The organism is Sphingomonas sp. 28-62-20, from assembly GCF_002281505.1.
The window spans coordinates 1-49,963 of record NZ_NCGH01000025.1 but is presented as its reverse complement, the minus strand read 5'-3'; the positions used below and the strand labels follow the sequence as shown (position 1 = coordinate 49,963).

At 62.5% G+C, this 49,963-nt stretch carries 46 protein-coding genes; 21 read left to right on the top strand and 25 right to left on the bottom strand.

Annotated features, from left to right (window positions below):
• Positions 1–586: hypothetical protein (locus tag B7Y43_RS16880; RefSeq protein ID WP_374132848.1), on the top strand; the 586-nt coding region annotated here is incomplete at its 5' end.
• A gap of 163 nt (positions 587–749) precedes the next feature.
• On the opposite strand, the gene B7Y43_RS16875 is transcribed toward B7Y43_RS16880, so the two are convergent.
• A complete protein-coding gene (locus B7Y43_RS16875) occupies positions 750–1,157 on the bottom strand; it encodes a DUF2147 domain-containing protein (protein ID WP_374132847.1) in 408 nt (135 codons plus the stop codon).
• Positions 1,158–1,210: 53 nt separating this feature from the next.
• On the opposite strand from B7Y43_RS16875, the gene mtnP reads away from it, so the two are divergent.
• From mtnP to B7Y43_RS16860, 3 genes are all read left to right on the top strand, one after another.
• Complete coding sequence (mtnP, locus tag B7Y43_RS16870; RefSeq protein ID WP_374132846.1) at positions 1,211–2,083, top strand: S-methyl-5'-thioadenosine phosphorylase; 873 nt, start codon at positions 1,211–1,213, stop codon at positions 2,081–2,083.
• Between the two features lie 187 nt (positions 2,084–2,270).
• Complete coding sequence (locus tag B7Y43_RS16865) at positions 2,271–3,221, top strand: patatin-like phospholipase family protein (RefSeq protein WP_374132845.1); 951 nt, start codon at positions 2,271–2,273, stop codon at positions 3,219–3,221.
• Between the two features lie 105 nt (positions 3,222–3,326).
• Positions 3,327–4,943: an NAD(P)/FAD-dependent oxidoreductase gene (locus B7Y43_RS16860; RefSeq protein ID WP_374132844.1), complete on the top strand. Its 1,617-nt coding sequence runs from the start codon at positions 3,327–3,329 to the stop codon at positions 4,941–4,943.
• On the opposite strand, the gene B7Y43_RS16855 is transcribed toward B7Y43_RS16860, so the two are convergent.
• Both B7Y43_RS16855 and B7Y43_RS16850 read right to left on the bottom strand, forming a co-directional pair.
• Positions 4,940–5,560: a glutathione S-transferase gene (locus B7Y43_RS16855; protein WP_374132843.1), complete on the bottom strand. Its 621-nt coding sequence runs from the start codon at positions 5,558–5,560 to the stop codon at positions 4,940–4,942. The two genes, B7Y43_RS16860 and B7Y43_RS16855, sit on opposite strands and share 4 nt — an antisense overlap.
• On the bottom strand, positions 5,557–5,991 hold the full coding sequence (locus B7Y43_RS16850; protein ID WP_374132842.1) for a reverse transcriptase-like protein: 435 nt from the start codon (positions 5,989–5,991) through the stop codon (positions 5,557–5,559). The genes B7Y43_RS16855 and B7Y43_RS16850 overlap by 4 nt, the downstream gene beginning before the upstream one ends.
• A 90-nt stretch (positions 5,992–6,081) precedes the next feature.
• Between B7Y43_RS16850 and B7Y43_RS16845 the strand changes: the two genes are divergently transcribed.
• Positions 6,082–8,340: a CHASE2 domain-containing protein gene (locus B7Y43_RS16845; protein ID WP_374132841.1), complete on the top strand. Its 2,259-nt coding sequence runs from the start codon at positions 6,082–6,084 to the stop codon at positions 8,338–8,340.
• An 11-nt stretch (positions 8,341–8,351) separates the two neighbouring features.
• On the opposite strand, the gene B7Y43_RS16840 is transcribed toward B7Y43_RS16845, so the two are convergent.
• From B7Y43_RS16840 to thiL, 4 genes are all read right to left on the bottom strand, one after another.
• Positions 8,352–9,221, bottom strand: a complete 870-nt coding sequence (locus B7Y43_RS16840) for a FecR domain-containing protein (RefSeq protein ID WP_374132840.1) — start codon at positions 9,219–9,221, stop codon at positions 8,352–8,354.
• Positions 9,222–9,232: 11 nt separating this feature from the next.
• Positions 9,233–10,513 carry a hypothetical protein gene (locus B7Y43_RS16835; RefSeq protein ID WP_374132839.1) on the bottom strand — a complete coding sequence of 427 codons (1,281 nt, stop codon included), beginning with the start codon at positions 10,511–10,513 and terminating at the stop codon, positions 9,233–9,235.
• Between the two features lie 219 nt (positions 10,514–10,732).
• Entirely contained in the window at positions 10,733–12,889 is a 2,157-nt protein-coding gene (locus B7Y43_RS16830) for a sodium/proton-translocating pyrophosphatase (protein WP_374132838.1), read from the bottom strand.
• Between the two features lie 117 nt (positions 12,890–13,006).
• Positions 13,007–13,939, bottom strand: a complete 933-nt coding sequence (thiL, locus tag B7Y43_RS16825) for a thiamine-monophosphate kinase (protein WP_374132849.1) — start codon at positions 13,937–13,939, stop codon at positions 13,007–13,009.
• 289 nt (positions 13,940–14,228) lie between these two features.
• Here thiL and B7Y43_RS16820 point away from each other — a divergent pair, with 289 nt between their 5' ends.
• Positions 14,229–14,594, top strand: coding sequence for a hypothetical protein (locus B7Y43_RS16820; RefSeq protein WP_374132837.1), 366 nt, complete (start codon positions 14,229–14,231; stop codon positions 14,592–14,594).
• Positions 14,595–14,636: 42 nt separating this feature from the next.
• On the opposite strand, the gene B7Y43_RS16815 is transcribed toward B7Y43_RS16820, so the two are convergent.
• The 7 genes from B7Y43_RS16815 to hisG form a co-directional block, all read right to left on the bottom strand.
• Entirely contained in the window at positions 14,637–14,864 is a 228-nt protein-coding gene (locus tag B7Y43_RS16815) for a helix-turn-helix transcriptional regulator (protein WP_374132836.1), read from the bottom strand.
• On the bottom strand, positions 14,864–15,463 hold the full coding sequence (locus B7Y43_RS16810; RefSeq protein ID WP_374132835.1) for a DUF2975 domain-containing protein: 600 nt from the start codon (positions 15,461–15,463) through the stop codon (positions 14,864–14,866). Before B7Y43_RS16810 ends, B7Y43_RS16815 begins: the two co-directional genes overlap by 1 nt.
• 476 nt (positions 15,464–15,939) lie before the next feature.
• Entirely contained in the window at positions 15,940–16,476 is a 537-nt protein-coding gene (locus tag B7Y43_RS16805; protein WP_374132834.1) for a hypothetical protein, read from the bottom strand.
• A 99-nt stretch (positions 16,477–16,575) separates the two neighbouring features.
• Entirely contained in the window at positions 16,576–16,752 is a 177-nt protein-coding gene (locus B7Y43_RS16800; protein WP_374132833.1) for a DUF4169 family protein, read from the bottom strand.
• Positions 16,753–16,762: 10 nt separating this feature from the next.
• Positions 16,763–17,233, bottom strand: coding sequence for a transcription antitermination protein NusB (gene nusB, locus B7Y43_RS16795; protein WP_374132832.1), 471 nt, complete (start codon positions 17,231–17,233; stop codon positions 16,763–16,765).
• Between the two features lie 127 nt (positions 17,234–17,360).
• Positions 17,361–18,647 (bottom strand): histidinol dehydrogenase, encoded by a 1,287-nt coding sequence (hisD, locus tag B7Y43_RS16790; RefSeq protein WP_374132831.1) that lies wholly within the window; start codon positions 18,645–18,647, stop codon positions 17,361–17,363.
• Between the two features lies 1 nt (position 18,648).
• On the bottom strand, positions 18,649–19,308 hold the full coding sequence (gene hisG / locus B7Y43_RS16785; RefSeq protein WP_374132830.1) for an ATP phosphoribosyltransferase: 660 nt from the start codon (positions 19,306–19,308) through the stop codon (positions 18,649–18,651).
• A gap of 58 nt (positions 19,309–19,366) precedes the next feature.
• On the opposite strand from hisG, the gene B7Y43_RS16780 reads away from it, so the two are divergent.
• Positions 19,367–20,470, top strand: coding sequence for a DUF2332 domain-containing protein (locus B7Y43_RS16780; protein ID WP_374132829.1), 1,104 nt, complete (start codon positions 19,367–19,369; stop codon positions 20,468–20,470).
• A gap of 150 nt (positions 20,471–20,620) precedes the next feature.
• Here the strand turns inward: B7Y43_RS16780 and B7Y43_RS16775 are convergent, their stop codons facing one another.
• The gene (locus tag B7Y43_RS16775) at positions 20,621–21,538 is read right to left on the bottom strand and encodes a crotonase/enoyl-CoA hydratase family protein (protein ID WP_374132828.1); all 918 of its coding nucleotides are present in this window, start codon (positions 21,536–21,538) and stop codon (positions 20,621–20,623) included.
• Positions 21,539–21,717: 179 nt separating this feature from the next.
• Between B7Y43_RS16775 and B7Y43_RS16770 the strand changes: the two genes are divergently transcribed.
• Together B7Y43_RS16770 and B7Y43_RS16765 are read left to right on the top strand one after the other, a co-directional pair.
• Positions 21,718–24,207: a DegT/DnrJ/EryC1/StrS family aminotransferase gene (locus B7Y43_RS16770; protein ID WP_374132827.1), complete on the top strand. Its 2,490-nt coding sequence runs from the start codon at positions 21,718–21,720 to the stop codon at positions 24,205–24,207.
• A complete protein-coding gene (locus B7Y43_RS16765) occupies positions 24,204–25,256 on the top strand; it encodes a glycosyltransferase family A protein (protein ID WP_374132826.1) in 1,053 nt (350 codons plus the stop codon). The genes B7Y43_RS16770 and B7Y43_RS16765 overlap by 4 nt, the downstream gene beginning before the upstream one ends.
• A gap of 22 nt (positions 25,257–25,278) precedes the next feature.
• On the opposite strand, the gene B7Y43_RS16760 is transcribed toward B7Y43_RS16765, so the two are convergent.
• On the bottom strand, positions 25,279–27,489 hold the full coding sequence (locus tag B7Y43_RS16760) for a TonB-dependent receptor (RefSeq protein WP_374132825.1): 2,211 nt from the start codon (positions 27,487–27,489) through the stop codon (positions 25,279–25,281).
• 19 nt (positions 27,490–27,508) lie between these two features.
• Positions 27,509–28,726, bottom strand: a complete 1,218-nt coding sequence (locus B7Y43_RS16755; protein ID WP_374132824.1) for a hypothetical protein — start codon at positions 28,724–28,726, stop codon at positions 27,509–27,511.
• A 232-nt stretch (positions 28,727–28,958) separates the two neighbouring features.
• Here B7Y43_RS16755 and B7Y43_RS16750 point away from each other — a divergent pair, with 232 nt between their 5' ends.
• The 3 genes from B7Y43_RS16750 to B7Y43_RS16740 all read left to right on the top strand — a co-directional run bounded on the left by B7Y43_RS16750 (position 28,959) and on the right by B7Y43_RS16740 (position 31,439).
• Positions 28,959–29,318 (top strand): hypothetical protein, encoded by a 360-nt coding sequence (locus B7Y43_RS16750; RefSeq protein WP_374132823.1) that lies wholly within the window; start codon positions 28,959–28,961, stop codon positions 29,316–29,318.
• Positions 29,319–29,513: 195 nt separating this feature from the next.
• Positions 29,514–30,428, top strand: coding sequence for a helix-turn-helix domain-containing protein (locus B7Y43_RS16745; protein WP_374132822.1), 915 nt, complete (start codon positions 29,514–29,516; stop codon positions 30,426–30,428).
• A 141-nt stretch (positions 30,429–30,569) separates the two neighbouring features.
• Positions 30,570–31,439 (top strand): hypothetical protein, encoded by an 870-nt coding sequence (locus B7Y43_RS16740; protein ID WP_374132821.1) that lies wholly within the window; start codon positions 30,570–30,572, stop codon positions 31,437–31,439.
• 53 nt (positions 31,440–31,492) lie between these two features.
• Here B7Y43_RS16740 and B7Y43_RS16735 read toward each other — a convergent pair whose 3' ends face one another.
• From B7Y43_RS16735 to B7Y43_RS16710, 6 genes are all read right to left on the bottom strand, one after another.
• On the bottom strand, positions 31,493–32,359 hold the full coding sequence (locus B7Y43_RS16735; RefSeq protein WP_374132820.1) for a helix-turn-helix domain-containing protein: 867 nt from the start codon (positions 32,357–32,359) through the stop codon (positions 31,493–31,495).
• 259 nt (positions 32,360–32,618) lie between these two features.
• Positions 32,619–32,990, bottom strand: coding sequence for a hypothetical protein (locus tag B7Y43_RS16730; RefSeq protein WP_374132819.1), 372 nt, complete (start codon positions 32,988–32,990; stop codon positions 32,619–32,621).
• A gap of 30 nt (positions 32,991–33,020) precedes the next feature.
• Positions 33,021–33,806, bottom strand: coding sequence for a 3'(2'),5'-bisphosphate nucleotidase CysQ (locus B7Y43_RS16725; protein WP_374132818.1), 786 nt, complete (start codon positions 33,804–33,806; stop codon positions 33,021–33,023).
• Positions 33,799–35,145 carry a TldD/PmbA family protein gene (locus B7Y43_RS16720; RefSeq protein ID WP_374132817.1) on the bottom strand — a complete coding sequence of 449 codons (1,347 nt, stop codon included), beginning with the start codon at positions 35,143–35,145 and terminating at the stop codon, positions 33,799–33,801. The genes B7Y43_RS16725 and B7Y43_RS16720 overlap by 8 nt, the downstream gene beginning before the upstream one ends.
• 46 nt (positions 35,146–35,191) lie before the next feature.
• A complete protein-coding gene (gene ubiA / locus B7Y43_RS16715) occupies positions 35,192–36,124 on the bottom strand; it encodes a 4-hydroxybenzoate octaprenyltransferase (protein WP_374132816.1) in 933 nt (310 codons plus the stop codon).
• 1,122 nt (positions 36,125–37,246) lie between these two features.
• Positions 37,247–37,630 carry a VOC family protein gene (locus B7Y43_RS16710; RefSeq protein ID WP_374132815.1) on the bottom strand — a complete coding sequence of 128 codons (384 nt, stop codon included), beginning with the start codon at positions 37,628–37,630 and terminating at the stop codon, positions 37,247–37,249.
• Between the two features lie 193 nt (positions 37,631–37,823).
• Here B7Y43_RS16710 and B7Y43_RS16705 point away from each other — a divergent pair, with 193 nt between their 5' ends.
• From B7Y43_RS16705 to kdsA, 6 genes are all read left to right on the top strand, one after another.
• Entirely contained in the window at positions 37,824–39,494 is a 1,671-nt protein-coding gene (locus B7Y43_RS16705) for a formate--tetrahydrofolate ligase (RefSeq protein ID WP_374132814.1), read from the top strand.
• 97 nt (positions 39,495–39,591) lie between these two features.
• Entirely contained in the window at positions 39,592–39,996 is a 405-nt protein-coding gene (locus B7Y43_RS16700; RefSeq protein ID WP_374132813.1) for a hypothetical protein, read from the top strand.
• A 280-nt stretch (positions 39,997–40,276) separates the two neighbouring features.
• Positions 40,277–41,107 (top strand): TIGR00266 family protein, encoded by an 831-nt coding sequence (locus B7Y43_RS16695; RefSeq protein WP_374132812.1) that lies wholly within the window; start codon positions 40,277–40,279, stop codon positions 41,105–41,107.
• Positions 41,108–41,234: 127 nt separating this feature from the next.
• Positions 41,235–42,245 (top strand): SIS domain-containing protein, encoded by a 1,011-nt coding sequence (locus tag B7Y43_RS16690; protein ID WP_374132811.1) that lies wholly within the window; start codon positions 41,235–41,237, stop codon positions 42,243–42,245.
• A 6-nt stretch (positions 42,246–42,251) separates the two neighbouring features.
• The gene (kdsB, locus tag B7Y43_RS16685) at positions 42,252–43,079 is read left to right on the top strand and encodes a 3-deoxy-manno-octulosonate cytidylyltransferase (RefSeq protein ID WP_374132810.1); all 828 of its coding nucleotides are present in this window, start codon (positions 42,252–42,254) and stop codon (positions 43,077–43,079) included.
• The gene (kdsA, locus tag B7Y43_RS16680; protein WP_374132809.1) at positions 43,076–43,933 is read left to right on the top strand and encodes a 3-deoxy-8-phosphooctulonate synthase; all 858 of its coding nucleotides are present in this window, start codon (positions 43,076–43,078) and stop codon (positions 43,931–43,933) included. The genes kdsB and kdsA overlap by 4 nt, the downstream gene beginning before the upstream one ends.
• Before the next feature lie 19 nt (positions 43,934–43,952).
• On the opposite strand, the gene rfbA is transcribed toward kdsA, so the two are convergent.
• Positions 43,953–44,834 (bottom strand): sugar nucleotidyltransferase, encoded by an 882-nt coding sequence (rfbA, locus tag B7Y43_RS16675; protein ID WP_374132808.1) that lies wholly within the window; start codon positions 44,832–44,834, stop codon positions 43,953–43,955.
• Positions 44,831–45,931, bottom strand: coding sequence for a dTDP-glucose 4,6-dehydratase (rfbB, locus tag B7Y43_RS16670; protein ID WP_374132807.1), 1,101 nt, complete (start codon positions 45,929–45,931; stop codon positions 44,831–44,833). The genes rfbA and rfbB overlap by 4 nt, the downstream gene beginning before the upstream one ends.
• A 282-nt stretch (positions 45,932–46,213) precedes the next feature.
• Between rfbB and B7Y43_RS16665 the strand changes: the two genes are divergently transcribed.
• The 3 genes from B7Y43_RS16665 to B7Y43_RS16655 are packed head-to-tail and all read left to right on the top strand — an operon-like array spanning position 46,214 to position 49,859.
• A complete protein-coding gene (locus tag B7Y43_RS16665; RefSeq protein ID WP_374132806.1) occupies positions 46,214–47,128 on the top strand; it encodes an NAD(P)-dependent oxidoreductase in 915 nt (304 codons plus the stop codon).
• Positions 47,125–48,165, top strand: coding sequence for an alkene reductase (locus tag B7Y43_RS16660; protein WP_374132805.1), 1,041 nt, complete (start codon positions 47,125–47,127; stop codon positions 48,163–48,165). The genes B7Y43_RS16665 and B7Y43_RS16660 overlap by 4 nt, the downstream gene beginning before the upstream one ends.
• Positions 48,165–49,859: a hypothetical protein gene (locus B7Y43_RS16655; RefSeq protein ID WP_374132804.1), complete on the top strand. Its 1,695-nt coding sequence runs from the start codon at positions 48,165–48,167 to the stop codon at positions 49,857–49,859. The genes B7Y43_RS16660 and B7Y43_RS16655 overlap by 1 nt, the downstream gene beginning before the upstream one ends.
• Positions 49,860–49,963: the final 104 nt, after the last annotated feature.

Genomic DNA, 49,963 nt, shown 5'->3' with positions numbered 1-49,963 from the left:
CTTCTTCGCGATGTTCATGGCCTATGCCATCGGCGCGGGCGTGGCGCCGTTCCTTGAAACCGGCCAGCGGCCCAATTTCGTCGCCGGAATCATGGCGCTGTACTTGCTTGTCAGCGGCACCGTGGCGGCGCGACGGCGCGATGCGAAGGCTGGCGCTTGGGAGGTCATCGGCCTGATCGTCACCTTGTCGATCACCGTCGCTGGGGTAATGTTGATGCGGATGGGCGCGGCCAGCACCAGCGGGACAGTGGACGGTTCGCCGCCACAGGCCTTCTTCCTGTTCACAATCGCGGGCACCTTCGCCGCCGCAGGCGAACTCAACTTCCTGGTGCGCCGCCAGCTGTCCAACGTCGCGCGGATCGCACGCCACCTTTGGCGCATGTGCTTCTCGCTGTTCATCGCCTCGGGGTCATTCTTTCTTGGGCAACAGCAGGTGTTTCCCAAGACGTTGCAAGACTCAGTGCTGCTGTTGGTGCTCGCGCTGGCGCCTTTGCCGGTGATGCTGTTCTGGCTGGGCAAGATCCGGTTCGACGCGTGGCGGCGGCGAACGAAAGCGGCGGAAACGTCGATGACATTGGGCAATTGAGTTGAACGGCGGCTTCTAACCCCAGTCGATTTTCTGCGTCTGACTCCGGATGACCGACTCTGGATCGGCAGCGGCCTTCACTGCCCCGCGCGATCCAAGGGCAGTGTTGCGGCGCTTTCCAGCCAAAAGCCGACCGTCGCCCCCTTTATCAGCCAGCCTCCCCCTATTTCGCTGGCTTCCAAAGCTGGGTCTGGCAGAAGAACGCGACGCAGCCTTTCACTTGCAACGTCCCATCGGCCTGGCGCTTGATATAGGATTTATATTCCCTGCCCGCTTCCGGACTGTAAATCGTGCCGCGCCAGCTATCGCCACTGTCCGTGAAATTGGCGAGGATCTGCAGGCCTTCGATCGGGCGATTATGCTTGGTGGGATCGGGATTGCGGAAATCGGTGGTTGGGCCTTTGGGATTGGGCTTCAGCACCTTGGTCACCCGCCCGCAAACGCCCTTGCCGCATTCCGATATCGTCACAATCGCCTTTTCCCCAACAGTCAGCCATTGCCCCGTGATCGGGGTGGCGGCATGAGCGGCGACGGGTGCCGCAAGGGCAAATAAGGAAAGCGCGAATCGCATCAGAGCAAATCCTTTGAGATGATGGCAGCGCGATATCGCATGAAGGGCAGACGATGAACGGAAAATGGACGATCGGTATCATCGGGGGAACCGGCCTGTATGCGATAGACGCCTTGGAGAACCCTGAATGGCGGACGGTGGAGAGCCCGTTTGGCGCGCCGTCGGACGATTTGCTGTTCGGGTCGATCGGCGATGTGAACCTGGTCTTCTTGCCGCGTCACGGTCGCGGTCACCGGATTTCGCCAAGCGAGCTCAATGCCCGCGCCAATATCGATGCCCTGAAACGCAGCGGCTGCACTGACATTCTGGCCATCTCTTCCATCGGCAGCTTGCGCGAGGAACTGGAGCCAGGTCGGTTCGTGGTGGTCGATCAGTTCATTGATCGCACCGTGGCCCGCCCCTCCAGCTTTTTCACCACCGGGCTGGTCGGCCATGTGTCGATGGCAGAGCCGGTTTGCCCGCGCCTGTCCGCGCTGGCGGCAGATGCCGTGGTAGCGGCTGGCGGCAAGGTAACCAAAGGCGCCACTTATGTCGCCATGGAAGGCCCGCAATTTTCCAGCCGCGCCGAAAGCCTGCTCTATCGGCAATGGGGCGCCGATGTGATCGGCATGACGGCGATGCCCGAAGCCAAGCTCGCGCGCGAGGCAGAGCTGCCTTATGCGCTGATCGGCATGGTCACCGATTATGATTGCTGGCGCGAAAGCGAAGCACATGTCGATGTCGCCGAAGTGATCGCGCAGATGCACAAAAATGGCGATACTGCGCGGCGGACCGTTTCGGCACTGATCGCGTCGCTGCCCGCCAAGCGTTCGCCCTCGCCCATCGATACCGTGCTCGATTTCGCGCTGATGACCGATCCGGCGGTTCGCGATCCAGCGCTATTGGCCAAATTGGATGCAATATTGGCGCGCGTCAGCCGGGCGTGAGACGGGAAGGTCATTGACGTTTGCGTTCGATTCGCTTTGTCTTGACTCACAAGATTGGGCGTGATGAAAAATCGATCGATCAACTTCCGCTAAACCGAGCTTATCAGTCAAAAATTGCACCTAGTCTTTTCCACTTAGCATCACCTATAGTGTCGATGTCGTTCATCGACTAACCGGGGGACAAGCCATGGCGAAGAAATTGGCAATCGTGTTAAGCGGCGGCGGGGCCAAGGGCGCGTTCCAGGTCGGCGTGCTCGACGCGCTGATCACAACGCACGGCGTGAAGCCCGACATCGCCGTCGGCACCTCAACCGGCGCGATCCAGGCGCTTGGCGTCGCGCAGGATGACATCGCCGGGCTGCTCAAGGTGTGGACCGGCATTAAGGGCAACAGCGATATCTATACCGATCGCTCCGGGCTGTTGGGGACCGTTATCTTTGGCGGCAAGGGACTGCACAACACCGCCCCGTTGCGCAAATTGCTCAAAAATTTCGCTAACCCGGCGAAGCTGGCGGCATCCAGTGTCAATCTGCAGCTGGGTGTGGTCAACCTGCAGTCGGGCGAATTCCGGACCATCGATAAGAGCGCTCCCTATATCCACGATTGGGTCTACGCCAGCTGCGCGATGCCGGTGTTTTTCGATCCGCTCGAAACCACCGACAAACAGCAATGGGTCGATGGCGGCGTGAAGGAAGTCACCCCGCTCGGCGCAGCGATGGAGCTTAACCCAAGCAACATCCTGGTGATCCGCGCGTCGCCAGTTTCCAAGCTGGCGACGACCAAGAAATATGGCGGGCTGATCCCGATCGGGCTACGCTCGGTCAATATTCTGCAAGCCGAGGTATCACGCAACGATCTCGCCAATACCGGGCTGATCAATGATCTGATCGCCGCGCGCAAAGCCATGCTCGCCCAGCTGCTGGCCACGGGAATGTCAGGCGCGGCGGCGAGCAAGCTGTTGCTGCCGCTGGATACCCAGATTGCGAAATATCGCTTCGTGCCGGTCAAGGTGATCGAACCGACCGAGGATTTTTCTGACACGCTGGAATTTGATCCCGCCAAGATTGCGCGCGCGATCAACGCCGGGCGGGCGATGGTGAACGACAATTGGGCGGAGATTGAGGCGTTTATTGGCTAACGGCGATGGCGCAGGGCAATAGGCCCCGCCACTGTTTGCAGAGCACGTTGCGATCGCACCAACGCCGGATGGCATCCCCCGCCCCCAGCGGCTACAGGCGGACGCATGCTCCGCCTGACCGAACTGACCCTGCCGCTCCACCACCCCGACGAAGCGATCCCCGCCGCGATCTGCAAACGGCTGAAGATCACCCCGCGCGAGCTGATCAAATATGTCATCGCCCGGCGCGCGCATGATGCCCGCAACAAGGCCGCGATCGAGCTGGTCTATACGGTCGACGTCAATGTGAAGAATGAAGACACGGTGCTGGCGCGGTGCCGCCGCGACAAACGCGTCCAGCGCACGCCAGACACGCGCTACAGCTTCGTCGGGAAGGCGCCCGAGGGTAGCACGGCGCTTCGCCCCGTCGTCATCGGTACGGGGCCGTGCGGGCTGTTCGCGGGCCTTATCCTCGCGCAAATGGGCTATCGGCCGATCATCCTTGATCGCGGCAAGGTGGTGCGCGAACGGACCAAGGATACCTGGGGCCTGTGGCGGCGCAGCGTGCTCAACCCCGAATCGAACGCGCAGTTTGGCGAGGGCGGCGCGGGGACTTTCTCCGACGGCAAGCTCTACAGCCGGATCAAGGACACCCGCCACCTTGACCGCAAGGTGCTGACCGAATTTGTGAAGGCAGGGGCCCCTGCCGAAATCCTCACCGAAGCGCACCCGCATATCGGCACCTTCCGGCTGGTCACGATGGTCGAGAGCATCCGCGAAACGATCGAAGGGTTGGGCGGCGAATATCGTTTCCAGACCCGCGTCGATGGCATCGACATCGCGACCGATTCAACCGGCGAGCGGCGCGTGCGCGGGCTGCATCTTCATACTGGCGACTATCTGGAGGCCGACCGGGTCGTGCTCGCCATCGGCCATAGCGCGCGCGATACCTTTGCCATGCTCCATGCAGCCGGCGTGTTCGTTGAGGCCAAGCCCTTTTCGATCGGGGTGCGCATCGAACACCCGCAAAGCTGGATCGATCGCGCGCGCTTTGGCGTGCATGCCGGGCATGAGATATTGGGTGCGGCGGAATATCACATCTCGCACCACTGCTCGAACGGGCGGACGGTCTACAGCTTTTGCATGTGCCCAGGCGGCACGGTGGTGGCGGCAACGTCGGAGGAGGGACGCGTCGCAACCAATGGCATGAGCCAATATTCGCGCAATGAACGCAACGCCAATTCGGGCTTTGTCGTCGCGATCGATCCGGCGCGTGATTATCCCGGCGATCCATTGGCAGGGCTGGCGTTCCAGCGGCACTGGGAATCGAAAGCCTATGTTGCCGGGGGATCGAACTACAAAGCACCGGCGCAGAAGCTGGGCGATTTCCTAGCCGGTAAACCGTCAGAAGCGCTGGGATCGATCGTCCCCTCTTACCGTCCGGGGGTGACGCCGACCGATCTCGCCGAGTGCCTGCCCGATTACGCGGTAGCGGCGATGCGTGAAGCAATCCCGGTTTTTGGCCGCCAAATCCCCGGCTATGACCATCCAGACGTCGTCATGACGGGGGTGGAAACGCGCACCTCTTCGCCGGTGCGCTTCACCCGCGGCGATGATTTTCAGAGCCTCAACACCAGGGGTCTGTTCCCGGCAGGCGAAGGGGCGGGCTATGCAGGCGGCATCCTGTCAGCGGCGGTTGATGGCATCAAGGTCGCAGAGGCCGTGGCCAAGAGCCTCGCCTAGCCGAGATAAACCGGCGGATCGCCCGCTACCCACGGTTTCACCCGCAGCATCGCCCGCTCAAACAGGGCCGATCCCATCTGCCGGGCCAGCCAGGGCTGCAGGTACGGCAAGGGCTGCCGATAAAACCAACCCTGGTCGACCGCGGCGAATTGCCGGATGAAAGGCATGATCGCGATATCGGTGATCGAACAGGCGTCACGCGATAGGTTGTGCTGCTGGCCGAGCCGGGCATCAAGCGGGATCAGCAGCGACACGCCGGCATCGCGGTGCGCGATCGGGTCGGCAGTGTGGCGATCCGGGTATTTGTACCGGTCGAGATGATGTTTGAAATCGCTATCGAATAGCCCGATCAGCGCACGGTCCTCGCCGCCCAGCCAGTCCTCCGGGTCGTGCCGGGCGAGCGCCCAACGCATGATGTCGATACTTTCATCGATCACCGGGCCTTTGTCCGGCACCAATACCGGCACCGTCGCCTTGGCGGAGGCGGCGATCATCTCTGGCGGCTTGTTGCCGAGCGCGACCTCGCGCAGTTCGACCGGCACGCCGCTCACCAGCAATGCCATGCGGGCACGCATCGCATAGGGGCAGCGCCTGAAGCTGTAGAGGATCGCGCTCACCGATCGTGCAGCCGCGCCAGCGCAATCCCGGCGAGATTCTGGGTGCGCTTGATATAGCGGACACGCAGCCCCTGTCCCGGCGGCACCAGCGCCATCAGACGTTCGCGATGCGCAATCGCAACGCCGCGGCATTTCGCCGTGCCAATTGCCTGCGCCACCACCCCCTTGGCATCCCCCAACAGCACATAATCACTGGTACCGCGCGCGACAGCGATGCGCATGGCATGGATCAACGCCAGCCATTCGGCATCGGCACTGCTGCCCTGGCCAAGATCGCGCAGCAGATGCACCTCTCCACCGACCACGACCGCCACCTCCATCACCCCCGGATTGGGGCGACACCCGCCATCGAAATAGATCTTCAGCGGCGCTGATGCGCCGTGCCGTGGTCCGGGGCGGTCCGGTGCCGGAGGCGGTGCACGATCCGTCATCCACCCCGCCTAGCGCTTGTCCCGCCGAAAGGAAGCGCCATTAACAATTTCCTGCTATGGCGGTGGCGGCGGCATCGGGGGGCGCAGTCCATGGCCAATTGGGCAGGACGGTATTTCAAGAACAGCAAGAGCGGGCTGGTCCTGCCAGAGCTTGCCGCGCTGGCGGCGGTAGCGCTGCTGCAGCTGGTCGGCGTGCCGCAGCTGGAGCGGTTGGGGCTGTTGCTGTTCGATAGCTATCAGCGCGCCGCCCCCCGCCCCTATGAAGAAGCACCCGTCCGCATCGTCGATATCGATGATGAATCGATCCGGCGCCTCGGCCAATGGCCCTGGCCGCGCACCGACATCGCCGATCTGACCAAGCGGATCGCCGATGCAGGCGCTGCATCGATCGCCTATGACATCGTGTTTTCAGAGCCCGATCGCACCTCGCCCGGTCGCATCGCCACACATTTACAACGCACTGGTAGCGACGCGGCCGCGCTCGCGGCCCTGCGCGCCCTGCCCGATAATGATGCGACACTGGCCGCCGCGATTGCCAACGCGCCCGTCACACTCGGCTATTTTCTGGGCCAGGACGGCGATGGCCCCAAGGTTGAACCCAAGGCCGGGCTGGCGATGGCTGGGAGCTCCCCCGCCAGTGCAGTGCAGCGCTTTTCCAGCGCGATTGAGCCGCTGCCCGCGTTGCGTGATGCCGGGGCGGGGGCGGGCTTTGTCAGCCTGATCGGCGACCGCGACGGGATCGTCCGCAAAATCCCGCTGATCGCCGCGCAACAGGAACAATTGCTCCCCGCGCTGTCGCTCGACGCTTTGCGCACTGCGCAGGAAGCCGGATCAGTCATCGTCAAATCAACCGATGCGAGTGGCGAATTGGGCAGCGAGCTTGGTGCTGGGGCGACCGAAGTCGTGTCGATCAAGGTCGGCCAATTCACGGTACCAACCACGCCCGCTGGCGAATTATGGATGTATTTCACGCAGCCGCATCCCGCGCGGACGATTCCGGCCTGGAAAATCCTGACCGGCGCGCTCAGCCCCACTGAACTGCGAACTGCGTTTGACGGGCGGATCGTGCTGATCGGCACGGGTGCTGCGGGTTTGCGCGATCTGGTCGCCACGCCGCTGCAGGACCGCGAATTGGGCGTGATGGTCCATACCCAGGCGATCGAGCAGATGATCCTTGGCCGCTATTTGGTGCGTCCCGATTGGGCGATCGGGCTGGAACGCAGCCTGTTGCTGGTGTTGGGCCTGGTGCTCGCGCTGCTGCTCCCTCGGCTGGGCGCGATGCGTGGCGCGGTCCTTGGCGTGGTCGCGATTGGCGGGATGATGATCGGCAGCTGGGGCGCGTTTCTGCGCTACCATTATCTGCTTGATCCGACCTATCCGGTGATCGCACTGTTGCTCGTCTATATCGTCGGCACGGGGGTCACCTTTTACCGCGAGGAACGTCAGCGCGCCTATATTCACCGCGCGTTTGACCGGTATCTGTCCCCCACCCTTGTCAAACGGATCGTCGATGATCCCGGCCAGCTCGAACTGGGCGGCGAAGTGCGCGAAATGACGGTGTTGTTCTGCGATATCCGCCGTTTCTCCAGCATTTCCGAGACCATGGGGCCGCAGGAGATCATCCGATTCCTAATCGCCTTCCTGACGCCGATGTGCGACATCCTGCTCGCCCGCCAGGCCACGATCGACAAATTTATCGGGGATGCGATCCTTGCCTTCTGGAACGCGCCGCTCGACGATCCCGATCAGCACACCAACGCCGCGCGCGGGGCGCTGGAAATGGTCGCGAAGCTTGAAGCGATGAATCAAGTGATGGCCATGCAAACCGCAACGCCGTGGCCGCCCGCCGTGCAGATCGGCATCGGCCTGAATGCAGGGCCCTGCTGCGTGGGCAATATGGGATCGGCGCAACGCCTGTCCTATTCGCTGATCGGCGATACCGTGAACCTCGCCTCCCGGCTGGAGGGGCTGACCAAATATTATCATGTGCCGATCATCATCGGTGCAGCGTTACGGCGCGATATCACTGCTTTTGCGACGGTGCCAATTGATCGGGTGCGCGTGGTGGGGCGCGGTGCGGCGGAGGAGATTTATGCGCTGCTCGGCGATGAGGAGGTCGCCATCAGCCCTGCTTTCCGGCGGATCGAGCGGCTGCACGCGGAGATCATGGCCGCTTATTGGGCGCAGCAATGGGCAGAGGCGCTGGCGCTGATCGACGCGGCGGCACCGCTTGTCTCAGGGTTCAGCCTGGCGCATCAGCATCAGATCATCGCGGGACGGATTACCGATTTTCAGCAGAATCCGCCCGGCGATGACTGGGACGGCGTTTTTAACGCGAACGAAAAATAACGCGGCCTGCCTTACGGGGTCGGGCTGTTTGGGCTTGGCTGGTTCGGGCTTGGCCGGGTCGGCCGTTCACCCTTGTCGTTTTCAAAGAAATCATCGACCACAGGATTGCGCTGCAACACTTGGCGTTCTTCCGCAGCAATCTGTGCGGCGCTGGTGCCCAGCATGTCGCTCAGCATCGCCGATCCAGCGCGCGACATCAAAAACGGCCCGATTAGGGGCTGGCCAGCACCAGGCACAAACACGGCATGACCAGGTTGTTCAACGGGCACCGTCTTGTCGCCGACGGTCACATCAATCGCCCCCGGGGTTTCGCCGCCTTGCGCATTGGCGCCGGGCCCGCGCAGCAGGATCAGCGAGGCGGTCTGTGGATCACCGGCATAGCGGCCAAGCCCCGCTTCCCGCCGGGCGATCATCAAGGCGGCGGCCCCCACCGCCCCTTCAACGATCGTGCCACGCACCCCAATGGTGGCGACCGGCGTGCGAATGGACGACTGGCCTGGATTGGCATGCAACGCCCGGCTCGACATGAAGCGAAATGTGCCGCGCGCAACCGATACCCCGACCGCGCTGGCTTTACGGTTCGGATCATAAACGAAGCGATCCACCTTGATCCGCGAATTGCTGCCCAGGGCAAAGATTGTCCGATCAAGCAGCAACACCTGCAAGCGGCTCGCCCTGCCGGTATCGATATCATTGCCCAGCGAAACGCGTTCCTTGACGACCGCGCGGTGCCGCACCGGCTGCGCCTGCGTTGTCATCGTCACGTCGTTGATCACGGCGGCATTGGCGCCAACGGTTTGCGCGGCCGCCGGCAAAGCAGCCAGCAATGTGGCCAGCGCACCAAGCGCGGCGGCGCTGATCAGGGTGATCCGCTTGGGCATGCGATCGCTCCTCATTTGCCGAAATTCCACACCAACTGCACGTCGACGCCGAAACTATCATAATCGCGCAGGAAGCTGGCCTGATTATAGTCGCGCCGCGTGTGGCTGACGCCGCCCTCTACACCAAAGCCATTGCCGAATATCGGCATGCCGAGCGCAGCCCGCGTGAAAAAGCGGGTTTCCTGTCGGTCTGTGATGAACAGCGCGTCGCGAAAATCGACAAATCTGATCGTCGAGGAAAGTGCGCCGTAACCGCCAGCATGGCCGATTGGCTGGCGGAAGGCGCTGTACACCCGGGCGCCGCGATAACCGAGATAATCGGTATCGGCGGTCTTATCCTCAACCGCCGCCCCGATCACCCATTGGGCGTTCCTGCGGGTGGTGGCGCTATAATCGATCGCGAGATCATAGCGCCCGCCATTGCGGGAGAAAAATGGCAGAGAGCCGACATAATCCTGACGGACCGCTTCCCCGCGCAGGGCGATCCGCCCCGTGCGACCGGTCGTGACCGCCATTTCGGCCTGGCCGCCATATTCGGTGACAAACGGCGCGCCCTGCAGCCGGGCATGTTCGACCACGCCGCCCAGCGAAAAGCCGAAACCCCCGGTTTGCCGACCATAGCCCGCCCGCACCGCGCCGATCTGATAATCAAGCCCCGAGGGGCCAAGTGCATTCTTGGTCTGGCCCCATAAGCCGCCGTAAAGATAGCTTTGGCCAAGCGCCACGCGCCCATCAATCTGCCCGGCGGCGATGAAGGAAAAATCATCATCGGCCACGCTGCCGAGGCCAGGGAAATTAAACGCCACCGACAAGGCACCAAGCGCGTCGGTATCATAGGCAAAGCCAATCGCCAGCTTGCCGGCCAAAGCCCGGGGTGCTGCCGCCACGCCGGTCGGGCGTTCAAGCGCGCCACAGGCGTCGACCGCGATCCGCCAATCGCCTTCGTCAATCTGTGCCGGATTGATCTTGGCGAGTTCAATTTGGGCGCGGGCACGATCATCAAGGCGGCACAGGGTTGTGACATAATATAGCCGAAGCCGCGTGGTCGCAGCGCCGGGCTGGGCAAGCAACGCCCGCTCCATCGTCGCTGCCGCTGCGATCAAATCGCCCGTATCACTTTGTTCGCGCGCGAGTCGCAGGGCGGCGTCAGGATCATTGGCGGTATCGATAATCGCATCGAGATCATCGGTAGGGCTGGCCTGCTGTGCCTGTGCCGGCGATGCCGCAGCGAGCAAGACTCCACATGAAAACGCCAGAAAACCGGCATATTTCAGATCGTTTAGGCCCTTCATCTTTCCCCCCAAAGACAGCGAAGCGATCCGTTTTCAGCCGTCGATCGGGTTTCCCCTCAAAGGCGATTGGCACTGTAGCGGTGTCAGTCCACCGCCACAGTGCCGAAGTCGATCAGGCCTGGCCATGGTGCTGGACCCGGCCTGCGGTCAGGTCAACCACCGCAGGCCGGGCCGAGGTGCCAACAGTCCCGCACCGGGAAAGCAAAGATGCGCGCGTCCTTACCCTGCCGCTAGCGCCGCGAGCAGCAGCAACGCGACGATGTTGGTGATCTTGATCATCGGGTTGACCGCGGGGCCTGCCGTATCCTTGTACGGATCGCCGACGGTGTCGCCGGTAACAGCGGCCTTGTGCGCCTCGCTCCCCTTGCCGCCATGATTGCCGTCTTCGATATATTTCTTGGCATTGTCCCACGCGCCGCCGCCCGAGGTCATCGAAATGGCGACGAACAGGCCCGAGACGATCACGCCAAGCAGCATCGCGCCGAGCGCCGCAAAGCCCTCTGCCTGACCCGCCACGCCGGTGATGATGAAATACACTGCGATCGGGCTGAGCACGGGCAGCAGGCTGGGGACGATCATCTCGGCGATCGCTGCCTTGGTGACCAAGTCCACGGTGCGGGCATAATCGGGGCGGCTGGTGCCAGCCATAATGCCCGGATTGTCGCGGAACTGGGCGCGGACGTCTTCGACCACGGAACCGGCTGCGCGACCGACCGCCGTCATGCCCATCGCCCCGAACAGATAGGGCAGCAGCGCGCCGAGCAGGAGTCCTACGATGACATAAGGGTTGCTGAGCTGGAAATTGACGGTGAGCGACGGGAAGTCGCGCGCTAAGTCCGACGTATAGGCGTTGAACAGCACCAGCGCGGCGAGTGCCGCCGAGCCGATCGCATAGCCCTTGGTCACCGCCTTGGTGGTGTTGCCGACCGCATCCAACGCATCGGTGCGGTGACGAACATCGTCGGGCAGGCCAGCCATTTCGGCAATGCCACCGGCATTGTCGGTCACCGGGCCATAAGCGTCGAGCGCCACGACCATGCCGGCCTGCGCCAGCATCGCGGTTGCGGCAAAGGCAATGCCGATCACGCCCGCGAGCTGATAAGCCGCGATCACCGCGACAACGATGACCAGCGTCGGCAGTGCAGGCGATTCAAGGCTGACGGCGAGGCCCTGGATCACGTTGGTGCCATGGCCGGTCTCCGACGCCTTGGCAATGCTGCGCACCGGGCGGAAGCCGGTGCCGGTGTAATATTCGGTGATCCAAACCAGCAGGCCAGTGACGGCCAGACCAATCATCATGCACCAGAACAGCGCCATGCCGGTGGTGGTGGTTGCCGCGACCCCTGCCGCTGCCTCCGCCGTCAGTGCGCCGCCATCGAGGAAGCTGTTGCCGCCGATCACTGCATTCATGTCGCCCAGCGTATATTGCGTGGCGAAATAAATGGCAGGCACCGACAGGCCGACGCTGAGCCAGAAGCCCTTGTAAAGCGCGCCCATGATGTTGTTGCTGCTGCCCAGCCGGACCGCATAGGTGCCGATGATCGAGGTGATGATGCACACGCCGCCAACGATCAGCGGCAGGGTCATCACTTCAAGCAGCTTGTCGGCATTGGCGAGCGCCAGCGCGACCGAGATCATCGTCACGCCAAAGGTGACGACATAGGTTTCGAACAAATCGGCAGCCATACCGGCGCAGTCGCCGACATTGTCACCGACGTTATCGGCGATGGTCGCGGGGTTGCGGGGGTCATCCTCAGGGATTCCGGCTTCAACCTTGCCAACCAGATCGGCGCCGACGTCTGCGGCCTTGGTGAAGATACCGCCACCGAGACGCGCGAAGATCGAGATGAGCGAGGAGCCAAAAGCAAGGCCCGTCAGCGCCTTGACGACGATCTGCGCACCGGCATTCGCGCCATCGGGCCCGGCCAGATACCAGAACACGCCCGAAATTGAGAGCAGGCCGAGCCCGGCCACCAGCATGCCAGTGATCGCACCCGCGCGGAATGCCATGGTCAGGCCGCCCTGCAACGAGGTGCGGGCTGCCTCTGCCGTGCGGACGTTCGCGCGGACCGAGATGTTCATGCCGATATAGCCGGCGACGCCCGAAAGGATCGCGCCGATCGCGAAGCTGACCGCCGAAACGGGTGCGCCCATGCCGTCGATCAACAGCCAGACCAGCGCGAGCATGATCACGCCGACAATGGCGATCGTCCGATACTGGCGACCAAGATAGGCCTGCGCGCCTTCCTGCACAGCAGCGGCGATATCGCGCATCTTCTCATTGCCCGCCGGGGCAGCAAGTACCTGTCGACTGGTGATGATGCCGTAGAGCACAGCCAGCAGCCCACAAACCATGGCCGCATAGACGATCGTCATTCGCGAAATCCTTCCCCGTTTTTGTGCTGATGGCCGCCTTGACGCAGGCGTGTACCCCCTTCAGCTTATCCCTGTGCGAGGGACCTATAATGGGCGCTGTCGGGAGCGCAAGCGCCGTCAGACGCCGTGCAGATATCCGAGTCGGACGGGCAACGGCACCGGATCGCCGCCATCAACCAGCGTGAGGCCCGATCCGGTCGAAAACGCGCCGACCCGGCGTGCTGGCACCGCCAGCGTGGCGGTTGCCGCGAACAAGAGCTGGTAATCATCCCCCGCCGTCGCAGCGGCCAGCCGCGCGGTACGATCGTCCCCGGCATGGCTGCGATACGCATCGGATAGCGGCATGGCGGCCAGATCGATCGTCAGCGCAAGGCCACTCGCGGTCGCCATCCGCGCGGCATCGATCAGCAGCCCGTCGGACACGTCCATCATCGCATGGACGTGCGCGGCGAGGATTCGCCCCTCCCCCAGCCGGGGCAGCGGGCGACGATAAGCATTAAGTAATGCATCAGGACCCGGTGCCCCTTGCGCAATCGCGAGGCCAGCGGGATCGCCGGCCAATCGCTTCGCGATCGTCAATCCGGCTCCCCCATCGCCGATCGTGCCGGTGACGAACAACCCGTCCCCCACCCGCGCACCGCTGCGGCTGGGGGCGTGGGTGGCGTGGCCGATCGCGGTGAGCGTCAACACGCGCGGCGCGCCCAGAGGCAGCGACACGGTATCCCCGCCGAGCAGCTGGCACCCCATCTGGCGCAGCGCCGCGTCGAACCCGGCGAGGAAATCGCGATCCCAGGCGTCTTTTCCGAGCGGATAGTTGAGCAGCACGCCGACCGGATCAGCGCCCTTGGCGGCAAGATCCGACAGATTCACCGCCAGCAATTTCCACGCGACATCATATGCGGGATCGGTGCTGAGGAAATGCACTCCCTCCACCATTGTATCAGTGGTGAAGACGGAGTTGCCCAAGCGCGCGACATCGTCCGAAAGGCCCTGCGCACCGGGATGGAGCGGGAGCGTGCGCAAGGCGGTGAGGAAATCGGCTTCGGTCATGGGGCGGTGGTAGCGCGGGTTGGCGGCGGTGTCTGCTTTTGGGTGTAAAAGCGACATGATCATAAATAAGCTGATCAGATGCGAAATCCAACGATTATGTCGTTGTTTGGATTTGCTACAACTTGCGAACAAAGCTGGCCGGAAGGCGGTGTGGTTGATTCGAGGGAGTTATTGGCGAGCGATACTGCGGGTCTGCAATGGTCAGAGCCGATGGCAGAAAAATCAGGCTGCGTTCAGGCTTACCGCATATACCAACCCTCAGACGGAACAGTAATGGTGGATGGATTACATGGTTTACGGTCTCGTGCTTTCGGCTTCGCTCTTGATGACGGCACTATCTTCGGCGCCGGAAGACGACGTTTTGCACCTTCTGCAATTGGCTGTTCCGGCAAGCAATGACACGGTCAAGAATTTTCGGACGGTGACGAGTGCTATCCGTACTTGCGAGGAAGCGCGCCAGATCGGCCAGTCGCTGAACGCTGAAATTACCGAGAATGACTCTTTGCCCTTCTCTACACTTCCGCCGAAGGTAATGGAGTTGCTGCGCGATCTTCCGACCGGCCGGGCAACCCCTGTGTTTGGGACGCCGCAAACAACGATGAAGGTTCTGGTGATCTGCGCGCGCAAACCTGCGCAAGCTGCTGCGCCAATGTAATCTTGGTGCATGACGACGCCGTCGTGCGCTAACGTCCGTCGTTCAATCTTCCTCGTAGATCAGCAGGTCGCCCGGCTGGCACTGCAATTCGCGGCAGATCGCTTGCAGCGTGGAGAAGCGGATCGCCCTGGCCTTGCCGGTCTTTAGGATCGAGAGATTCGCAAGCGTCAGCCCGACGCGATCGGCCAGTTCGGTTAAGGTCATGCGCCGCTCGTGAAGCAGGTCGTCGAGCTTAACCGTGATTGATGTGCCCTCGTCATCGGCTGGCATTAGACGGTCCCTTTCAGATCCGCGCGCATCGCGGCCCCGTGACGAAAAATGCGAGCGAGAATAAAGAGGACGATGACAATCAAGACTGCATCGAGATCGTAAATGCTGAAATCGGGCCACTTTCCGTTGTCCGCTCCCTTGTCCACCAGGTTGGCGACGTAAAAGCGCAGCCCTCCGACAATCACGGCGAGAATCTTCACACCGAGAAATAGCCACGCCATCACGTTCAGGCGTTTCGCATTTTCGGGCGTGAACGGGTCACCTTCGCCGGCGCTCACGATAATGGCGCGCAGCTTGCCAAAGAACTGAAACAGCGCCGCAAGGATCAGCGACATAAGGGTCAATAAAGCTACAGCCGAAACGGGAGATGCCTCTATCACACCACCTTTATTCGCACCGCCAAGCCCAGGCAGCATGTCGTTGCTGACGAGCACGACAACAGGAATGAGGATAAAAACAATGCCTCCTACCAGTGCGCTTGCCCCTTGAAGGAGCTTGGTCAGCAATTTTCCGGAAAGGAGTAGGGCGTCTTTTGAACTCTCGGTCATGAGAAAGTCTCCAGTCTTGGCGAACGGCAATGGGGCGTCGAAGGCTTTCAAGCTATCCGATCTCGGCGACGGGGATGACCGAGGAAGGACCCTGCGTTGGCGCCATCCAGCAACCGACGATCGTTGTGGCGGGCGCGGTACCAACGATGATTGAGGCCAGAGCGGCAACACGTGCAATGAGCGGTTAAGGCATATCGAAAGCCTGACATATTTTTATCGATTATCGATGCGCCATGTCTGCCCGTTCGTCAAGGGATTTATTGATAAACGATATCATTTATCGACCTTCGATGATCACGACGCATTGTCGTTACCCGCCGTTTCGGTTGCCTATGCCCAGTTCATAGGTCCGAGCGCCGCTGAGCAGCCAGCTCTCAAGCGCTTGGTATTGAAGACAGCTAACGAACGGCACATTTGCGCCAGCCTGATGCGTGAACGTCCAAATTGTCGGTTGGATGAGGGCAACGAACGGCTGATAGGGGGGCGAAAGGCTCCGCGCTGGGCAGGGAGGCCAAAAAAGCTGAGGATTACCGCTTCGCGCCTTCCGCCCGCGTCAGCGTCAACGCCGCAAACCGGGAGAGCGTGCCGGCGCGATCCTCGTCAATGGTCCACGTCCAACCCTTGGTTGCCGGGTTGTAGGTCATCGTTGTTCGCGTAAAGCTGCCGTCGGGGTTGGTGAACACGAAGGGGAGCTGGTCGCCAGTTTTGGAAGCAAGTCCGATAGACTGGGTCGATAGTCCGCCAAAGTCGTCCAGCCAGACAATGCCATATTTGGCCGTTGGCTGATTCCACCCAATGTAAACCGTCGCCTCATATCTTGGTCGGCCATTCGGCCGCCGATCGCGTGAAATTTCGTGTAAGCGAAGATACTGGTGCTGATTCACCCATTCAACGTCGAGGTCATCGGTCGTCGCCTCGCCCGCGACGGTCCCAGTAATGACCCAAGCACCCTCCAGCTTATCCAGCAGCGCATCCTGCAATATCGGCTGCTCTGCTTCGGTTGGACCAGCGAAAGCCAGCGCAACGACGGCTAAACAAAGCATCTTACCGGATTTGACGATCATTGTTTTCACATCCTGCCAGCGTGCCTGGACAATGTGTAATCGTCGGGAACGGCAAAAAGAAAGGCTTTAAACAGTTGCGCTGGCCAGGCGTCGGCCCGGTCACTTTTCTCGCTTGGCACCATCCAGCGCGCGGTCCGTGCGCGCGGCTTCGGTGGCGCGTGCGGATTTTTCTGCTTTGGTGCGCCCGAAGGCAGCACGATTGGCGCAGGCCGTCGCCTCGGCCGCCGCGCGCGCCTTCGCCTTGCGGGCGGTCCGCAGGTTGATGATGTCGGTCACCGCGCCACCCTTAACTTGCCCGGACAACCTTGCTGATTGCGTCAAGCAGGCCGTTGACGAACCCCGATTCGCGCTTGTCGTAAAAGGCGTGCGCCACATCGACATATTCAGTGATCACGGCCCCCGTCGGCACATCGGCGCGCGCAAGCAACTCATAAGTGCCGCACCGCAAAATCGCCTTCATCGGCTTGTCGAGGCGTTCGAGCGTCCAGCCAGTGGCGAGCTTGCCCGCGATCGTCGCATCAATCTCTCCCCCGCGCGCCAACACGCCTTTGACGACGTCATCGAAGAAATCGACATCGGCCTCGGCATATTGAGCGTCCTCAATCTCGGCACCAAGCCGGTGATTGTGGAACTCATGCAGCAATTGCGCGAGCGGGGTCTGTTCCATGTCATGCTGGTAAAGCGCCTGGACAGCGGCAAGCCGGGCGGCGGCGCGGGCCTTGCTGCGGGCAGCGGTGCGGGGGTTGGATTTTGTCATGCGATTTCCATAAGCCGGGTTGTCATCAAATCCCAAACCGTTCGTGTCGAGCGAAGTCGAGATACCCTGCGCGGCGCTAGCGGCACGCCCCTCAAGGTCGCTCAGGATGAACGGATAGTGGGGAGAATTATTCGAGCCGAAGCGCCACCGAACGGGCATGGGCGGGCAATCCTTCCGCCCCCGCCAGCGCCACCGCCGCTGGGCCGATCGCGGCGAGGCTGGCCTCGTCGAGCTGGAGGAAGCTGGTGCGCTTCATGAAATCGAGCACCGACAGGCCCGATGAGAACCGCGCCCGCCTGCCCGTCGGGAGAACATGGTTGGGGCCAGCGACATAATCGCCGACCGCTTCGGGCGTATGGCGGCCAAGAAAGACTGAGCCAGCATGGCGGACCTTGTCGAACAGTGCCTGCGGATCATCGACTGCGAGTTCGAGATGCTCGGGCGCGAGGCGATCGACGAGCGGCATCGCTTCGGCAAAGTCGCGCACCAGGATGATCGCACCGTTCGCGTCCCAGGCGGCGCGGGCGACCTGCTCGGTGGCCAGCGTGGCGAGTTGCGCCTCTACCGCGGCGGCAATCTTGTCGGCAAACCCGGCATCGTCCGTGAACAGGATCGATTGACTGGTCGGGTCATGCTCGGACTGGCTGAGCAGGTCAGCGGCGATCCAATCGGGATCATTCGCGCCGTCCGCCACCACGACGATTTCGCTGGGGCCAGCGACCATGTCGATCCCGACCACACCGTAAAGCTGGCGCTTGGCCTCAGCGACCCAGGCATTGCCGGGGCCAGTGATGACATCGACCGGCTTGATCCGATCGGTCCCATACGCCAGCGCGGCAATGGCTTGCGCACCACCGATCCGCCAAACTTCATCGACGCCAGCAAGATGCGCGGCGGCGAGCACGAGCGGATTAATCTCCCCCTTCGGCGTCGGCGTGACCATGACGAGCCGGTCAACGCCCGCCACCTTGGCCGGGATGGCATTCATCAATACCGAGGAGGGATAGGCAGCGCGGCCGCCGGGAACGTAAACGCCCGCCGCCTCTACCGCTGACCAGCGCGCGCCGAGCCGGACACCGGCGTCGTCGGTCGTGTCGCTGCCTTCGGGGCGTTGCTTCGCGTGGTAGGTGGTGATGCGCGTGGCGGCGAGATCGAGCGCGGCGCGCAGGGCCGGATCGAGCGCATCATAAGCAGCACGGCAATCGGCAAGGTCGATCTGCCAGCCGGAGCTGTCGAGATCATGGCCGTCGAACTGCACCGTCAGCGCGGCGACCGCCGCATCGCCTTCATCGCGAACGCGCGCGATAATCGCGCTGACGTCACGTGCGACATCATCATCGGCTTCGCGGCGTGCATTAACGAGTGCGGTGAATGCACTAGCGAAATCGGGGGCGCGGGTGTCCAACCGAATCATGTCACGCCACCGCCTTCCGGAACGCATCGACCAGCGGCACCACTTCGGCACGGGTCTTGAACGCGGCGCGGTTGACGACCAGGCGGCTGGTGACCTGGGCGATCACCTCCACCTCGACCAGCCCGTTTTCCTTCAATGTGCGGCCCGACGACACCAGATCGACAATGCGCGGGGCCAGCCCGAGCAAAGGCGCAAGCTCCATCGCGCCGTTCAGCTTCACACACTCGGCCTGCACGCCGCGGCCCGCGAAATGCGCCTTGGTGACATGCGGATATTTGGTGGCGATGCGGACATGGCTCCAGCCGCGCGGATCATCCGTGGCGGCCATTGCGGCGGGCTCGGCGACCGACAGGCGGCAATGGCCGATACCGAGATCAACCGGCGCATAAAGCTCAGAATAAGCGAATTCCGCCAGCACGTCCGACCCGACAATGCCAAGCTGCGCCGCGCCATGCGCCACAAAGGTCGCCACGTCGAACGCACGGACGCGGATCAGCTCAATCCCGCCCTGGTTCGTCGTGAAACGCAAGGCGCGGCTGGACTCATCGGCAAAGGCGGGTTCAGGCACGATCCCGACGCGCGCCAGCAGCGGCAGCGCCTCTTCGAGGATGCGGCCCTTGGGCACGGCGATGATAATCGGGGGGAGGGTCGGATCGGTCATAAGCTGGCTGGCCATAGGTGGGGACGTGCGGCGGTGCAACAAGAGGGGAGAGCATGTGATGGCCGATGAAAAAACCAATCGCCAGTCGTTCACGGTGCAGGCCGACTATTGTGCCGCGATGGACGCGCCCATCACGACACGGGTCTGCCTGTCGCTGGGCCGGGTGATCGATCGCGAAACCGCGACGGGCCGGGCTGTGCTCGATTGGCCCGGCGAGCCGGTGGCGGACGCCATTGTGCTCCGGCTGGTTGGCGGGTTTCATGCGCTGCACCGTTCGGGCGCGGACTGGGGCGTGTCGCGCGTGTTCCGCGGCGAGCTGATCGACCCGACCGGCGTCGACGTCCTGCTGGAAGAGGCGCTGATCACGCATGACGCGGCGCTGCTGCCGTGGCTGGACGGGCCGCCGCAGACCAATGAAGCGGGCCGGTCGGCGGGACTGATGACTGGGCTGCTGCACCTTGCGCGTCGATTCGGGCCGAAAATCGAGCTGCTCGAAATCGGGTCGAGCGCCGGGCTCAATCTGATGATCAATCATTATAGCTATGATCTGGGCGGTGTAAAAGTTGGGCCCGATCCGGCTGCGTTGCTGATCAAGCCGGCATGGCGCGGGCCACCACCGCCCGATGCGCCGGTGGAGATCGTCGGCGTACGCGGCGTGGATATCGCGCCGGTCAATCTGGCCAATGACGCAGCGGCGGAGCGGCTGGCGGCCTATGTCTGGGTGGATGCACTCGAACGACAGACGCGGATCGATACGGCAATCGCGATGGTCAGGCAGCACGGCGTGTCGCTCGATCAGGGCGATGCGGCGGACTGGGTCGAAGCGCGGTTATTGGAACCACAGGCCCCGGACACGACGCGGGTGCTGATGCATTCGGTGGTGTGGCAATATCTGTCGGTCGAAGGTCGCGACCGAATTCGCGCGGCAATGGCGGCAGCGGGCGCGCGGGCGACCGGCGAACGGCGGCTCGGCTGGGTGATGATGGAGCCCAACCGCGATCTCCACCGCCATGAGGTGCGCGTACAGGGATGGCCCTGCTCCACGCCGATGGAGCTGGTTGCGTTGACACACGCCCATGGCGCTTGGGTGGAGGGGCTGGAGGCACCTTATGAGACGCGCGACTATGTGATGCGCGGCGGCGGCGCTGTGGATCAGCGGTAGTCGGGTTCGCGCGGAGACGCGGAGACGCGGAGGGGTTACGTTTGGCGCTTACGGTCGCCTCGAACGATGATGTTTCAATAGGGTTGGGGAGGGAGAGCCGCTGCGCGGCGAGAACCATCTCTGCGTCTCCGCGTCTCCGCGTGAACCAATTCACCGATAGCCGGGTAAGTCGAACCAATCGGCGGCGAGCGGCCATTGCTCAGTGACCTTATCCTCGAACACCGCATCGCGCTTTTCCAGAAAGGACGTCACCCCCTCCTTCGCATCCGCGCTGCCGCCGCGCACCCACACGCCCCGGCTGTCGATACGGTGCGCCTCCATTGGATGACCAGCGCCGAGCATGGTCCACATCATCCGTCGGGTCATCGCCACCGAAACGGGCGCGCTATCGGCGGTCAGTTCCAGCGCCAGCGCACGAGCGGCGGGGAGGAGATCGTCGGGCGCGTGCACGCTGCGGACCAGCCCGCCCGTCAGCGCCTCCTCGGCGCCGAACACCCGGCCCGAATAGCACCATTCCAGCGCCTGGCCGATGCCGACAAGGCGCGGCAGAAACCAGCTGGAGGCGGCCTCCGGCACGATCCCGCGCCGCGCAAAGACAAAGCCGAAGCGCGCCGTGTCGCTCGCCAGGCGGAAATCCATCGGCAGCTGCATCGTCGCGCCGATGCCGACCGCCGCGCCGTTGATCGCGCCGATCACTGGTTTGAGCGACTGGAAGATGCGCAACGTCAGCCGACCGCCACTGTCGCGAACGCCTTCATGCGCAAAATCGACCGAGCCGTCGGCGCGCACAGGTGAGCCACCCCCCGCCGACCCATCTTTTCCGCCGCGCTGAGCATAATCAAAGGTCGCGCCGCCGCTCGCCAGATCGGCCCCGGCGCAGAACGCCCTGCCCGCCCCCGTCACGATGACCGCGCGCACCGCATCATCGGCATCAGTAGCGTCGAAGGCTGCAACCAGATCAACCATCATCTGTCCGGTAAAGGCATTCATCCGATCGGGCCGGTTGAGCATGATGGTGGCGATTCCCCCGTCCACGACCAGAGTGATTGTCTCGAACTCGCGCATCATGCTCTCCTCCCCGCCCGTCTAGTCTGCCAGCCCAGTCTGCCCGTCCAGTCTGCCCGGCCATGATCGGGTGCGGTCGCGCAATCCTTGCCATGAATTGCACGCCGAGCAACCGCGTAACGGGTTTTTAGGAGGCAACGGGGTAGCGTTGTCGCGAAATCCTAGGGTGGGCCCGACGAACCATGAGCAAATTTCCCCTGATCGCGCCGCAACCGCCGCGGCTGAGCGAGCATGGCGATGCGCTGCGTCGCGTCGAGCAATCCGGCATTTTCAGCAATAATGGCCCTGAGGTTCGGGGCTTTGAGTCAGAGGTAACCAGCGCCCTTTTTGGCGGCCATGGCGACAGCCTGGCGGTCGCCAATGCCACGCTCGGGCTGATGATCGCGATCCGCGATGCTGCAGGCCCCCGCCATGCCCCGGGCGCGCTGGCGCTGATGCCCAGCTTTACCTTCGCCGCCACCGCCCAGGCGGCCATCTGGGCCGGGCTGACCCCCTTAATCTGCGACATTGATCCGCATCACTGGAGTGCTTGTGCTGAGGCCGAACAGGCATTGCTGGATCGCTATGGGGACCGAATTGCGGTGGTGGTGCCCTATGCGACGTTCGGCAATGCGATTGATCTGGATCATTATGCCCGGCTGCGCGCGCGCCACGGCGTTGGCATCGTCGTCGATGCAGCGGCGTCGCTGGGGACGATTGATCGCAGCGGCAAGGGTTTTGGCGCGACTGCCGATTTCGCCATCGTCCATTCGATGCATGCCACCAAAACCTTTTCGGTGGCTGAGGGTGGGCTGATCCATAGCGGTAATGCGGCGCTGATCGCCCGGCTGCGCTCAATGGTCAATTTCGGTTTTGAGGGCAGCCGCAGCGCGACCTTGCCCGGCATCAACGCCAAGCTGCCCGAAATATTGGCGCTGATGGCCCGGATGAAGCTGGCCGAGATCGGGCAGGTCTGCGCTAATCGTGCCGCGATTGAGGCGCATTATCGCACCGCGCTGCGCGAATTCACGATGCAGCATGTCCAGGGCCAACGCCGGGCATCGCAATTCATGCCCGTGCTGTTGCCAGCGGCGCTGGCGGGCGGGCGCGACGCCATCATTGCAGCGCTTGCCGCCAAGGGCGTCGGCGCGGGCTGCTATTTCAGCCCGCACCTGGCCGAACAGCCGCTGTTCAGGGCACAAGCGGTGATCACCCCAACGCCGGTCGCCGATGCCATCAGCGCGCGGATCATCTCGCTGCCCATCACTGATGCCATGCGCCCCGGCGACGCCATCGATATCGCTGGCATCTTTACTGATATCTGCGCCCGCGAAGGGAGCCGTACCGTCGCCGCGCGGTTGCAGCCAGCCCCGATCGCGTCGGTGCTGGTGATTGGCGGCGGCCCGGCTGGCACGGCGCTGCTCACCGCCGCGACCAAACGCAATTGCCTGACGGAACTGGCGGAATCCGGGCTGGTGATGGTCGAACGTGACGGGGCGATCGGGGGCGGGCGTTTGGGCGGCTATGCGATCACATCGGATAGCACGGCAACGACCTTCCTCACCGCCGTGAAGGATAATTGCCATCCCGCGCTGGCAGCACTTGCTGACCACCCGGCGGGCCAGGCGATCCGCGCCTATCCCGATACGGTCGGCGTGCCGCTGACGCAGGTTGGGCCCTTGCTGCAGGCCGCCGGCGACCAACTGGCAACGATCGTCACCGATCATGGCGGCACGATCCTGACCGGGCATGACGCCATCAAGGCGACCCAAGGCAAGGATGGCCTTTGGACGGTACAGCTCCGCCGCCGGATCGATGGCGCCGTGGTCAACCGGCGCAGCCGGGCGATCGTGATTGCAACGGGCGGGCACCAACCGGTTGATCGGCTGGCAACGCAAATCGTCGCGGGCGTCCCGCTTGCCGACATCTTGGGGGATCGGCTGGTCCAATCTGACGCGGTCTTGTCGGTTGGCGGGATGGCGGTGGTCGCCGAACGGCTGGCGGGCAAGAAATCGCCGCGCATCGTTGTGATTGGCGGGTCGACCAGCGCATTGGCGACGATCGCCCTGCTACTGAAGCACCAGCCTGCATTGCCGCTTGGCCTTGGCGCTATTTCCCTGCTCCACCGGCGGCCATTGCGCCCCTTTTACCCTTCCGCCGACGCGGCATTGGCCGAAGGCTATCGCGATTTCGGCCCCGACGATGTTTGCCCGGTCAGCGGCTTTGTGTATCGGCTCGCTGGCTTCCGGCTCGAAGCGCGCGAACTGGTGCTGCGGATGCTCGGGGTCGATGGTCGATCGCCCGAACCGCGCGTCCAATTGCACCAGCTGGCAGCAGACGACGATGACGCCGCTGCCGCCGCAATGCTGCAGAGCGCCGATATCGTCATTGCTGCGCTGGGCTATCGCCCGCATGCGCTGCCGCTGATTGACGCACAGGGGGAGCCGATCGCGCTGGCGGCCGATACAGGCGCGCCGATGGTCGATCACTATTGCCGCGTCACCGGGGCCGATGGCGCGCCGCTAAACGGTGTTTACGGGATTGGCCTCGCGGCCGGCTTCGTGCCCTGGGGGCGGCTGGGTGGCGAGGCGAGCTTTCGCGGCCAGGCCAATGGGCTGTGGCAATGGCAGAATGATGTTGGGCTGATGATTGTCGATCAGTTGATCGGTGATCGGGTGCGGGCAGTGGCATGACCGCACCGGCGATCAGCGTGATCATGGCGGCCTATAATGGCGCCGCGCTGATCGGCGAAACGATCGACAGCCTGAAGGCGCAGCATTTCAGCGATTTCGAAGTCATCATCGTTGATGATTGTTCGACCGATACCACGCGGGACATCCTCCGCGCGATTGACGATCCACGGTTTCGCATCATCGAATCGCCAATCAACCAGGGCCCCGTGCGCACCCGCAACTGTGCCGTGGCGGCGGCCCGCGGGCGTTACATCGCAGCGCTTGATCAGGATGATCTGTGCCACCCCGATCGGTTGGGCGCGCAGCGCGCCTATCTCGATGCCAATCCCGATACCGTGCTGGTCGCAACCGCAACGCGCGAGCTTGCCGACGGCGTGATCCGGCACTCCACCCTGCCAGCACTGACACGACCGGCACTGGTCGAATGGATGCTGCAAATCTGCAATCCGCTGGTCTGGTCATCGGTTATGCTGCGGCGCGATGCTGCGCAGCAATTGACGCCATTCACCCGCCCGGAATTGCTCTATGCAGAGGATTTTGATCTCTATCACCGGCTCGCGCCGATGGGACGGATCGCCCGGCTTGATGATGAGCTGGTCATCTATCGCAGCCATGGCGGCGGCGCATCGCAGCGCTTCACCACCACAATGAATGATAGCGCAAAGCGCGTCCTCACCGCATGCCATGAGCGCCTGTTTGGCGCAGAGGCCGGGATGCGCGCCGATCTGCTGAGCCGCCATGTGATGCACCGCGAACCGGTGCCCAACCGCGATCAGCTCGCCGCGCTCGGCGACACCTTGCTGCGCTTGCAGACTGATTTTCTCGGCCGCGTTGCGGTTGATGACGAAGATGTCCGGCTAATCCGTTGGGAAACCGCACGGCTGTGGGGGCGGATCGGGCGTGCCGGGCTGCGCTCGGGATCGATCGACCTGGCCGATACCGTTGCCGTCAGGCCCGATCATCTCGGGCTGGGCTATGCGCGGGTCGAAGAGCTTTTCCTGTCGCGACTGATCGGCGGCGTGCGCAGCGTCCGGCGCCGTTACGCCTGAACCGCAAAATCGACGCTAACCCTTAAAAAGCATAACGCAGGCCAACGCGGACATCGCGCCCGGTAAGGGGGGCAAAATCCTTGAGCAGGCTGGCATGACGGCGACCGGTTGCGTCGAGCAGATTAGCAGCAGCGATCCGGAACTGCAGCGCCGAATCGCGCCCCAATGGTCGCCAGGCCATGGATAGATTGACCATCGCAAAGCCCTCCGTCGGCGTCTCGAAGCGTGAGATCCGCTGCTGATCGAACACATATTCGATTTCGGCCCGGCCGTTCAGCGCCGCTGATCCCGCCTCTGCCCCGAACAAGACGCGCAGCGGCGGAATGCGCGGCACTGGCGATCGGTCTGACAGTGTTGCGCGGGTGTAATCGATCAAGCCGTCTAGCTTCACCGACCAGTCGTTGACGCGCGCGACATCAACCGATCCCTGCACTTCAAAACCCAGATAGCGCGCGCCGTCCTCCAGAAACTGGAAAACCGGCAAGCCATCGACGATCACACCGCTTTCGCGCGCAAAGATGTAATTGGAGAAATAGGTGTAGTAAAAAGTCGCGCTGCCGGACCAGCCGCGTCCTTTGCCGCGCAGGATAGCCTCTATCCCGTAAGAGGCTTCGACACCCAGCGCCGGATTACCGATCAACTGCCCCTGGGTACCGGGATCGACGCCCTGGGTGAAAAGCTCTTCCACCACCGGCGCACGCTCAGAATAATGGCCGTTCAGCGCAATCTTCCAGTCGCTCGACAGCGCGTAATTGCCCCCGCCGGATAGTGAAAACAGATCAAAAATCCGGTCGATCGCCGGATTGGCAAGGATCGGGTCGATTGCTGAGCTGATGCCGACATGCTCATAGCGAAATGACGCTTCCAGCTTGATCGGGTTGAGGTTCAGCTCATGCAGCGTAAAAAACGCGATCTGTTCGGTTTGCGATGGCGGCAATAACGGCGCCGGCCCAGTCACGCGGAAATCCCGCGCATAGAATTGCCCACCAAGCGTTGATTTCAGGTCGCTGCCTGCCTGGCCCAGCACCGCTTCCAACCGCGCTTCATAGCCCAAGTTCAGGAAGGTCGCGGTAATGGGGCCACCGACGATCACTTCATTATGCTTGTAATCGGCCCAGCCAAAGCGACCGCGCAGCGTCTGCAGCAGCCCTGTGCCATCAATTTCGAAACGGACATCGACCCGCTGCTGATCGAGATCGATTAGGCTATCGGGCACCGGATTGGCCGGATCGAGCGAAAAGCGCGTCGGCAGGCCGTAGATGCTCTCATAATTGCTGAACGAAAAGCCGATATGGCCATTGGGCAGGATCAGCGACGCACCGCCTGCAAGCTCCCAGGTTTCAAACTGGGTGTTGGGCAAGGTGCCCCGGAGATCGGCGAGCGAGGCGATGGCCGGGTCAGCGACGGCGCGCGCCTGCGCCCGCGCCGATGGGCCAAGAATGAAACCGCCACTGCGCACAGATGCGGCATCAAGATATTGCCCGTCGAGATGCAGCACAACATGCGACGCGGCTTCGGCATCGACCCTAAAGCCAAGCGTGCGTTCGGCGGCCGCACTGCCAAAGCCGGCGGCGAGAACGGCATCAATCCCGTCGCGTGGATCGCGCCGGGCGATCCGCCCGCTAACCGCGTTGACCACGCCGCCTGCCGATCCAGAAGCATAGAGCAGGGTCACTGGCCCGCGCAGCAGTTCAATCCGATCGGCAACGATCGGGTTCAGCGCAACCGCATGATCGGGGCTGGTATTGGAGGCATCGAGCGTGCCGATGCCGTCGATCAGCAGCCGGGCGCGTTCGCCCTGAAACCCGCGCAATACGGGCCTTGACGCGCTGGGGCCGAACGAGGTGGAGGATGCACCGGGCAGATGCGCCAGCGTTTCGCCGATCGTCGATCGCGCCTGAACGGCCAGCGCCTCGCCGGTCAGAACGGTGCTGGAGGCGATTTCACTGGTTCGAAAGCGCAGGCGGGTGCCGGTGACGACAATATCGGACGGGATATCCGCCATGGCGACCATGTCGAGCGCTTCGCTGACGGTCATGCCATCGACCATCGTCGCCATCTGGTCCGGCGACATGGTTTCGGGATCGGGCATACTGACCGGCGCCGCGCTTTGTTGCGCGGCGCCGGCAGCGGGTATCGACAGTGGCACGGTTTGTGCCACGGTCGGGGCGGCGGGGATGATGAGTAGCGCCGCCCCGACGATGGCCTTCTTCGGGGGGAGGGGAAAGGCCATCGTTCCGTGTCTTCAATGCTTAGTTGATGCGGTAAACCACGGGGCAGTTCACCACGAACCCAACCGCGCGGAATGCGCCGCCATCAAGGCTTTGCAGGAAACCGCGTTCGTCCATTTCAGCGGCCTGCAGCGCGCTGGTGATGCGATAGCGATAGCCCTTCTGGATCGCCTCATCCTTCCAGACCAGCGGGAAAATCCGCCACATTGGCGAATAGTCGAGGTTGATCGTTGGGATGCCGCCCAGCACGTTGAGGGGACCACCTTCACCGCTCAGTGCGCTGACCAGGCCCTGGCGATGCGGATTGTCCTTGCCGGTCGGCCCGTTGACGACGACGACGATACGCTCGGCGGCTTCACCCGGCGACGCATCTTCCAGCGCGAAGGGCAGATCCGCCAGTGCCGGTGCAAAGGTGGCGGTTTCCAGGCTGGCGACCAGCGGATTATTGGCTTCGGTCGACAAATAGAAGATCGGCTTGTCGAAGGTGTAGCCAAGCGTCAGCTTCAGCGTCACGGTTTCATCGCGCGGGCAGATCGCCACAACCTTGTCATGCACCTTGGCATGATCGACATTGCCGTCGCACATCGTGTTGAGTTCGGCCTCGGTCGCTTGCGACACGACCGGCGCATTGAGGATCACCGACTTCGACGAATTGTCGATATAGACCATTGGCGAATAGGCTGCATCGCCGACCGAACCCGGCTGAAAGCTCTTCGGCGGAAACGGGTTGGCTGCAGCGCCAGGAACAATCGACAGCACCGGCTTGAAATCAACCGAACCGGCGTTGAACGTGAAGCTGCCGTCCTTTTCGATCGTCGCATGGCGGGTGGCAGCACCGGTCAGGCTATAGGCCATTTTCGGCGAATAGTTGACGCCGTGCAGGTTCGACAGATTTTCATCGGTCGTGTCGGTGATGATGAACCACACCGGCGTGCCATTCTTCAGCTTGCCCTTGCGCAGCGGCAAGGTTGCGGTGCCCTTTTCCAGATCGATATTCGCTGATTTCATCAGCACAACCGGCCCCAGAAATTCAGGCTTCACTTCCGAAGGCGAAGGCTGGGCCGTGATCGTGCGCTGATCAGGATAGATTGATGCGGGTGCGCGACGAATTTCCGACAGCGGCCGACCTTCCTTGCCGCGGACGACGACGTCAGCGCTGGCCGGCATAGCTGCAGCAATGGCGACCAGGGCGGCCGCACCTGCAAGCAGGGTGAATTTGGTAAAGCGTGCTTTTGGCATGAGGCCACTCCCGGTTGTTGGCGTGCGGCCACCTCCAGAAAATCCTGTCGACCGCTGCATCCTTATCGCCCCGGGCTGCCGTTCAATGCTTTCAGGATGCCGTTGCTTTTGCGAAACCTTGCGGTGAGATGAATAATTTCACGATATTATTTCGTTAGAGCGCCAGAACCCGCAATATCACGATAGCACACGGCTCCAAGTTGGGCGTAGAAGGCCATGCAGGAGCTGTCCGATGATGCCCTTAAATGCGCTGCACCCTTGGAGTTTGATGCTGCAGCGCGGGCAGCCTGACCCCCCGATGCCCATGACGTTGGTAACGCTGCGCGGGACAGAAGGCGCGTGCGCGGACGAAGTTGCTTTTTACACCGATGCCGAATTTGACGCCCTGGTCGATTGGGCAAAATCTGGCCTGTTTGTCATGGCTTTTGTCGCTCGAGAACGTGACGAACTAGTCCTGCTATGCACTGAATCGGTCGAAGCGATGCGGCTGCAAGTCAGCCAATTGCCGCTGGTCGCAGCCGGTCTCGCTAAAGCCGATATTCGGTCTGTCGCCACGCTCAGATTGGCTGGCCGCCCCATCCCAATGCACTGACGTTTCCGGCGATTGCGATTCGGCAATTTCAGGCAGTTTGGCGGTAAAACTATCTGAATATTGCGGTTTTTTGGCGCGCGCCCCCCCGATTGCGTGACCATGCAGCGCGCCAAGATGATATAAAGTGTCGCGACCCAGACCGTAGCGCACGGCAGTAACGCCGTGCAGTGGCTGGGCCAGACCTTGGGGGTCGACATGAGTATCCACTTGCCCGCGACGGCGGCTTTCCGCGCCGAAACTGGCGCAATAGCCTATGATTCGATTAGCTTTTCCGGCAAGCCGAAAGCGCAGCGGCTCTCGCAACCGCAAAGCCGAATTGAAGTGATTCGCCACGCTGGTGTCGTCGGCCCGTTTACCGCGACAGCTTCGGGCCATCACGCCGACTATGACGCGTTGATGCTCAACCTGACATCATCGGGCCGCATGCGAGGGCGGATCGGTGACACCAAAATCGACAAGACACTGCAGCGCGGCCATGTCAGCTTCGTGCCCGGCCAATGCCCGGTCGTGCTTGAATTTCCGGCCAATCATCACGCGCTGGGGCTGTTCATGCCGAGCAGCGAGATGCGGCACATGACGGCCGAGTTAGGCGCCAATCCGGTCGGCCCCATCGCGAGTGAGCGCCAGGAACGACTCGCCCAGATCATGGCCATGATCGAAACGGAGATTCGCGCGCCCGGTTTTGCCGCTGATCTGATGATCGATGGGCTGGTGCGCGCGATCTGTGCAATTTTGGTCCGGCATGAATCGCTGCCTTTGGTGGATGATGCGAGCCGAATCCATCTCTCGCCCGTGCGGCTGGCGCGCGTCATCGATTTTATCGAATCGCGACTCGATGAAGAAATCAGCCTGGCAGACATGGCCACCGTCGCTGGCCTCTCGGCATTCCATTTCTCGCGCGTGTTCAAGATGGCGACCGGGGAGACGCCGTACCATTTCCTCGGATCGCGTCGGCTTGGCCGCGCCCGATCGCTGTTGCTGAATAGTGAATTGCCGCTTGCCGAGCTGGCGCTGAGCTGTGGCTTTGCCAGTCAATCGCATTTCACGGCAGCCTTTACCAAGGCAATGGGCATGCCGCCAGGCCGCTATCGCAAGCAGATTGCAGACTAATCGCGATTTGTCGCATTTTGGGGCGGCGCCCCTTTCTGCGCCGCTAACGCCAAAGCAATTTGCGAATAAACAATACGCCCTTCGAAAGATGGCCCCGCAGCGTGGCGCTATCCAACACGCCTCTTTGTAAGGGGTTTGGCCATGCGTTCTATGATCTCGACTGTTCGGTTCGCCAGTGCTGCGGCGATTTTGGCATTAACGGCGGGCGGCACGGCCTATGCGCAGGATGCCGCCCAGGCACCAGCACCAGCGGCGGGCGAATGGGTACCCTTGGACAGCAGCCGCTTTGGCGATGAACTCACCGAAAAATGGATCCCCGTGCCCAATGGGGATAGCGGCGCGCCGCGCCAGGGCTGGCTTGCCACCGCTGACGGCTTTTTCACGCGCGAAGTGCATCTTGCCGCTGCCTATACCCAGGCGTCGGGACCCGATTCCTGGGGTGTTCTCGGTCGCTTCCATTATCCCTTCAGCCGCCGCCTCTGGGCCGGGATTGAAGTACCTTTTTATCAGGAATCGCAGCGGCGCGGCAACTTTGGCGATATCACGCTCACCACGCAGGTGATGCTCGCTGAAAAGCGCAACCTGTCGATCAACGCCGGCGTCGGCTGGCGCCTGCCAACCGGATCGGTCGTCCAGGGCAACAAGGTTTTTGCAGCACAGCCACAGATCAACCTCTGGACTGATGTGGGCAGAGGCTTTTCGATCCGTGGACGGGTGGCCTATGAATTCGCCGACCGCAATCTGCCCGACAATTTTGTGCTCAATGCATCAATCGGCCAGACCGTGACGCCACACAGCCCCGCCCCCTTTGGCGATCTGACCTGGTATGTTGCCGCCAATTGGCGTGAACCGACCACGGGACGCGGCAATAGCTTTGTCAGCATCACGCCGGGCATGCGTACCCATGTTGGCAATAACCTGTTCCTGTTGGCCGGGGTGGAATTTCCCGTCATCAACAGGAACGAGTCGTTCAACGAGCGTTATATCCTACAGCTCGTTCAGGGCTTTTGACCGATCTGGGTTTTTAACCGACCAAGCTCTTAACCGAATCGTCGTCGCGCCCATCATCCCCGTGCGCGGCGGCGATACTCCGCCGGGGTAACCCCCATTCTTTCGCGGAAACGCGCGGAAAAATGGGCATGGGTGGCAAAGCCCGATTTTTGGGCAATTTCGGCGATTGGCGCGTCGCTATGCTGCAACAAATGCTTCGCGGCGCGCAGCCGTTCGTTGAGCAGAAAGGCATAAGGCGGCAGCCCCGTGCTTTCGCGAAATGCCCGGACAAAATGATATCGACTATAGCCAGCGATCTGGGCGAGATCGCTGAGCGAAATCCGCTCGGCCAGATTGCCACGCATATAGTCACGCACCCGCGAGATCGTTGGCCGTGTCAGTGTCAGCTTGGATGGCATCCGGAATGCAGCGCCATCGGTCGATGTGGTGGCTAATCGAATCAACAGCGCATCGAGATAAAATTCGGCAACCGTTTCCCATTCGGGCTGCCCACGCGAAGCGAGCATCAGTTCGAACAGCCGGGCAACATGGGGATCGGGCCGACCAATCGCCTCGGCAAAGCCAACGCTGCGCGGATCGCGATCAAAATTTTCGGCGACCATGTCAGCGAAGCGATCTGGGGCGATATAGAGATGGGCAAAGGCAATCGGCCCCTGTGTCTGCCACCGATAGATGCTGCCGCTTTCAACCGTCGTGCTGGCCCCATCAAGCGCATCGACTGTCCGGCGTGCCCCACCCCCGGTGCGCTCGATCCGCTTTGGGCCGCCCTGGTGCAGAATGATAAGATGATGATCAAGCGCTGGCTGGCGCATGTCCGGATTGGTGTCTGACCAGGATTGCAGCGAGGCGCGATCGAGATACGCCGGTTCTGGGAAATGCGTCGCTTCATCAAACGCCATCGCCCCCGAATAGCGCGTCATTGGCGCAGACCTCGCCCAGTCGCGCCACTGCTCTGGGCGAATCTTCGCTGAATTCAAATCGACAACTGACACGGCCTGCACCCTCCCAAGAGCTTTCCGCAACAGTTGACGATAGGGGCATTGCCTTGCCGAGCAACCAGCGAAACCGCCGGAATGTGCGACAGATTCGAATTATGGTATCGAATCGTCTTCAAAGCCGCGTCGGCAGCGGCCTTGGGGCTTTATTCCAGCCGCTGATCAAGACGGAGGCAGGGCAATGCTATCGTCGGCGCAACCGTGCAGCCAGGCTCCGCAGGGCTGGCTTCTGCGGCGTGATTGCCAATCGGCTTTCGCTATCGCCGCTATGGTGATCAAAATAAACGACCTCGCCATTCTCGATCGCCTTGAGCCGGGCATAGGGCAGACGGGGAGATATTTCCTGCCGCACCAATGTCTCGGGATCGATGATGCAGATCATGAATCCGCCTGAAACGAAGCTGGAGGCATAAACCTTGCCCTCATGAAACAATGCCGGCGGCAAATAGCGATAACTGCCCCGCGGTTCGCGGCCATCAATCTTCAGCAAGCCGCAGCCTGGGCCGCCCCTGCCGACTTCCAGAATGTCATCCCAGTTGAGCCGTTCGTCCGTCATCACTCTCTGTCCCGCATTCATGCCTGCGCCCTATTTATCGCCATGTACCAGAATCTTGGCCCGGTCCGCCAGCCGCGCGACCGCGGCACCATGGATGCCGGGCGTGGTCGCCAGCAGCCCAAAGGCCTGGGCGCTAGGCGTATTAAAGGCAAGCGGCGCGCCAAACGCATCAGTGACGGTCGCCCCGGCCTCCATCGCGATCAACGCAGCGGCGGCAATGTCCCATTCAAAACCCCAGCGCAGCGTTGCCACCAGATCGGCTTCATCGGCGGCGACCATCGCAATTCTGAGCGCGATCGAATTGGGTTTGGCGACCAGCACCAGATCGCTGTCGGCGCTGGGCAGGGCATCATTGGGCACCCGCGCACCCGCAAATTGCGTGCGCCCGCCCGCGCGCACCGGCTGGCCGTTACGGTGAGCGCCCGCCCCCATCACCGCGCTCCACACTTCGCCGCGCGCCGGTGCATCGAGCACGCCGATCACTGGCAGTCCCTGGTCGACCAGCGCGATCGACACTGCCCAGCCCGGCCGGCCGCGGAGATAATCGCGCGTGCCATCAATCGGATCGACCACCCATAATCGCCGGCACGCGAGCCGATCCGCATTGTCGGCGGTCTCCTCGGACAGCCAGCCCGCTTCGGGATCGAGCGCGAACAATCGCGTGCGGAGTAACGCATCGACCTCAAGATCGATATCGCTGACCGGGTTGCCGGGTGATTTCTCCCAGCGGCTGAAATCGTCGCTCCAGCGCGCCATTGCCAGGCGACCGGCTTCAGCAGCAATCGCCGCGACGGCATCGACCAGGGTATCAGCCACTCGCCACCGTCATCCCCTCCACCAGCAGCGTCGGCACATTGATGCCATAGCGGAAATCGAGATCATTGGCGGGCGTGAGCGCCAGGAACATGTCCTTCAAATTACCCGCAATGGTGAATTCGGCGACGGGCCGGGTCAATTCGCCGTCCTCGATCAAGAAGCCTGCCGCCCCGCGGCTATAATCGCCAGTGACGCCATTCACGCCCATGCCGATCAGCTCAGTGATATAGACGCCGCGCTTGATCCCGCCGATCAGCGTTTCGGGCGGCATATGGCCTGCCGCCATGTGCAAATTGCTCGGCGACACGCCCGGCCCGCCGCCTACCCCGCGCGCGGCATGCCCCGTCGGCTCAAGCCCCAATTGCCGCGCAGAACCGCTGTCGAGCAGCCAGGTTTCCAGCATCCCGTCATCGACGATGCACACCGGCGACACCGGCAATCCCTCACCATCAAACGGGCGGGACCGCAGGCCATGCGGGCGGTGCGGATCGTCGAGCACTGAAACGCCTGCGCTAAACACCCGGCTGCCAAGCGCATCGAGCAGAAAGCTGGTCTTGCGGGTAATCGATTGGCCGGCAATCGCGCCGATTAAATGCCCCAGCAAGCTGCTGCCCACGCGCGGATCGAACACAACTGGCAACGGCCCGCTCTCAATTCGGCCGGGTGACAGCCGGGCCACGGCGCGCGCGCCTGCCCGCGCCCCGACGATACCGGCATCTTCAAGCCGGCTGAGATGGCGGGCGCTATGATAGGCATAGTCGCGCTGCATGTCGTTGCCCGCCCCCGCCAGGACGCTCGCCGAGACGCCGTGGCTGGAAACACTATGCCCGCCGACAAAGCCATGGCTGGTCGCCAGCGCCATCACCGATCGCGCCGCACTGGCGCTGCCGCCTTCGCTATTGGAGACACCAGGCACGGCACGGGCAGCATCCTCCGCCGCCAGCGCGCGTGCCTTCAGCACATCGGGCGACACGTCTGCCCCGTCATCCAGGTCAAGATGCGGTGGCTTGCCGTGCAGCAAGCGATCAGCCGGGGCCAGCCCAGCCCATTCATCCTCAGGCGCCTCGCGCGCCATCGCTATCGCCCGCTCAACCAGCGTATCGATCGATTGCACCGACAGGTCCGACGTCGAAACGCTCGCGTTCCGCCGCCCGACAAAAACCCGCAGGCCAAGCTCCGCGCTTTCTGACCGGCCGACATCTTCCAGCGCCCCCAGCCGAACCGAAACATCCAGCGCGGTATCAGCGGCGAACACAGCATCAGCGGCATCGGCACCAGCGGCCATAGCGCGAGCGACGATTTCATGCGCCCGGTCACAGGCTTGGTTTGGTGTGTACATCCCCCCGACTTAGTCGGCCTGCGCTGATAATTGAACCACCCCTGGATCAGAATATCGTCGCGGTCCCCACCACCAGGCACGCAGCCGCCATCAACAATCCCGCGCCACGGTTCGATCGGAAGCGCGTCAGCGCATTGTCGCCGTTATCGGGCACCAGCGTCAGCACTTGCCAGCCAAGGTGCCCGGCCACCGGCAGCAACGCCGCGAGCGCCAGCGGATCGGGCCGGACCAGCCAGATCGCGCCCGCCCATAATGCCAGCGCCAGCGCGTAGAATCCGCCAACGCCGCCGCGCACATGCGCGCCCATCGCCCGCGCTGACGATCGGATGCCGACCATTGCATCATCCTCGCGGTCCTGCAGCGAATAGATGGTGTCATAACCGACCACCCAGGCGATCGCGCCGCCATAAAGGAGCAGCCCCGCCCCACCCAGCGCCCCCGAAACCTCCACCCAGCCGACCAGCGCCGCCCAGGAAAAAACCAGCCCAAGCCAGGCCTGCGGCCACCAGGTAATCCGCTTCATAAACGGATAGGCCGCCACCGGCGCCAGACTGGCCAGCGCGACGATCGCGGCGGGCAGATGGAGTTGCAGCAGCACGACCAGCCCGATCAGGCACAGCGCGACGAGCCATATCCACGCTGCCTTCAGCGACACCGCCCCGCTGGCGAGCGGCCGGTTGCGCGTCCGTTCGACCTGCGCATCAAGATCGCGATCGACAATATCATTATAGACGCACCCCGCCCCCCGCATCGCAATCGCCCCAAGCAACAGCCAGAGGATCAGGTCCCAGCGCGCGACCGCCCCACCCGCAAGCATCACCCCCCAAGCACCGGGCCAAAACAACAGCCACCAGCCAATCGGCCGATCAAGCCGCGCCAGCGAAGCGAACGGCCGCGCGCCGGGCGGGAGCAAGCGCAAAGCACCGCTGAGTTCGCTGTCGGGGACAATGCTGTGCGGGGTGGCGCGGGGGTTGGTCATTGGGGGGCGGCATAGCGGGTGGGGTGTGGGGGTGGCAACGGCTAGGGTTACCACGGCGGCGCCGATGCCGACGGGGTTCCAACCGCTCAATCGGCAAACCGATCAATGCCGTCACCCCGGGCTTGACCCGGGGTCCCGCTGCTCCACCAGAGCCGGCTCATGGCAGGTAACGCCAAGCTTCATCGTGCCAGAAGGGGAGTGCCAGCGCCTCATTTATTGCCATTCCTCTTTTCCCTCCCCCCTCCGGAGTTCGGGGGCGGCCATGCCCCCGGCATGGCCTGATCAGCACGGAGTGCTCATCACCCCGAACGGGTTGCGCAGACTTGGGTCACGGCACTTCAGCGCAGTCCTAGTCGTAGCTAGGTGAGGGGATCGCCCTATCAACAGCGCTGAACCCCTCATCCTGCCTTCTCCCGATGGGAGAAGGGTAGAACGGCAACGTTCGGCCAGAAGACCGGCCAGTCTGTAATCACCCCAAAGTCAGCCCTCCGGCATGCCTAAGTTACCTGCCATTTGCGGACAATGCAGATCCACGTAGCTGCACCAAAAATGCCAAATCTCCTGGACCGCCACCATACCGTTCCGGGTTGGGGTGAGTCTGTTCGCTTCGTGTCGGGCTGGCCGGTATGTGGGGTCGCTGATCGGTGCCACAATGACCGGTGGGTGTCCGAACTGGTCAGCGGTTATGTCGATTACAAAGCCATTCGCCTCAACCCAGGCATGGCCCATCCACCCATCGGCGGTGAACAGGCCGCAATCCTCACTAACGGTCCCCGGTGCCTGCTTTGGGGGCTGGCCACTTTGTAGCTTAGCCTCGATCCCGCATCGATGAAGTGCCTTCATGAGAAACATGCTTGATCGAACACAAGTCCATTGGGCCGCCACGGTCGGCGGGGGTGCCCCCCATGCCTGATGCCAGCGTGACCAATGGGGGATCAAGAACGTCCTGGCGGTAGTCGCGACAGCGAAGAGCATCAGCTAACGTCCGCTAATCATTCTTCTAAATCAATAGTCTAGCGTCGGCGTCACACCAACATTGGCCGGGCTCACCCCCGTTACCGCGAGTCGAGCCCCAGGACACCGCCCGCACCGGCAACGATGCGAGCGGCAGAACCCCGTCCTTTACGCCTTAACGCGGTGCAGCGCGCACAGCTTATTGCCGTCGGGATCGCGCAGATAGGCCAGATAGAGCGGGCCCATTGCGCCTTGGCGGATGCCGGGCGCATCTTCGCAGGCCGTGCCGCCCGCAGCCAGACCGGCGGCGTGCCAGGCATTCGCGGCTTCGGGTGAATCGACAGCAAAGCCAATCGTCGCGCCATTGCCGTGGCAGGCAGGCTCGCCATCAATCGGCTTTGAGATCGAGAAAATGCCGGTGGGATTGACCCAGAACACGCGGCCCTTGTCATCCTGATTGCCCGCCGGATAGCCAAGCGCGCCGAGCGTCGCGTCATAAAATTTCTTGGACGTGGCGAGGTCGTTAGCACCAAGCATGATGTGACTGAACATATCGATTCATTCCTTCGGTCTGCGGGACTGTTGCTGAACGCGACCCAGCCTTACGGCTTGATTGCGGCCAAATCCACTTGCCTGACATGCAGCAACGATCATTTGCGTGCGTCCTTGCGACGGTGACGGGAGCAACAGCTATCACCGCACAGCCTGAGTTGATCTCTCCCCGCCAAACTCTAAAACCCAGCCCATGCAAACCGATATCGAGATCGCGCGGTTGACGCCGCTTCAGCCCATCGCCGCCATTGCCGCCAAGGCAGGCATTCCGGAAAGCGCCATCGAACCCTATGGGCGGCACAAGGCAAAGGTCGATCTAACCGCCCTCCCCACCCAGCCAGACCACGCCCCCGGCCATCTGATATTGGTCACCGCGATCAGCCCCACCCCGGCGGGCGAGGGCAAGACGACCACCTCGGTTGGCCTGGCCGACGCGCTCAACCTGACCGGGCGCAAGACGATATTGTGCCTGCGCGAACCCTCGCTCGGCCCCTGTTTCGGGCAAAAGGGCGGCGCAACCGGGGGCGGGCATGCCCAGGTGGTGCCGATGGAAGACATCAACCTGCATTTCACGGGCGATTTCCACGCGATCACCGCCGCGCATAACCTGCTGGCCGCGCTGCTCGACAACCATATTTACTGGGGCAATGCGCTGGGCATCGATGTCCGCCGGGTCGTCTGGCGACGGGTGATCGACATGAATGATCGCGCGCTGCGCCAGATCGTGCAGTCGCTGGGCGGCACGGGCAACGGATTCCCGCGCGAATCGGGGTTTGACATCACCGTTGCGTCCGAAGTGATGGCAATCCTGTGCCTGGCGCGTGATCTGGATGATCTGCGCGTGCGGCTGGGGCGGATCGTGGTGGGCTATACCCGCGATCGTCAGCCGGTCACCGCTGCTGAGCTGAAGGCGGATGGCGCGATGGCGGTGCTGCTGAAGGAGGCGATCAAGCCCAATCTGGTGCAGACCTTGGGCGGCAACCCCGCCTTTATCCATGGCGGCCCGTTCGCCAATATCGCGCATGGCTGCAATTCAGTGATCGCGACGCGGGCAGCTTTGGGCCTTGCCGATTATGTCGTCACCGAAGCCGGTTTCGGCGCCGATCTGGGCGCGGAGAAATTCTTCGACATCAAATGCCGCCAGGCCGGGCTGGCGCCTGCCGCTGTCGTGATCGTGGCGACGGTACGCGCGCTGAAGATGAATGGCGGCGTCGCCAAAGCCGATCTTGGCCGCGAAGATGTCGACGCCGTCAATCGCGGCGCGGTCAATCTGGTGCGGCATATTGAGAATGTCCGCCAGTTCGGCGTGCCTGCCGTGGTGGCGATCAACCATTTCGGCACCGACAGCGAAGCCGAAATCCAGGCGCTGCGCGCTATCGCTGGCGCGCACGGCGTGCAGGCGATCCTGTGCCGTCACTGGGCCGAAGGCGGCGCTGGCGCGACTGAGCTTGCCGAAGCTGTCGCCGCGCTGGCCGAGGCAGGATCGGCACAGTTCGTCCCGCTCTACGACGATGGCCTGCCGCTGTTCGACAAAATCAAAACGGTCGCGACCCGGCTTTACCGCGCGGGGCACGTCGATGCCGAACCCGCAATCGTCGCGCAGCTCGCGCGGTTCGAAGCGGCGGGGTTCGGCCATCTGCCAGTATGCATCGCCAAGACGCAGTACAGCTTTTCCACCGACCCAACCGCGCTCGGCGCACCGACCGGCCACACCGTCCATATCCGCGACGTCCGGCTTGCAGCAGGCGCAGGCTTTGTCGTCGCGGTGTGCGGGGAGATAATGACGATGCCCGGCCTGCCCCGCGTGCCCGCCGCCGAAGCGATCGGGTTCGATGATGCGGGGCGGATTGAGGGGTTGTTTTAAGGCGATCGCGCGTTTCGGAGATGCGGGCGCGAATGGTAGATCGTGGTGGAAGCGGATTTTTCTGGCCCCGTCTGCACCAGATAGGCAGGCTGCATTGATGAAAAGTTTAGCTTTGGCTCTTTTTGCGGTCGTAATGGCGTCAGGCTGCTCACACGAAGCACCGAAAGCCTGCTCTCCTCCTCGTTCTACGTGGGGCCACCCCCGGAGTTTTGGTTTGGTCATATTGAATAGGGTTGCGCTGGATAGCACGGGCAAAATTTATTGGAACGGCAAACAGGTAACCCCGAAAACACTGGACAAATATCTCGCGCTGGGTCCGACGCTGAACCCCGAACCTTGGATATTTCTCGAAACCGAGATGGGCGCTTCCTGCGCCTCGATCGAAGCAATCCGTGATCAAATCGAAAAGCACGTGGAATGCACCAACGGTTATCGCTGCAATGAAGGCATTAAGACCGTCTGGGACAATGTATCTAGTCCGCCGGGTACACCGGTCTCCTAAAGCTGGTTGTGATCAAATCAACTCACCCCTCCCCTTCAGGGGAGGGGACGGGGGTGGGGGCTGTCAGTCTCACCGAGACCGACATGGTTGGGGACAGCCCCCACCCCAACCCCTCCCCTGAAGGGGAGGGGCTAAGAGGTGTCACCCGCAAACGGACGCAATCTGCCATGGTTTCGCAACCGCAACCACCGCCCCTGCCAGCTACTCCCCCGATTTGCCCTAGTGGCGAATCTCCCTCGCCCGGCTATAATCGCTCCAGCTCACAATGGAGGATGTCCCGATGACGCAGAGCCCCTGGCAGCACAGCCGCAGCGCCGGCATTGCCGATGACATTGATTTCGAGATCAAGGGCCAGGAACTCCAGTTTGTCGAAATCGAGCTTGATCCCGGCGAAAGTGCGGTCGCCGAAGCGGGTGCCTTTGTCTGGAAGGACGCCGCGATCGACATGACGACGGTGTTCGGCGATGGCAGCGGCGATACGGGCGGCGGGTTCATGGGTAAGCTGCTCGGCGCCGGCAAAAGACTAGTGACGGGCGAAAGTCTGTTCACGACAGTGTTCACGCATAATGGCCAGGGCAAGGCGCGCGTCGCCTTTGCCGCGCCAACGCCCGGCGCGATCCTGCCGATCAAGCTAGACGATCTGGGCGGCACCTTGATCTGCCAAAAGGACGCGTTTCTGGCGGCCGCCAAGGGCGTGTCGATCGGCATTCAGTTTCAACGCCGCGTGATGACCGGGCTGTTCGGCGGCGAAGGCTTCATCATGCAAAAGCTGGAGGGCGATGGCTGGGTGTTCGTTCAGATGGGCGGCACCGTCGTCGAACGCACGCTGGCGGCTGGCGAAGAATTGCACGTCGACACCGGCTGCCTCGCGGCCTACACCCCCAGCGTTACCTTCGATCTGGTCACAGCGGGTGGGGTCCGCAGTGTGTTGTTCGGTGGCGAGGGGCTGTTTTTCGCGCGGTTGACCGGGCCGGGCAAGGCGTGGATCCAGTCGCTGCCCTTTTCGCGATTGGCGGGCCGAATGCTCGCCGCAGCGGGCCCACGCGGCCAGAACCGGGGTGAGGGTTCAGTGCTTGGCGGGCTTGGCGACTTGATCGGCGGGAATGATTAGCAGCATCAGGCTTTAGCGCTCGGGTGCCGGGTCCACGATCTGCCGGGGGGGCAGATTGTCGTCGACACGCACCAAATGACAGCTGATGGCCAGACGATCGGATGCGCGTTCAAGGGGGATATGAGTCATGTTGGCAATCGATCAAAGCCCGGCCACGGGCGGGGAACAGGCGGTGCGCAATGCCGAAATCCTGGCCTGTGGGCGCGCCGTCATCACCGACGAAGCTGAAGCGCTTGAGGCGCTGAGCCACGCCATTGACGAGAATTTCGTTGCGGCGGTTGAGGCGCTGATGGGCACAGACCGCCGCGTCGTCGTCTCCGGCCTCGGCAAATCGGGGCATGTCGGGCGCAAGATCGCCGCGAGCTTTGCCTCCACCGGCACGCCGGCCTTTTTCATGCATGCAGCCGAAGCAGCGCATGGCGATCTGGGCATGATCATGCCGGGCGATACGTTGCTGCTGCTGTCCATGTCGGGCGAAACGCGCGAGCTGAAGCAAGTCGTCACTTATGCAGCAGAGGCCGGGATCACCATCGTCGCGATCGGATCAAAACCGTCATCGACGATCATGCAGCTGGCTGATGTCAAACTGCTCATCCCGCCAGTCCGCGAAGCGTGCCCGGAGAATATCTCCCCCACCACATCAGCGATCATGATGCTCGCCATGGGCGATGCGCTGGCCATCGCGATGATGAACCAGCGGGGTGTTTCGCGCACCAAGCTCAACATGCTCCACCCCGGCGGCGCGATCGGCCAGCGCCTCGCCCGTGTGTCGTCGCTGATGCATAGCAAGGACGAATTGCCGCTGGTCAAACGTGCCACGCCGATGCGGGATGTTGTCCTAACCATCACGGCGCACAGCCTGGGTATTGCCGGTGTCATCGATGATGCCGGCAGCCTGATCGGCGTGATCACCGATGGCGATTTGCGGCGTCATGCCGACAATCTGTTTGACCGGGATGCGCAGGCGGTGATGACGCAAAATCCATCGACGGTCGATGTCTCCTGCTTCGTCGAAGACGCGTTGCAGACGATCGAGGCGAACAAGATTACCGCGCTGTTCGTCACCCATTCGCTCAATCCCCGCCTGCCGGTCGGGCTGATCCATATTCATGACATTCTCCGTTCCGGCCTGCGCTGAAGCGTGATGGCCTTGCCCGACCCAGCCGCGCCATTGCGCGCGGCGATCATCATTCCCGCGCGCTATGCCTCCACCCGCTATCCCGCAAAGCCGCTGGCGATGCTGCGCGGGCCTAGGCAAATGGCAAAGCCCCTGCTTGCCTGGACGCTTGATGCTGCCCGCGCGGTTCGCGGTGCCAGCGCGGTGTATGTCGCCACGGACCACCCGCTGATCGCCGACGCGGCAACAGCCGCCGGTGCCCCGGTGCTGATGACGCCCGCCGCCTGCGCCAACGGCACCGAACGCTGTGCCGCTGCGCTTAGCGGGCTACCTGATCCCGCCGACATCATCATCAATTTCCAGGGCGACGCGCTGCTGACCCCGCCCTTTGTGGTCGAGGCCCTGATCGAGGCGATGGCCAATGATCCCTCGATCCAGGTCGCAACCCCGGTCGTCCGCGCCTCTCCAGCTGTGCAGCGCCGTCTGATCGAGGACCAGCGCGCCGGGCGGGTTGGCGGCACCACCGTCACCTTTGGCCAGCATCATGATGCGCTGTATTTCTCCAAATCAGTGATCCCGCATCTGCCGCCCGCGCGGATCGGCGATCCATCCTCACCGCTGTTTTTCCACATCGGTGTCTATGCCTATCGCGTGGCCGCGCTGCAGGGCTATGCGGCGCTGCCCGTCGGCACGCTGGAGCTGCTCGAAGGGCTGGAACAATTGCGCTTCCTGGAAGCAGGCAAGCCCGTCCGGATTGTCGAAGTGCGCGATCCGGGGCATGACCTTTGGGAGCTCAACAATCCCGAAGATATTCCCTTTATCGAAGCCATATTGGCAGATCGCGACGCAGCATGACGACCATACCCACCCCTACCCTATTGTGCGGCCGCCCAGTCGGGATCGATCAGCGGCTGTTCGTGATTGCCGGTCCCTGCGTTATCGAAAGCGAGGCAATGGCGCTGTCGACGGCCACAACGCTGAAAGGCATCGCCGAACGGCTGGGCATCTTGCTCATTTACAAAAGCTCGTTCGACAAGGCCAATCGCACCTCAGCAAGCTCGTTTCGCGGACCGGGCATGGAAGAGGGGCTTCGCATCCTGGAAAAGGTGAAACGCGAAACCGGCATGCCGGTGCTCACTGACGTGCACGAAACCAGCCAGGTCAGCGCCGTCGCCAGCGTGGTCGATGTGCTGCAGACCCCCGCCTTTCTGGCCCGCCAAACCGATCTGATTGAAGCCGTTGCCAGCTGCGGTAAGCCCGCCAACATCAAAAAGGGCCAGTTCATGGCCCCGCACGACATGATCCATGTCGCCACCAAAGCGCGCGCCGCAGCCGCAGAGGCGGGACGCGAAGCCACCTTGCTCGTTACCGATCGCGGCGCCAGCTTTGGCTATAATAATCTGGTGTCGGACATGCGCGGCCTGGTCATCATGCGCGAAACGGGTTGTCCGGTGGTGTTTGATGCGACCCATTCCGTCCAGCTGCCCGGCGGGCTTGGCACGACAAGCGGTGGCCAGCGCGAATTCGTCGCCCCGCTCGCGCGCGCCGCCGTCGCGGTGGGCATTTCCGGGCTGTTCATGGAAATGCACCCCGATCCTGACAATGCCAAGTCAGACGGGCCCAATGCCGTCCCGCTTGATCAGGCCGAAGCGCTGCTGACGCACTTGCTGGCGATTGATCATTTGGTCAAAAGCGGCGCGGGCGGCTGATCCCGACGGCCGGACTATTTCAGTCACCGGCCCCGGCACTGGCAGCGATCGACCGCAAATAGCCGCCATAATCATTCTGCCCATAGGCAGCCGCCAGCGCCTCCAGCGCGGCACGGTCGATCCGCCCCTGCCGAAACGCGATTTCTTCCGGGCAGGCGATTTTGAAGCCCTGACGTTTCTCAAGAATGCGAACAAATTCGGCCGCTTCCAGCAGCGCTTCCGGCGTGCCTGTGTCGAGCCAGGCAATGCCCCTGCCCAGCGATTCGACATACAGCGTATCCGCATCAAGATAATGGCGGATCACGTCCGTGATCTCCAGCTCGCCCCGGGCAGAGGGTTTGAGCGTCCGGGCAATCGCCGGCGCCTGACCATCACAGAAATACAACCCGGTCACGGCCCAATTTGATTTGGGCTGAACCGGCTTTTCCTCAACGCTGATCGCCTTGTTCAGCCCATCGAACTCAATCACCCCGTAACGCTGCGGATCCTGAACATGATAAGCAAAAACTGAAGCGCCCTGCATGCGATCAAGCGCCTGCGCGAACAGGCCGGCAATGCCGTTCCCATAAAAGACATTGTCGCCCAAAATCAGCGCTGATGGCGCCCCCGCCAGGAAATCAGCACCGATGATATAGGCCTGCGCCAGCCCCTCTGGCTTGGGTTGCGCGGCATAGCTGATCGATATCCCCCATTTCGATCCGTCGCCCAGCAATTCTTCAAACCGGGGCAAATCCGCAACGGTGGAAATCAGCAGAATCTCTTTGATCCCGGCCAGCATCAGCGTGGTCAGCGGGTAATAGATCATCGGCTTGTCATAGATCGGCATCAACTGCTTCGACACGACCTGGGTCATCGGGTGCAGCCGCGATCCGGTGCCACCCGCCAGGATGATCCCCTTCATGATGCTCTCCGCAACTGGCGAACGCTGCTGCCAGCCGTCATCGATGCGCCGATACCCAGCCGCTGGGTGTCGTATTGCCGATTGATGATGTCCTGCCACCAGCCGCTATTGTCGAGATACCATTGCACCGTGGCATCAATGCCGCTGGCAAAGTCATGCTGCGGTCGCCAGCCCAAATCGCGGTGCGCCTTGGCGGCATCAATCGCATAGCGCTGATCATGGCCGGGGCGGTCAGCGACAAAGCTGATCTGTTCGGCATAGGACCGGCCATCGAAGCGCGGATGGCGTCGATCGAGCACGGCACAGATGCGGCGAACGACATCGATGTTCCGCTGTTCGGCATTACCGCCGATATTATAGGTCTCACCCGGATGGCCCGACTCAATCACGCGGTGCAGCGCCCGCGCATGATCATCGACATGCAACCAGTCACGCACATTCGATCCATCGCCATAGACGGGCAAGGCCTGCCCGCAGAGCGCGCGAATGATGATCAGCGGGATCAGCTTTTCCGGAAATTGATAGGGGCCGTAATTGTTCGAACAATTGGTGACGAGCACTGGCAGGCCATAGCTATGGCCCCAGGCGCGGACGAGATGGTCCGACGCTGCCTTTGACGCCGAATAGGGCGAGCGTGGATCATAGGGCGTGGTTTCGGTGAAAAGCCCGGTAGGGCCCAGCGATCCATAAACCTCATCAGTCGAAATATGGTGGAAGCGAAACGCCGCTTGATCGGCAGCCCCGAGCGATTGGAAATAGCCAAGCGCCTGTTGCAGCATCGTGAAGGTACCGACGATGTTGGTTTGGACGAACACGCCAGGCCCATCGATCGACCGGTCGACATGGCTCTCTGCGGCCAGATGGGCGATGACCTGCGGCTGAAAATCGGCGATCGTCCGCGCGACAAGGTCAGCATCGCAGATATCGCCCTGGACAAAATCATACCGGCTGTGTCGGACGACGGAATCAAGCGATGCCAGATTGCCGGCATAGGTTAGCTTGTCGATATTCAGCAGCACATGATCCGATCCCGTAATCAGGTGACGGATCAAGGCTGAGCCGATGAAACCGGCCCCACCGGTCACGAGAATGCGCACCGAACCCTCCCCAAACAGACGTGCTCAATGAGCAGCAATAAGCGCGATAGGTGAACGGGCCGTTGAGGCTGACGATCAAATCGATGGCGCGAATTCGCCCGGCATCGGCCTTGCCGCCCGCCCCGCGCGGCTGCTAGGCAAGGGCCAAATCAACGTTTCAACGGTGCCCCCTTTCCCTTAGAGCGCAACCCTCTGCATCCTGCCGGCCGGGCGATCAGCCTGGCGGCGTGATGTGATTGCGCTTCGGTCGGGATGTGCGGCAAGATTTTGGGGAGATCGTGAATGGCCGACAAGACAAGAATCCTGGTCACCGGTGGCAAAGGCATGCTGGGCGCGGCGCTGTTCGATGAAGCCAGCCGATCGCCCACATTTGATGTGCGTGCACCCGGCCATGCCGAGCTGGATACCAGCGATGCGGGACAGGTCGCCAGCTGGGAAACCTGGGTAAAGGGCGGTTGGATCATCCATTGCGCCGCGCGCGTCGATGTCGAGGGCTGCGCCCGCGAACCAGAAGCGGCAAGGCGCACGATCGTTGATGGGACGCGCCACATTGCCGATCTTGCGGTGCGGAGCGGCGCCAGGATGATGTATCCGCAATCCTTCCTGACCTATGACGGGGCGACCAACCCCATCCCCGAAGACGAAACGCCGCGTCCCTTATCCTTCTATGGCGAATTGAAATATGAAGCGGAAAAGATCGTCACCGAACGGCTTCCCGATGCGTTGATCGTCCGCATGGCTGGGTTTTTCGGGGGTGGTGCCGCTGACAAGAACTTTGTCGGCCGGATCATTCCGGTGATGTGGGCGGCGCTGCAAAAGGGCCAGACCCGCTTCGAGGTTGGCGACCGGGTATGGCAGCCGACCTGGACCCAGGATCTTGCGGCCAATTCGCTCCATTTGATCGCCAAAAACGCCACGGGCAGCTATCAAATGGCGTGTGTGGGCCAGGCAAGCTTTGCCGAACTGGCGCATGAAATCACGGTCGCGCTCGGGTGGCGCGGCCATCTCGACGTCGTCCCCGTGGATGCGTCGCTGGTGTCGCAAAGCGAGCTTGGCCGTCGTCCCGATGTTGCCGTGCTCAGCTGTGACCGGCTGACGCGCGAGCATGCAAATCTGCAACGCCCCTGGCAATCAACCTTGCACGCCTATCTCACCGATCCCTTTTTCGATCAGTATCGCTTGGAGCCAAAATCATGACCAGTTTGTTCGATCCGCTCAACCGCCCGGATTTCATCGGCGTTCGCAACCGTACCGTCATGTCTGCAATGAGCCGTGGCTTCGCGGCTGAGGGCCATCATGCCACACCAGCGATGCGCGATTATTATCAACGCCGCGCTCAAGGCGGCGTTGGCCTGATCCTGACTGAAGGCACCTTGGTCCATCACAGCGGCGACGGCTGGAACAATGCCCCCTATATTGCAAGCGACGCGCATGCCGAAAGTTGGCGGCCAGTGGTCGATGCCGTGCACGAAGCCGGGGCGGCAATCGCCTGCCAACTTTGGCATACCGGCCGCATCTCGCACAGCGACTATACGATCGACCAACCGGTCAGTTCGACCAATGTCGCCGCGACGGGAATCAATCGCCAGAACGGCAAACCGTACGGCGAACCGCGCGCGCTGACGCCGGAGGAGATGCCGACAATCTATGGCTATTTCGCCGATGCCGCCCGCCGTGCGATCGACACCGCCGGCTTCGATGCCGTCGAACTGCATGTCGGCCATGGCTATCTCGCCGATCAGTTCCTCGATGCCCGCGTGAATGATCGTACGGATAGCTATGGCGGCTCGGTCGAAAACCGGTGCCGGTTCGCGCTGGAGCTCATTGAAAAAGTGTTGGCGGCCGTGCCTGCCGATCGGGTGATCGCCCGAATTTCGCCATCGCGCTTCATGGGCGGCATTTATGACTGGCCCGATCTTGACGAGATGCTCGCCTATTTCATCCCGGCGCTTCAGTCCCTGGGGCTAAAGGCGCTCGACATCAGCTGCGCCAATTCGGTCTATGCAGATACCGCCGCGCGGATCGTACGGATGGTTCGGCCGATGTGGAGCGGTGTGCTGATCGGCGGCGCGTCGCTGACGGTTGATGCCGCCAATGCCGAGCTAGACGCTGGCCTGCTTGATCTGGTGACCTGGGGTCGCGCGTTCCTCGCCAATCCCGATCTGGCCGACAAGATCGCCAAGGACGAGCCATGGACGCCGTTTGAGGATGCGATGCGCGAAACGCTCGTCTGATGGTGTCGCGGCGGGAGCTGATCGGCCGCATGTCGGTGATCGCCCTCGCCGCGACCGCCACCGACGCGCGCGGCCAGACCGCCAAGCGCAGCGCATCGGCGGGATCGGCACTGTTATCGGCCGATGTGCCGGGCATCCAACTGCCCGCGGGCAAACATAGCGTCGCGGCCAACATCACCGTTCGGGCGGACGTGGTGGCGATGCCCGGCGCGACCATAGAAATAGCCGCCGGCAAGACATTGACCCTGCTCGGCGATTTTCAGGCACCCGTGGCCCCGATCTTCACTGGCCCAGGCCGGGTCGACATGAATGCCAGCCGCGCCGCGTCGGCCTGTCCCGAATGGTGGGGGGCTGTGCGCGACAATTCAGCGCATGACTGCCTGCCCGCCCTACGCGCCTGTGTTGCCGCCCATCCGGTCACGCTGCTTGGCGCTGCTGATTATTTCATCAGCGACACCTGGAAAATTGAAACCTCGCATCGCCGGATTTGGGGGGCAGGCAAGAACTGGGGCGGCCCGCATCAGGGCACGCGGATCATCGTCGTCAGTGGTAATCGCGATGTCGTTCAACTGGGCTTCGACACGCCACCGGCGTCAGTCAATGACTATCTCAACTCGGTTGATTTCCGGTGGATGGAGCTGACGCGGAGCGCACCGCCCAAGGCGTCGGCCGATGACGGCGCTGCCGGGCTCCGCATGCGCTTCACCCTGGATTGCCTCGTCGAGGCGATCTCCGCGGACGAACATGCGATTGGCTATTCGGTCACCGGCGCGGTTTATACGCATCTGCGCGATTGCCATGCCTTTCGATCGAGCCCGGGCGACAAAAGCGGCCCGCAGCGTTTCTGGGCCTTTCATCTCGACGGCCGGACGCCCGCTGCGTTCCCCGGCGGCAACGCGTCGCTCTACATCACCAATTGCGGCGCGAGCATCGGCGGCACGCCGGGCGTGCCGCAAAGCATTGGTGCCTATGTTCAGGGCAGTTTTGCCGACACCTATATCCAGAATTTCGAAACCAGCCAGATCGCCACCGGGATCAAGCTCGACGGCAAGACCGGCAAGCCAAGCATTGATCAGGGCCGCGCGGGTCAGGCCAATTTCCACCTGCTGATGCCGATCCTTGATGGCTATAGCGCCGTCGGCATCGAACTGACCAATATCTCCCCCTATGCCGCGATCGATATCGTCGATCCCTATTGTGGCCCGGCACCCGGCGCCTTTGCGGGCATTTTCATCCATCAGGCGCGCGGGCTGGTGACGATAAATGGCGGCCAGCTCCATGGCTGGTATGACACGGTGAATGGCGGCAACGCGCTCGGCATCTTCGCCCAGAATGCCGAGGGCATCGGCATCATCGGCACCAAGGTGATCGGCTTTCGGCGCCCGATCAGCTTTGAACAATGCCGCGATTTCACGATCGACGCCGCCATCAACAATCCCGGCGAGAAAGCCGCTCAACCCGCCATCTCGCTGCTCGGCTGCGCGCATGGCCAGCTCCGCGCGCGGATCAAAGGGCAAGATGGCGCCTTTCCGGCCGGGATCGATCTGCGCGGCGGCAATCACCACCTGTCGATCGACGCCGCCGGCATCGATCCAGCCTGCCTCAACACCGGTATCGCTGGCCGGATCATCGGGCGCGGCGACAATGCCGGCCTTGCCCCAGCGACAATTGCGATCAGCGGCAACATCGCATGACTGCGCCGCTAGAGTCTTTCTGTAGTTGAATGAATCGATGGGGATTCCCAGGCGCGCTGATCTGTGATTCAAGCTGTCCACTGGTAGGGAGGCCAGCATGGATG

Coding starts and splice junctions, on each gene's coding strand:
- B7Y43_RS16815 (WP_374132836.1), bottom strand. CDS start 14,864: ATGCCAGCCGATGACGAGGGCACATCAATCACGGTTAAGCTCGACGAC.
- B7Y43_RS16705 (WP_374132814.1), top strand. CDS start 37,824: ATGCAAACCGATATCGAGATCGCGCGGTTGACGCCGCTTCAGCCCATC.
- B7Y43_RS16655 (WP_374132804.1), top strand. CDS start 48,165: ATGGTGTCGCGGCGGGAGCTGATCGGCCGCATGTCGGTGATCGCCCTC.
- B7Y43_RS16840 (WP_374132840.1), bottom strand. CDS start 9,221: ATGCCCAAGCGGATCACCCTGATCAGCGCCGCCGCGCTTGGTGCGCTG.
- B7Y43_RS16695 (WP_374132812.1), top strand. CDS start 40,277: ATGACGCAGAGCCCCTGGCAGCACAGCCGCAGCGCCGGCATTGCCGAT.
- B7Y43_RS16730 (WP_374132819.1), bottom strand. CDS start 32,990: ATGACGGACGAACGGCTCAACTGGGATGACATTCTGGAAGTCGGCAGG.
- B7Y43_RS16820 (WP_374132837.1), top strand. CDS start 14,229: ATGGTTTACGGTCTCGTGCTTTCGGCTTCGCTCTTGATGACGGCACTA.
- B7Y43_RS16875 (WP_374132847.1), bottom strand. CDS start 1,157: ATGCGATTCGCGCTTTCCTTATTTGCCCTTGCGGCACCCGTCGCCGCT.
- hisG (WP_374132830.1), bottom strand. CDS start 19,308: ATGACCGATCCGACCCTCCCCCCGATTATCATCGCCGTGCCCAAGGGC.
- kdsB (WP_374132810.1), top strand. CDS start 42,252: ATGGCCTTGCCCGACCCAGCCGCGCCATTGCGCGCGGCGATCATCATT.
- nusB (WP_374132832.1), bottom strand. CDS start 17,233: ATGACAAAATCCAACCCCCGCACCGCTGCCCGCAGCAAGGCCCGCGCC.
- B7Y43_RS16710 (WP_374132815.1), bottom strand. CDS start 37,630: ATGTTCAGTCACATCATGCTTGGTGCTAACGACCTCGCCACGTCCAAG.
- rfbA (WP_374132808.1), bottom strand. CDS start 44,834: ATGAAGGGGATCATCCTGGCGGGTGGCACCGGATCGCGGCTGCACCCG.
- B7Y43_RS16780 (WP_374132829.1), top strand. CDS start 19,367: ATGGCCGATGAAAAAACCAATCGCCAGTCGTTCACGGTGCAGGCCGAC.
- B7Y43_RS16745 (WP_374132822.1), top strand. CDS start 29,514: ATGAGTATCCACTTGCCCGCGACGGCGGCTTTCCGCGCCGAAACTGGC.
- B7Y43_RS16850 (WP_374132842.1), bottom strand. CDS start 5,991: ATGACGGATCGTGCACCGCCTCCGGCACCGGACCGCCCCGGACCACGG.
- B7Y43_RS16765 (WP_374132826.1), top strand. CDS start 24,204: ATGACCGCACCGGCGATCAGCGTGATCATGGCGGCCTATAATGGCGCC.
- B7Y43_RS16775 (WP_374132828.1), bottom strand. CDS start 21,538: ATGATGCGCGAGTTCGAGACAATCACTCTGGTCGTGGACGGGGGAATC.
- B7Y43_RS16690 (WP_374132811.1), top strand. CDS start 41,235: ATGTTGGCAATCGATCAAAGCCCGGCCACGGGCGGGGAACAGGCGGTG.
- B7Y43_RS16750 (WP_374132823.1), top strand. CDS start 28,959: ATGATGCCCTTAAATGCGCTGCACCCTTGGAGTTTGATGCTGCAGCGC.
- hisD (WP_374132831.1), bottom strand. CDS start 18,647: ATGATTCGGTTGGACACCCGCGCCCCCGATTTCGCTAGTGCATTCACC.
- mtnP (WP_374132846.1), top strand. CDS start 1,211: ATGAACGGAAAATGGACGATCGGTATCATCGGGGGAACCGGCCTGTAT.
- B7Y43_RS16760 (WP_374132825.1), bottom strand. CDS start 27,489: ATGGCCTTTCCCCTCCCCCCGAAGAAGGCCATCGTCGGGGCGGCGCTA.
- B7Y43_RS16755 (WP_374132824.1), bottom strand. CDS start 28,726: ATGCCAAAAGCACGCTTTACCAAATTCACCCTGCTTGCAGGTGCGGCC.
- B7Y43_RS16805 (WP_374132834.1), bottom strand. CDS start 16,476: ATGATCGTCAAATCCGGTAAGATGCTTTGTTTAGCCGTCGTTGCGCTG.
- B7Y43_RS16845 (WP_374132841.1), top strand. CDS start 6,082: ATGGCCAATTGGGCAGGACGGTATTTCAAGAACAGCAAGAGCGGGCTG.
- B7Y43_RS16700 (WP_374132813.1), top strand. CDS start 39,592: ATGAAAAGTTTAGCTTTGGCTCTTTTTGCGGTCGTAATGGCGTCAGGC.
- B7Y43_RS16740 (WP_374132821.1), top strand. CDS start 30,570: ATGCGTTCTATGATCTCGACTGTTCGGTTCGCCAGTGCTGCGGCGATT.
- B7Y43_RS16770 (WP_374132827.1), top strand. CDS start 21,718: ATGAGCAAATTTCCCCTGATCGCGCCGCAACCGCCGCGGCTGAGCGAG.
- B7Y43_RS16860 (WP_374132844.1), top strand. CDS start 3,327: ATGCTCCGCCTGACCGAACTGACCCTGCCGCTCCACCACCCCGACGAA.
- B7Y43_RS16830 (WP_374132838.1), bottom strand. CDS start 12,889: ATGACGATCGTCTATGCGGCCATGGTTTGTGGGCTGCTGGCTGTGCTC.
- B7Y43_RS16735 (WP_374132820.1), bottom strand. CDS start 32,359: ATGACGCGCTATTCGGGGGCGATGGCGTTTGATGAAGCGACGCATTTC.
- B7Y43_RS16835 (WP_374132839.1), bottom strand. CDS start 10,513: ATGAAGGGCCTAAACGATCTGAAATATGCCGGTTTTCTGGCGTTTTCA.
- B7Y43_RS16665 (WP_374132806.1), top strand. CDS start 46,214: ATGGCCGACAAGACAAGAATCCTGGTCACCGGTGGCAAAGGCATGCTG.
- B7Y43_RS16660 (WP_374132805.1), top strand. CDS start 47,125: ATGACCAGTTTGTTCGATCCGCTCAACCGCCCGGATTTCATCGGCGTT.
- B7Y43_RS16865 (WP_374132845.1), top strand. CDS start 2,271: ATGGCGAAGAAATTGGCAATCGTGTTAAGCGGCGGCGGGGCCAAGGGC.
- B7Y43_RS16720 (WP_374132817.1), bottom strand. CDS start 35,145: ATGTACACACCAAACCAAGCCTGTGACCGGGCGCATGAAATCGTCGCT.
- kdsA (WP_374132809.1), top strand. CDS start 43,076: ATGACGACCATACCCACCCCTACCCTATTGTGCGGCCGCCCAGTCGGG.
- ubiA (WP_374132816.1), bottom strand. CDS start 36,124: ATGACCAACCCCCGCGCCACCCCGCACAGCATTGTCCCCGACAGCGAA.
- thiL (WP_374132849.1), bottom strand. CDS start 13,939: ATGACCGAAGCCGATTTCCTCACCGCCTTGCGCACGCTCCCGCTCCAT.